Annotated in this window: 59 protein-coding genes and 4 tRNA genes (1 of these 63 only partly in view); 51 read left to right on the plus strand and 12 right to left on the minus strand. The window is 57.4% G+C overall.

Annotation, left to right across the window (positions count from 1 at the left end; genetic code table 11):
* Positions 1-109: 109 nt before the first annotated feature.
* From birA to bfr, 49 genes are all read left to right on the plus strand, one after another.
* Positions 110-1,072 (plus strand): bifunctional biotin--[acetyl-CoA-carboxylase] ligase/biotin operon repressor BirA, encoded by a 963-nt coding sequence (birA, locus tag FW796_RS26775; protein WP_346635583.1) that lies wholly within the window; start codon positions 110-112, stop codon positions 1,070-1,072.
* Positions 1,073-1,230: 158 nt separating this feature from the next.
* On the plus strand, positions 1,231-1,677 hold the full coding sequence (locus tag FW796_RS26780) for a hypothetical protein (RefSeq protein WP_404937777.1): 447 nt from the start codon (positions 1,231-1,233) through the stop codon (positions 1,675-1,677).
* 142 nt (positions 1,678-1,819) lie between these two features.
* Positions 1,820-1,904, plus strand: a tRNA-Tyr gene (locus FW796_RS26785).
* 24 nt (positions 1,905-1,928) lie between these two features.
* Positions 1,929-2,002: transfer RNA gene (locus FW796_RS26790), tRNA-Gly, on the plus strand.
* 26 nt (positions 2,003-2,028) lie between these two features.
* Positions 2,029-2,104 (plus strand) — tRNA-Thr (locus tag FW796_RS26795).
* 84 nt (positions 2,105-2,188) lie between these two features.
* Positions 2,189-3,382, plus strand: a complete 1,194-nt coding sequence (gene tuf / locus FW796_RS26800) for an elongation factor Tu (RefSeq protein WP_060841339.1) — start codon at positions 2,189-2,191, stop codon at positions 3,380-3,382.
* Between the two features lie 54 nt (positions 3,383-3,436).
* Positions 3,437-3,512: transfer RNA gene (locus tag FW796_RS26805), tRNA-Trp, on the plus strand.
* 45 nt (positions 3,513-3,557) lie between these two features.
* Positions 3,558-3,926 carry a preprotein translocase subunit SecE gene (gene secE, locus FW796_RS26810; RefSeq protein ID WP_011063783.1) on the plus strand — a complete coding sequence of 123 codons (369 nt, stop codon included), beginning with the start codon at positions 3,558-3,560 and terminating at the stop codon, positions 3,924-3,926.
* Between the two features lie 9 nt (positions 3,927-3,935).
* On the plus strand, positions 3,936-4,469 hold the full coding sequence (gene nusG, locus FW796_RS26815; protein ID WP_002555501.1) for a transcription termination/antitermination protein NusG: 534 nt from the start codon (positions 3,936-3,938) through the stop codon (positions 4,467-4,469).
* Between the two features lie 118 nt (positions 4,470-4,587).
* Positions 4,588-5,019 carry a 50S ribosomal protein L11 gene (rplK, locus tag FW796_RS26820; RefSeq protein ID WP_003176435.1) on the plus strand — a complete coding sequence of 144 codons (432 nt, stop codon included), beginning with the start codon at positions 4,588-4,590 and terminating at the stop codon, positions 5,017-5,019.
* Positions 5,019-5,714: a 50S ribosomal protein L1 gene (gene rplA, locus FW796_RS26825; protein ID WP_123723271.1), complete on the plus strand. Its 696-nt coding sequence runs from the start codon at positions 5,019-5,021 to the stop codon at positions 5,712-5,714. The genes rplK and rplA overlap by 1 nt, the downstream gene beginning before the upstream one ends.
* Before the next feature lie 198 nt (positions 5,715-5,912).
* Positions 5,913-6,413 (plus strand): 50S ribosomal protein L10, encoded by a 501-nt coding sequence (gene rplJ, locus FW796_RS26830; RefSeq protein WP_025132369.1) that lies wholly within the window; start codon positions 5,913-5,915, stop codon positions 6,411-6,413.
* Between the two features lie 80 nt (positions 6,414-6,493).
* Positions 6,494-6,859, plus strand: coding sequence for a 50S ribosomal protein L7/L12 (gene rplL, locus FW796_RS26835; protein WP_060841342.1), 366 nt, complete (start codon positions 6,494-6,496; stop codon positions 6,857-6,859).
* Between the two features lie 221 nt (positions 6,860-7,080).
* A complete protein-coding gene (gene rpoB / locus FW796_RS26840; RefSeq protein WP_346635585.1) occupies positions 7,081-11,154 on the plus strand; it encodes a DNA-directed RNA polymerase subunit beta in 4,074 nt (1,357 codons plus the stop codon).
* Between the two features lie 64 nt (positions 11,155-11,218).
* Positions 11,219-15,418, plus strand: coding sequence for a DNA-directed RNA polymerase subunit beta' (gene rpoC, locus FW796_RS26845; RefSeq protein WP_346635586.1), 4,200 nt, complete (start codon positions 11,219-11,221; stop codon positions 15,416-15,418).
* Positions 15,419-15,619: 201 nt separating this feature from the next.
* Complete coding sequence (gene rpsL / locus FW796_RS26850) at positions 15,620-15,991, plus strand: 30S ribosomal protein S12 (RefSeq protein ID WP_003186084.1); 372 nt, start codon at positions 15,620-15,622, stop codon at positions 15,989-15,991.
* Positions 15,992-16,102: 111 nt separating this feature from the next.
* Positions 16,103-16,573 (plus strand): 30S ribosomal protein S7, encoded by a 471-nt coding sequence (rpsG, locus tag FW796_RS26855; protein WP_007925959.1) that lies wholly within the window; start codon positions 16,103-16,105, stop codon positions 16,571-16,573.
* A 30-nt stretch (positions 16,574-16,603) separates the two neighbouring features.
* A complete protein-coding gene (gene fusA, locus FW796_RS26860; protein ID WP_025132366.1) occupies positions 16,604-18,751 on the plus strand; it encodes an elongation factor G in 2,148 nt (715 codons plus the stop codon).
* 34 nt (positions 18,752-18,785) lie between these two features.
* Positions 18,786-19,979 (plus strand): elongation factor Tu, encoded by a 1,194-nt coding sequence (tuf, locus tag FW796_RS26865; protein WP_060841339.1) that lies wholly within the window; start codon positions 18,786-18,788, stop codon positions 19,977-19,979.
* A 140-nt stretch (positions 19,980-20,119) separates the two neighbouring features.
* A complete protein-coding gene (gene rpsJ, locus FW796_RS26870) occupies positions 20,120-20,431 on the plus strand; it encodes a 30S ribosomal protein S10 (protein ID WP_003186070.1) in 312 nt (103 codons plus the stop codon).
* Between the two features lie 80 nt (positions 20,432-20,511).
* Positions 20,512-21,147: a 50S ribosomal protein L3 gene (gene rplC, locus FW796_RS26875; RefSeq protein ID WP_007924205.1), complete on the plus strand. Its 636-nt coding sequence runs from the start codon at positions 20,512-20,514 to the stop codon at positions 21,145-21,147.
* Positions 21,148-21,159: 12 nt separating this feature from the next.
* Entirely contained in the window at positions 21,160-21,762 is a 603-nt protein-coding gene (gene rplD, locus FW796_RS26880) for a 50S ribosomal protein L4 (protein ID WP_007924200.1), read from the plus strand.
* The gene (gene rplW / locus FW796_RS26885; RefSeq protein ID WP_002555488.1) at positions 21,759-22,058 is read left to right on the plus strand and encodes a 50S ribosomal protein L23; all 300 of its coding nucleotides are present in this window, start codon (positions 21,759-21,761) and stop codon (positions 22,056-22,058) included. Before rplD ends, rplW begins: the two co-directional genes overlap by 4 nt.
* Positions 22,059-22,072: 14 nt before the next feature.
* The gene (rplB, locus tag FW796_RS26890; protein WP_011063775.1) at positions 22,073-22,897 is read left to right on the plus strand and encodes a 50S ribosomal protein L2; all 825 of its coding nucleotides are present in this window, start codon (positions 22,073-22,075) and stop codon (positions 22,895-22,897) included.
* Positions 22,898-22,913: 16 nt separating this feature from the next.
* A complete protein-coding gene (gene rpsS / locus FW796_RS26895) occupies positions 22,914-23,189 on the plus strand; it encodes a 30S ribosomal protein S19 (protein ID WP_002555486.1) in 276 nt (91 codons plus the stop codon).
* Between the two features lie 13 nt (positions 23,190-23,202).
* A complete protein-coding gene (rplV, locus tag FW796_RS26900; RefSeq protein WP_003103908.1) occupies positions 23,203-23,535 on the plus strand; it encodes a 50S ribosomal protein L22 in 333 nt (110 codons plus the stop codon).
* Positions 23,536-23,548: 13 nt separating this feature from the next.
* Complete coding sequence (rpsC, locus tag FW796_RS26905; RefSeq protein WP_007924192.1) at positions 23,549-24,235, plus strand: 30S ribosomal protein S3; 687 nt, start codon at positions 23,549-23,551, stop codon at positions 24,233-24,235.
* 12 nt (positions 24,236-24,247) lie between these two features.
* Positions 24,248-24,661 (plus strand): 50S ribosomal protein L16, encoded by a 414-nt coding sequence (rplP, locus tag FW796_RS26910; protein WP_003228729.1) that lies wholly within the window; start codon positions 24,248-24,250, stop codon positions 24,659-24,661.
* Entirely contained in the window at positions 24,661-24,852 is a 192-nt protein-coding gene (gene rpmC, locus FW796_RS26915) for a 50S ribosomal protein L29 (protein WP_002555481.1), read from the plus strand. Before rplP ends, rpmC begins: the two co-directional genes overlap by 1 nt.
* 2 nt (positions 24,853-24,854) lie before the next feature.
* Positions 24,855-25,121 carry a 30S ribosomal protein S17 gene (gene rpsQ, locus FW796_RS26920; protein ID WP_003194644.1) on the plus strand — a complete coding sequence of 89 codons (267 nt, stop codon included), beginning with the start codon at positions 24,855-24,857 and terminating at the stop codon, positions 25,119-25,121.
* A gap of 23 nt (positions 25,122-25,144) precedes the next feature.
* Positions 25,145-25,513 (plus strand): 50S ribosomal protein L14, encoded by a 369-nt coding sequence (gene rplN, locus FW796_RS26925; RefSeq protein WP_002555479.1) that lies wholly within the window; start codon positions 25,145-25,147, stop codon positions 25,511-25,513.
* Between the two features lie 11 nt (positions 25,514-25,524).
* A complete protein-coding gene (gene rplX / locus FW796_RS26930) occupies positions 25,525-25,839 on the plus strand; it encodes a 50S ribosomal protein L24 (protein ID WP_007896770.1) in 315 nt (104 codons plus the stop codon).
* Positions 25,840-25,859: 20 nt separating this feature from the next.
* A complete protein-coding gene (gene rplE / locus FW796_RS26935; protein ID WP_003210069.1) occupies positions 25,860-26,399 on the plus strand; it encodes a 50S ribosomal protein L5 in 540 nt (179 codons plus the stop codon).
* A gap of 13 nt (positions 26,400-26,412) precedes the next feature.
* Positions 26,413-26,718 (plus strand): 30S ribosomal protein S14, encoded by a 306-nt coding sequence (rpsN, locus tag FW796_RS26940; RefSeq protein WP_003228726.1) that lies wholly within the window; start codon positions 26,413-26,415, stop codon positions 26,716-26,718.
* A 207-nt stretch (positions 26,719-26,925) separates the two neighbouring features.
* Entirely contained in the window at positions 26,926-27,318 is a 393-nt protein-coding gene (rpsH, locus tag FW796_RS26945; protein ID WP_011063773.1) for a 30S ribosomal protein S8, read from the plus strand.
* Between the two features lie 12 nt (positions 27,319-27,330).
* Positions 27,331-27,864 carry a 50S ribosomal protein L6 gene (rplF, locus tag FW796_RS26950; protein ID WP_025129400.1) on the plus strand — a complete coding sequence of 178 codons (534 nt, stop codon included), beginning with the start codon at positions 27,331-27,333 and terminating at the stop codon, positions 27,862-27,864.
* A 10-nt stretch (positions 27,865-27,874) separates the two neighbouring features.
* A complete protein-coding gene (gene rplR, locus FW796_RS26955) occupies positions 27,875-28,225 on the plus strand; it encodes a 50S ribosomal protein L18 (RefSeq protein ID WP_003186037.1) in 351 nt (116 codons plus the stop codon).
* Positions 28,226-28,228: 3 nt separating this feature from the next.
* Positions 28,229-28,729: a 30S ribosomal protein S5 gene (gene rpsE, locus FW796_RS26960; protein ID WP_007924184.1), complete on the plus strand. Its 501-nt coding sequence runs from the start codon at positions 28,229-28,231 to the stop codon at positions 28,727-28,729.
* Positions 28,730-28,731: 2 nt separating this feature from the next.
* Positions 28,732-28,908: a 50S ribosomal protein L30 gene (gene rpmD, locus FW796_RS26965; protein WP_003176408.1), complete on the plus strand. Its 177-nt coding sequence runs from the start codon at positions 28,732-28,734 to the stop codon at positions 28,906-28,908.
* A 3-nt stretch (positions 28,909-28,911) separates the two neighbouring features.
* The gene (gene rplO / locus FW796_RS26970) at positions 28,912-29,346 is read left to right on the plus strand and encodes a 50S ribosomal protein L15 (RefSeq protein WP_043192539.1); all 435 of its coding nucleotides are present in this window, start codon (positions 28,912-28,914) and stop codon (positions 29,344-29,346) included.
* Positions 29,347-30,675, plus strand: coding sequence for a preprotein translocase subunit SecY (secY, locus tag FW796_RS26975; RefSeq protein ID WP_007924182.1), 1,329 nt, complete (start codon positions 29,347-29,349; stop codon positions 30,673-30,675).
* A 24-nt stretch (positions 30,676-30,699) separates the two neighbouring features.
* Complete coding sequence (gene rpmJ, locus FW796_RS26980; RefSeq protein WP_002555468.1) at positions 30,700-30,816, plus strand: 50S ribosomal protein L36; 117 nt, start codon at positions 30,700-30,702, stop codon at positions 30,814-30,816.
* A gap of 130 nt (positions 30,817-30,946) precedes the next feature.
* On the plus strand, positions 30,947-31,303 hold the full coding sequence (gene rpsM, locus FW796_RS26985) for a 30S ribosomal protein S13 (RefSeq protein WP_003186020.1): 357 nt from the start codon (positions 30,947-30,949) through the stop codon (positions 31,301-31,303).
* Positions 31,304-31,333: 30 nt separating this feature from the next.
* Positions 31,334-31,723: a 30S ribosomal protein S11 gene (gene rpsK, locus FW796_RS26990; protein WP_007924177.1), complete on the plus strand. Its 390-nt coding sequence runs from the start codon at positions 31,334-31,336 to the stop codon at positions 31,721-31,723.
* An 18-nt stretch (positions 31,724-31,741) separates the two neighbouring features.
* Positions 31,742-32,362, plus strand: coding sequence for a 30S ribosomal protein S4 (gene rpsD / locus FW796_RS26995; protein WP_011063772.1), 621 nt, complete (start codon positions 31,742-31,744; stop codon positions 32,360-32,362).
* Positions 32,363-32,384: 22 nt separating this feature from the next.
* Positions 32,385-33,386 (plus strand): DNA-directed RNA polymerase subunit alpha, encoded by a 1,002-nt coding sequence (locus tag FW796_RS27000; RefSeq protein ID WP_007970428.1) that lies wholly within the window; start codon positions 32,385-32,387, stop codon positions 33,384-33,386.
* 42 nt (positions 33,387-33,428) lie between these two features.
* A complete protein-coding gene (gene rplQ, locus FW796_RS27005) occupies positions 33,429-33,815 on the plus strand; it encodes a 50S ribosomal protein L17 (protein WP_007924175.1) in 387 nt (128 codons plus the stop codon).
* A 176-nt stretch (positions 33,816-33,991) separates the two neighbouring features.
* Entirely contained in the window at positions 33,992-35,440 is a 1,449-nt protein-coding gene (locus tag FW796_RS27010; protein WP_346635588.1) for a catalase, read from the plus strand.
* 155 nt (positions 35,441-35,595) lie between these two features.
* A complete protein-coding gene (gene bfr, locus FW796_RS27015; RefSeq protein ID WP_025129396.1) occupies positions 35,596-36,060 on the plus strand; it encodes a bacterioferritin in 465 nt (154 codons plus the stop codon).
* 117 nt (positions 36,061-36,177) lie between these two features.
* Here bfr and uvrA read toward each other — a convergent pair whose 3' ends face one another.
* Complete coding sequence (gene uvrA, locus FW796_RS27020) at positions 36,178-39,012, minus strand: excinuclease ABC subunit UvrA (RefSeq protein ID WP_346635589.1); 2,835 nt, start codon at positions 39,010-39,012, stop codon at positions 36,178-36,180.
* A 178-nt stretch (positions 39,013-39,190) separates the two neighbouring features.
* On the opposite strand from uvrA, the gene FW796_RS27025 reads away from it, so the two are divergent.
* Entirely contained in the window at positions 39,191-40,585 is a 1,395-nt protein-coding gene (locus tag FW796_RS27025; RefSeq protein WP_346635590.1) for an MFS transporter, read from the plus strand.
* Positions 40,586-40,594: 9 nt separating this feature from the next.
* Entirely contained in the window at positions 40,595-41,104 is a 510-nt protein-coding gene (locus FW796_RS27030; RefSeq protein WP_011063767.1) for a single-stranded DNA-binding protein, read from the plus strand.
* A 96-nt stretch (positions 41,105-41,200) separates the two neighbouring features.
* Here FW796_RS27030 and FW796_RS27035 read toward each other — a convergent pair whose 3' ends face one another.
* The 11 genes from FW796_RS27035 to FW796_RS27085 form a co-directional block, all read right to left on the minus strand.
* Entirely contained in the window at positions 41,201-42,253 is a 1,053-nt protein-coding gene (locus FW796_RS27035) for a hypothetical protein (RefSeq protein WP_446440375.1), read from the minus strand.
* Positions 42,254-42,267: 14 nt separating this feature from the next.
* Positions 42,268-44,094, minus strand: coding sequence for a hypothetical protein (locus FW796_RS27040; RefSeq protein ID WP_446440376.1), 1,827 nt, complete (start codon positions 44,092-44,094; stop codon positions 42,268-42,270).
* A 3-nt stretch (positions 44,095-44,097) separates the two neighbouring features.
* On the minus strand, positions 44,098-45,384 hold the full coding sequence (locus FW796_RS27045; protein WP_446440377.1) for a hypothetical protein: 1,287 nt from the start codon (positions 45,382-45,384) through the stop codon (positions 44,098-44,100).
* Between the two features lie 13 nt (positions 45,385-45,397).
* The gene (locus tag FW796_RS27050; RefSeq protein WP_346635594.1) at positions 45,398-46,345 is read right to left on the minus strand and encodes a hypothetical protein; all 948 of its coding nucleotides are present in this window, start codon (positions 46,343-46,345) and stop codon (positions 45,398-45,400) included.
* Between the two features lie 66 nt (positions 46,346-46,411).
* A complete protein-coding gene (locus FW796_RS27055) occupies positions 46,412-48,832 on the minus strand; it encodes a hypothetical protein (protein ID WP_346635595.1) in 2,421 nt (806 codons plus the stop codon).
* 12 nt (positions 48,833-48,844) lie between these two features.
* The gene (locus FW796_RS27060) at positions 48,845-50,032 is read right to left on the minus strand and encodes a hypothetical protein (RefSeq protein WP_346635596.1); all 1,188 of its coding nucleotides are present in this window, start codon (positions 50,030-50,032) and stop codon (positions 48,845-48,847) included.
* A complete protein-coding gene (locus tag FW796_RS27065) occupies positions 50,011-51,456 on the minus strand; it encodes an alkaline phosphatase family protein (RefSeq protein WP_404937772.1) in 1,446 nt (481 codons plus the stop codon). Before FW796_RS27065 ends, FW796_RS27060 begins: the two co-directional genes overlap by 22 nt.
* Entirely contained in the window at positions 51,446-52,684 is a 1,239-nt protein-coding gene (eboE, locus tag FW796_RS27070) for a metabolite traffic protein EboE (RefSeq protein ID WP_346635598.1), read from the minus strand. The genes FW796_RS27065 and eboE overlap by 11 nt, the downstream gene beginning before the upstream one ends.
* Positions 52,681-53,565, minus strand: coding sequence for a TatD family hydrolase (locus FW796_RS27075; protein WP_346635599.1), 885 nt, complete (start codon positions 53,563-53,565; stop codon positions 52,681-52,683). Before FW796_RS27075 ends, eboE begins: the two co-directional genes overlap by 4 nt.
* Before the next feature lie 54 nt (positions 53,566-53,619).
* On the minus strand, positions 53,620-54,387 hold the full coding sequence (locus tag FW796_RS27080; protein ID WP_346635600.1) for an EboA domain-containing protein: 768 nt from the start codon (positions 54,385-54,387) through the stop codon (positions 53,620-53,622).
* Positions 54,384-55,221 carry the 3' portion of a UbiA family prenyltransferase gene (locus FW796_RS27085; RefSeq protein ID WP_346635601.1) on the minus strand. The gene runs 47 nt beyond the window's last position, so the window shows 838 of its 885 coding nt (coding positions 48-885); its start codon lies off the right edge, out of view — the gene reads right to left on this strand; it ends in the stop codon at positions 54,384-54,386. Before FW796_RS27085 ends, FW796_RS27080 begins: the two co-directional genes overlap by 4 nt.

The raw sequence follows: 55,221 nt of genomic DNA on the forward strand, positions 1-55,221 counted from the left end.
GGTTTATATTTTTTAGCTGTCCCGATCGACTTGCTCGTCGGGTGGTGCTTCCTATGCAATGGCTTTGGGCGTGGCTATCATGCTTGGTTCATTGTAAGGCGGAAACTGCATGTCGACGTTGTTAGAGCTTCTGAAGGATGGGCACTTTCACTCGGGGCAGGCGCTCGGGGAGGCGCTGGGTGTTAGCCGTAGTGCTATATGGAAGCAGTTACAGCTTCTTGAAGCGGAATTGGGGCTGGTCATCCATAAAGTACGAGGTCGTGGGTACCAGTTGGCCACGCCAATCACTTTGCTGGACAGTGCTGAGATAAGTCGGCGCTCTTCTTCCAGTGATGCATGGGATGTCCGAATTTTTGACTCTATTGACTCCACGAATGCGGAGGCGCTGCGATCCATTGAGGGGGGGGTGGTGGCTCCTTTTCTTGTGCTGGCTGAGCGTCAGACCGCCGGTCGGGGGCGGCGTGGTCGCAAGTGGGTAAGCCCTTTTGCCGAGAATATCTATTACAGCCTGGTCTTGCGCATAGACGGAGGTCTCCGGCAATTGGAGGGGCTCAGTCTGGTCGTAGGGCTGGCGGTTATGCACACCCTTCGTGAGTATGGAATTCCTGGTGCAGGTTTGAAGTGGCCAAATGATGTTTTGGTTGGTCAGAAGAAGGTCGCGGGAATACTTTTGGAGTTGGTGGGCGATCCTGCGGATGTGTGTCATGTGGTCCTGGGGATTGGGATCAATGTGAATATGCGGAGCGCTGAGGAGGTCGATCAGGAGTGGACTTCGGTAAGGTTGGAGTCCGGCAAGGTTATTGATCGCAATCAGCTGGTCGCTCGATTGAGTGAGATCCTTGTGGCCTATCTTGAGCGTCATCGACTGAATGGTTTCTCCGCGATCCAGGGCGAGTGGGAGCAAGGCCATCTCTGGCAGGGGCGTGCAGTGTCTCTGATAGCGGGCGTAAATAAGGTTGATGGTGTCGTGCTGGGTATTGATCGCCAAGGGGCTTTGCGGTTGAGCGTTGAAGGTGAGGAGAAAACGTATAGTGGTGGGGAGCTCAGTCTAAGGTTGCGTGATGAGCCTTGAGTTTGACCGCGAAATAGCTCCATGAAATGCGCCCGCGCGACCTTGGGCGAGGAGGTGGGGGTGGAAGTTCTGGGTGTTGTGTTGGTTCCGCAAGATCAGTTTGTTCGTGATCTGTTTTTTCGAGTTGACTAAGGCTTGTCCTCCGTCTCGAGGTTTTTATGCGCTGGCTGTTTCTGTTGTTATTGGTCCTCAATGGTTTCTATTACATCTGGCATCAGCAGGAAGCACCTCTTCGTGCGAAAGAGGTTATGCCTCTATCGCTCTATCGAGGATCTCAGCAAGATATCCGCTTGTTGAGTGAGTCTGCAGATTCGGTCGAGCGGCGGGATAAGGGCAAGATGGGGGAGGTTGATGCAAGCTGTCTCTATCTGGGGGGCTTTGCTCGTCGAGATATGGCTCAGATGCTTGAGCAGCGCCTGGTGGGCCTGGGGGTAGATGTCAGGCTACTGTCCTTGAGTGTTGCTGGTTCTTCTGGTTTCTGGTTGCGTGTGACTCCTGAGAGCAAGCATTTGTTGGATGATCTGCAGCTGCAGAACCTTGCTAAGGAATTCAATGAGTTAAAACATAAAATAATGCCTTGTGAGGGGGTTGCAACTGTCGAATAGGTTGCATAGAATGGCGCCCGCTCCGCAGTGAAGACCTCTTGAGGTTAGAGCAGCAGGGCTAGGTCAACGCAGCTAACCTCAAGATTTTATTGAGAAAATGCTTGACAGAAGGGTGGCATGGTATAAAATGCTGCCTCGCTTAGGAGGGGTTCCCGAGCGGCCAAAGGGATCAGACTGTAAATCTGACGTCTACGACTTCGAAGGTTCGAATCCTTCCCCCTCCACCAGATTTAGCGAGAGCTGCAGGCTCCGCGGGTATAGTTTAGTGGTAGAACCTCAGCCTTCCAAGCTGATGATGCGGGTTCGATTCCCGCTACCCGCTCCAAGTTTGCAGGTTTTGCAAAGTGTTACGCTCTTGTAGCTCAGTTGGTAGAGCACACCCTTGGTAAGGGTGAGGTCAGCGGTTCAAATCCGCTCAAGAGCTCCATATAACAAGGCAGATATGAAAATATCTGCCTTTGTTTTAATGGCTTGTGTGACTTGCTCAATTCTTCTCCTAGGGGTGATTTCGATGGCTAAGGAAAAGTTCGAACGTAATAAGCCGCACGTTAACGTGGGTACTATCGGTCACGTTGACCACGGTAAAACCACTCTGACTGCTGCTCTGACTCGCGTTTGCTCCGAAGTTTTCGGTTCGGCTCGTGTTGACTTCGACAAGATCGACAGCGCCCCAGAAGAAAAAGCTCGTGGTATCACCATCAACACTGCACACGTAGAGTACGATTCGCACATTCGTCACTACGCGCACGTTGACTGTCCGGGTCACGCCGACTACGTCAAGAACATGATCACTGGTGCTGCCCAGATGGACGGCGCGATCCTGGTTTGCTCGGCTGCCGATGGTCCGATGCCACAAACTCGTGAGCACATCCTGCTGTCCCGTCAGGTAGGCGTTCCGTACATCGTTGTCTTCCTGAACAAGGCTGACATGGTTGACGATGCTGAGCTGCTGGAGCTGGTTGAAATGGAAGTGCGCGATCTGCTGAGCACTTACGATTTCCCAGGTGACGACACTCCGATCATCATCGGTTCGGCTCTGATGGCTCTGAACGGCCAAGATGACAACGAAATGGGTACCACCGCTGTTAAGCGTCTGGTAGAAACTCTGGACACCTACATCCCAGAGCCAGAGCGTGCAATCGACAAGCCGTTCCTGATGCCAATCGAAGACGTATTCTCGATCTCCGGTCGTGGCACCGTGGTAACTGGCCGTGTTGAGCGTGGTATCGTTCGCATCCAGGAAGAAGTTGAGATCGTTGGTCTGCGCGACACTCAGAAGACCACCTGCACCGGCGTTGAAATGTTCCGCAAACTGCTCGACGAAGGTCGTGCTGGCGAGAACTGCGGCGTTCTGCTGCGTGGTACCAAGCGTGACGACGTTGAGCGTGGTCAGGTTCTGGTTAAGCCAGGCACTGTTAAGCCGCACACCAAGTTCACTGCTGAAGTTTACGTTCTGAGCAAAGAAGAAGGCGGCCGTCATACTCCGTTCTTCAAAGGCTATCGTCCACAGTTCTACTTCCGTACTACTGACGTGACTGGTAACTGCGAGCTGCCAGAAGGCGTTGAAATGGTAATGCCAGGTGACAACATCCAGATGACTGTCACTCTGATCAAAACCATCGCGATGGAAGATGGTCTGCGTTTCGCTATCCGTGAAGGCGGTCGTACCGTCGGCGCTGGTGTCGTAGCCAAAGTCATCGAATAAGTTCTTGAAATATCTCCATCGGGCCGACATAATGGTCGGCCTGATTTTGTTTTTAGGTCAGTAGCTCAATTGGCAGAGCGACGGTCTCCAAAACCGTAGGTTGGGGGTTCGATTCCCTCCTGACCTGCCAGATTCACTCAATGTGTCTGGCTTTCTTTTCACAGGATCTTCATAGATGACTCCTAAGGCTGAAGCTCAAGGCTCTCGCTTCGATCTGCTAAAGTGGCTCGTTGTGGTTGCTTTGGTGATTGTTGGTGTTGTTGGCAATCAGTACTATTCTGCTTCGCCGATCCTGTACCGCGTCCTTGCGCTGCTTGTCATTGCCGCTGTTGCTGCCTTTGTTGGTCTGCAAACTGCGAAGGGCAAGTCGTTCTTTGTACTGGTTAAGGAAGCGCGCACTGAGATTCGTAAAGTCGTGTGGCCAACTCGCCAAGAGACCACGCAGACCACTCTGATTGTAGTGGCTGTGGTTCTGGTTATGGCGTTGCTGTTGTGGGGGCTAGATTCCCTGCTCGGCTGGCTTGTTTCCTTGATTGTTGGCTAAGGGTGTCCCGTGGCTAAGCGTTGGTACGTTGTGCATGCTTACTCGGGTTACGAGAAGCATGTAATGCGTTCGTTGATCGAGCGTGTAAAGCTGGCTGGCATGGAAGATGGCTTCGGCGAAATTCTGGTCCCCACTGAAGAAGTGGTTGAGATGCGTAATGGCCAGAAGCGCAAGAGCGAGCGTAAGTTTTTTCCAGGCTATGTGCTGGTTCAGATGGACATGAATGAGGGGACTTGGCACTTGGTCAAGGATACTCCTCGTGTCATGGGTTTCATTGGTGGTACCGCTGATAAGCCTGCGCCTATCACTGATAAAGAGGCAGAAGCTATTCTGCGTCGTGTCGCCGATGGTAGCGACAAACCCAAACCGAAGACCCTATTCGAGCCGGGTGAGGTGGTCCGTGTTACTGACGGTCCATTCGCTGACTTTAATGGTACGGTCGAAGAAGTTAACTACGAAAAGAGCCGGATCCAAGTGGCGGTGCTCATTTTCGGTCGCTCTACTCCGGTAGAGCTAGAGTTCAGTCAGGTCGAGAAGGCATAACTGAACGAGAATCCCATACCCCGCAGCCTTAGGCTGTGGGGTTTTTTCGTCACTGGGATAAACGCGCAAGTAACCGGGGAGCCTTTCTAGGCGTCTGAACCCGTAATTGGAGTGCCTCATGGCTAAGAAGATTACTGCTTACATCAAGCTGCAAGTTAAGGCCGCTCAGGCCAACCCAAGCCCGCCCGTTGGTCCAGCTCTGGGTCAGCACGGCGTGAACATCATGGAATTCTGCAAGGCTTTCAACGCCCGTACTCAGGGTCTTGAACCAGGTCTGCCGACTCCTGTGATCATCACTGTTTACAGTGACCGCAGCTTCACTTTCGAAACTAAGAGCACCCCTGCTTCGGTTCTGCTGAAGAAAGCTGCTGGTTTGACCAGCGGTTCTGCTCGTCCAAACACCGTTAAGGTTGGCACTGTTACCCGTGCTCAGCTGGAAGAGATCGCGAAAACCAAAAACGCCGATCTGACTGCAGCTGATATGGATGCAGCCGTGCGTACTATCGCCGGTTCTGCTCGTAGCATGGGCCTTAACGTGGAGGGTGTGTAATGGCTAAGCTGACCAAGCGCCAAAAGGCTATCGCCGGCAAGATTGAAGCAGGCAAGGCCTACAACTTCGTAGAAGCCGCCGCTCTCCTGACCGAGCTGTCGACCGTTAAGTTCAGCGAGTCTGTAGACGTAGCTGTGAACCTGGGCGTAGACCCACGTAAATCTGACCAGGTTGTTCGTAGCGCTACCGTGCTGCCACACGGCACTGGCAAGACTGTACGTGTTGCTGTTTTCACCCAAGGTCCAGCTGCTGAAGCAGCCCTGGCTGCCGGTGCAGACCGCGTAGGTATGGATGATCTGGCTGCCGAAATGAAAGCTGGCGACCTGAACTATGACGTAGTTATTGCTTCCCCGGATGCAATGCGCGTTGTAGGTCAGTTGGGTCAGGTTCTGGGTCCTCGTGGCCTGATGCCTAACCCGAAAGTTGGTACCGTAACTCCAGACGTAGCTTCGGCAGTTAAGAACGCCAAGGCTGGTCAGGTTCGCTACCGTACCGACAAAAACGGCATTATCCACACCTCCGTTGGCAAGGTCGGCTTCGACGCCGTCAAGCTGAAGGAAAACGTTGAAGCCCTGATCGCCGACCTGAAGCGTATCAAGCCAGCTTCTTCGAAAGGTATCTACGTCAAGCGCGTTACCCTGAGCACCACTATGGGCCCAGGTCTGGTTATCGACCAGGGTTCGCTGGACGTATAAGACATAAACTAGCGCAAGCGATTGCGTCAGTTGAAAAATTGGGGTCCCTGCCTGGCGGGGGCTATCCAAGACCGTAGGCGGCGCAAGTCTTAAACCACAAGCCTACGCAGATGGTGCTCCCGGTTCCTTACCGAATCAGACACCAAAACGACATCCAGCTCCGGTTGGATGAAACGGTAACAAGCAGGAGTTAAACCCGTGGCAATTAAACTCGAAGACAAGAAGGCCATCGTCGCTGAAGTCAACGAGGCTGCCAAAGCCGCTCTGTCCGCTGTCGTGGCTGATGCCCGTGGTGTGACAGTAGGCGCTATGACCGGACTCCGTAAAGAGGCCCGCGAAGCTGGTGTTTATGTACGTGTCGTACGTAACACCCTGCTCAAGCGCGCTGTTGAAGGCACTCAATATGACGTGCTCAACGACGCGTTCGTCGGCCCTACCCTGATTGCATTCTCCAAGGAACATCCGGGCGCTGCTGCCCGTATTTTCAAAGAGTTCGCAAAGGGTCAGGACAAGTTCGAGATCAAGGCAGCTGCGTTCGAGGGCAAGTACCTCGCAGCAAACGAGATCGACGTGTTGGCTTCGCTGCCAACTCGCGACGAAGCTATTGCGAAGCTGATGAGCGTGATCCAAGGCGCTACCAGCAAGCTGGCTCGTACTCTGGCGGCTATTCGCGACCAGAAAGAAGCTGCTGCTGCCTAAGGCACTGCAAGCCCTTTCAAAATCATATGTTTAATTTGATGGCTGCGTAGGCTGTCACCCCAATACAGGAATTTATAGTCATGTCTCTGACTAACGAGCAAATCATCGAAGCAATCGGCCAGAAAACCGTTCTGGAAGTTGTTGAGCTGATCAAAGCAATGGAAGAAACCTTCGGCGTTACCGCTGCTGTTGCCGCTGCTGGCCCAGCTGCTGCTGCCGCTGTTGTTGAAGAGCAAACTGAATTCAACGTCATGCTGACCGAAGCTGGCGAGAAGAAAGTTAACGTGATCAAGGCTGTACGTGAACTGACCGGTCTGGGCCTGAAAGAAGCCAAGGCTGTAGTTGACGGCGCTCCTGCCATGGTTCTGGAAGCTGTTGCTAAAGAAGCAGCTGAAAAAGCCAAAGCAGCTCTGGAAGAAGCAGGCGCTAAAGTCGAGCTCAAGTAAGCATCGACTTTGTGTCTCCAGCCCAAGCGTTAAGCGAGCGGCTGATGGCTGGTGGCTTTTGCCACCGGCCTTTTTCCGTTATTGGCGGCCGACTGGGTCGGTGCCTTTAACGTGCTGTAACCCACCCTGTGCGGTGGCGCAAACCAAAGGGTTTGCACGATTTTCTGGCTGCTCCCGTCGGGAGGAGCCGAATAAGCAGGTGACCAAGCTGGGGAACGCTGATGGCTTACTCATATACTGAGAAAAAACGTATCCGCAAGGACTTTAGCAAGTTGCCGGACGTCATGGATGTGCCTTACCTCCTGGCCATCCAGCTGGATTCGTATCGTGAATTCTTGCAAGCGGGAGCGACTAAAGATCAGTTCCGCGACGTGGGCCTGCATGCGGCCTTCAAATCCGTTTTCCCGATCATCAGCTACTCCGGCAATGCTGCGTTGGAGTATGTCGGTTATCGCCTGGGCGAACCGGCGTTTGATGTTAAAGAATGCGTGTTGCGTGGTGTGACTTACGCCGTACCTTTGCGGGTAAAAGTTCGTCTGATCATTTTCGACAAAGAATCGTCGAACAAAGCGATCAAGGACATCAAAGAGCAAGAAGTCTATATGGGGGAAATTCCCCTGATGACTGAGAACGGTACCTTCGTAATCAACGGTACCGAGCGTGTAATCGTTTCCCAGCTGCACCGTTCCCCTGGCGTATTCTTCGACCACGACCGTGGCAAGACGCACAGCTCCGGTAAGCTGCTGTACTCGGCGCGGATCATTCCTTACCGCGGCTCGTGGCTGGACTTCGAGTTCGATCCGAAAGACTGCGTGTTCGTCCGTATCGACCGTCGTCGCAAGCTGCCAGCGTCGGTTCTGCTGCGCGCGCTGGGTTACACCACTGAAGAAGTGCTGGACGCGTTCTACACCACCAACGTATTCCATGTGAAAGGCGAGAGCCTGAGCCTGGAGTTGGTGCCTCAGCGTCTGCGTGGTGAAATCGCTGTTCTGGATATCCAGGACGACAAGGGCAAGGTTATTGTCGAGCAAGGTCGTCGTATTACCGCTCGCCATATCAACCAGCTGGAAAAAGCCGGCATCAAGGAACTGGATGTGCCTCTGGACTACGTCCTGGGCCGTACCACTGCCAAGGCCATTGTGCACCCGGCTACCGGCGAGATCCTGGCAGAGTGCAACACCGAGCTGAACACCGAGATCCTGGCAAAAATCGCCAAGTCGCAGGTTGTTCGCATCGAAACTCTGTACACCAACGACATCGATTGCGGTCCGTTCGTTTCCGACACTCTGAAGATCGACTCCACCAGCAACCAATTGGAAGCGCTGGTCGAGATCTATCGCATGATGCGTCCAGGCGAGCCGCCGACCAAAGATGCTGCCGAGACTCTGTTCAATAACCTGTTCTTCAGTCCAGAGCGCTATGACTTGTCCGCCGTTGGCCGGATGAAGTTCAACCGTCGTATCGGTCGTACCGAGATCGAAGGTTCGGGCGTGCTGTGCAAGGAAGACATCGTTGCTGTACTGAAGACTCTGGTCGACATCCGTAACGGTAAAGGCATCGTCGACGACATCGACCACCTGGGTAACCGTCGTGTTCGCTGCGTAGGCGAAATGGCCGAGAACCAGTTCCGCGTTGGCCTGGTGCGTGTAGAACGCGCGGTCAAAGAGCGTCTGTCGATGGCTGAAAGCGAAGGCCTGATGCCGCAAGACCTGATCAATGCCAAGCCAGTAGCTGCGGCAGTGAAAGAGTTCTTCGGTTCCAGCCAGCTGTCGCAGTTCATGGACCAGAACAACCCGCTGTCCGAGATTACCCACAAGCGTCGTGTGTCTGCACTCGGCCCGGGTGGTCTGACTCGTGAGCGTGCAGGCTTTGAAGTTCGTGACGTGCACCCGACTCACTACGGTCGTGTATGTCCGATTGAAACGCCGGAAGGTCCGAACATTGGTCTGATCAACTCCTTGGCTGCCTATGCCCGCACCAACCAGTACGGCTTCCTCGAAAGCCCGTACCGTGTGGTGAAAGATGCGCTGGTAACCGATGAGATCGTGTTCCTGTCCGCTATCGAAGAGGCCGATCACGTGATCGCCCAGGCTTCGGCGACCATGAACGACAAAGGTCATCTGATCGATGAGCTGGTAGCTGTTCGTCACTTGAACGAATTCACCGTCAAGGCGCCAGAAGATGTCACCTTGATGGACGTTTCGCCGAAGCAGGTAGTTTCGGTTGCTGCGTCGTTGATTCCGTTCCTCGAGCACGACGACGCCAACCGTGCGTTGATGGGTTCCAACATGCAGCGTCAGGCTGTACCGACCCTGCGTGCTGATAAGCCGCTGGTAGGTACCGGCATGGAGCGCAACGTTGCCCGTGACTCCGGCGTTTGCGTCGTGGCTCGTCGTGGCGGCGTGATCGACTCTGTTGATGCCAGCCGTATTGTGGTTCGTGTTGCCGATGACGAAGTTGAAACTGGCGAAGCCGGTGTCGACATCTACAACCTGACCAAATACACCCGCTCCAACCAGAACACTTGCATCAACCAGCGTCCGCTGGTGAGCAAGGGTGATCGGGTTCAGCGCAGCGATATTATGGCCGACGGCCCGTCCACCGACATGGGTGAACTAGCTCTGGGTCAGAACATGCGTATCGCGTTCATGGCATGGAACGGCTTCAACTTCGAAGACTCCATCTGCCTGTCCGAGCGTGTGGTTCAGGAAGACCGCTTCACTACGATCCACATCCAGGAACTGACCTGTGTGGCCCGTGACACCAAGCTTGGTCCAGAGGAAATCACTGCGGACATCCCGAACGTGGGTGAGGCTGCACTGAACAAGCTGGACGAAGCCGGTATTGTTTATGTGGGTGCTGAAGTTGGCGCAGGCGACATTCTGGTGGGCAAGGTCACTCCGAAAGGCGAGACCCAGCTGACTCCGGAAGAAAAACTGCTGCGTGCAATCTTCGGTGAAAAAGCCAGCGACGTTAAAGACACTTCCCTGCGCGTACCTACCGGTACCAAGGGTACTGTCATCGACGTGCAGGTCTTCACTCGTGATGGCGTAGAGCGCGATGCTCGTGCTCTGTCCATCGAGAAGAGCCAGCTCGACGAGATTCGTAAGGATCTGAACGAAGAGTTCCGTATCGTTGAAGGCGCGACTTTCGAACGTCTGCGTTCCGCTCTGGTCGGCCACAAAGCCGAAGGCGGCGCCGGTCTGAAGAAGGGGCAGGAGATCACCGACGAAGTTCTCGACGGTCTTGAGCATGGTCAGTGGTTCAAGCTGCGCATGGCTGAAGATGCTCTGAACGAGCAGCTCGAGAAGGCTCAGGCCTACATCGTTGATCGCCGCCGTCTGCTGGACGACAAGTTCGAAGACAAGAAGCGCAAACTGCAGCAGGGCGATGACCTGGCTCCAGGCGTGCTGAAAATCGTCAAGGTCTACCTGGCAATCCGTCGTCGCATCCAACCGGGCGACAAGATGGCCGGTCGTCACGGTAACAAGGGTGTGGTCTCCGTGATCATGCCGGTTGAAGACATGCCGCACGATGCCAATGGCACCCCGGTTGACGTAGTCCTCAACCCGTTGGGCGTACCTTCGCGTATGAACGTTGGTCAGATTCTCGAAACTCACCTGGGCCTCGCGGCCAAAGGTCTGGGCGAGAAGATCAACCGGATGGTCGAAGAGCAGCGTAAGGTTGCAGAGCTGCGTACCTTCCTGGACGAGATCTATAACCAGATCGGTGGTCGCAACGAAGACCTGGACAGCTTCTCCGATCAGGAGATCCTGGATCTGGCGAACAACCTGCGTGGCGGTGTGCCTATGGCCACTCCGGTGTTCGACGGCGCCAAGGAAAGTGAAATCAAGGCCATGCTGAAACTGGCTGACCTGCCAGAAAGCGGCCAGATGCAACTGACCGACGGCCGTACCGGCAACAAGTTCGAGCGTCCAGTTACCGTTGGCTACATGTACATGCTGAAACTGAACCACTTGGTAGACGACAAGATGCACGCTCGTTCTACCGGTTCGTACAGCCTGGTTACCCAGCAGCCGCTGGGTGGTAAGGCGCAGTTCGGTGGTCAGCGTTTCGGGGAGATGGAGGTCTGGGCACTGGAAGCATACGGTGCTGCATACACTCTGCAAGAAATGCTCACAGTGAAGTCGGACGATGTGAACGGTCGTACCAAGATGTACAAAAACATCGTGGACGGCGATCACCGTATGGAGCCGGGCATGCCCGAGTCCTTCAACGTGTTGATCAAAGAAATTCGTTCCCTCGGCATCGATATCGATCTGGAAACCGAATAACACGTGACGCGAATCGAGAGCGGGGCAGGATTGCCCGCTCTCTGCTCCGCCAGGAGGAAAGGCCTTGAAAGACCTACTGAATTTGCTGAAAAACCAGGGTCAAGTCGAAGAGTTCGACGCCATCCGTATCGGATTGGCATCGCCTGAGATGATCCGTTCGTGGTCGTTCGGTGAAGTTAAAAAGCCGGAAACCATCAACTACCGTACGTTCAAACCTGAGCGTGACGGCCTGTTCTGCGCCAAGATCTTTGGCCCGGTAAAGGATTACGAGTGCCTGTGCGGTAAGTACAAGCGCTTGAAGCATCGCGGCGTGATCTGCGAGAAGTGCGGCGTTGAAGTTGCACTGGCCAAGGTTCGTCGTGAGCGCATGGCGCACATCGAACTGGCTTCGCCGGTTGCCCACATCTGGTTCCTGAAATCGCTGCCGTCCCGTATCGGCCTGCTGATGGACATGACCCTGCGTGATATCGAGCGCGTTCTCTACTTTGAGAGCTATGTCGTTATCGATCCAGGCATGACCACCCTTGAAAAAGGTCAACTGCTGAACGATGAGCAGTACTTCGAAGCGCTGGAAGAGTTTGGTGATGACTTCGACGCCCGTATGGGTGCCGAGGCTGTCCGCGAACTGCTGCACGCTATCGACCTGGAGCACGAGATTGGCCGTCTGCGCGAAGAGATTCCGCAAACCAACTCGGAAACCAAGATCAAGAAGCTGTCCAAGCGTCTGAAGTTGATGGAGGCCTTCCAGGGTTCCGGCAACCTTCCAGAGTGGATGGTGCTGACCGTTCTGCCGGTTCTGCCGCCAGATCTGCGTCCACTGGTCCCGCTGGATGGCGGTCGCTTCGCGACTTCTGACCTCAACGACCTGTATCGTCGAGTGATCAACCGTAACAACCGTTTGAAGCGCCTGCTGGATCTGTCCGCTCCGGACATCATCGTGCGCAACGAAAAGCGTATGTTGCAGGAAGCTGTCGACGCACTGCTCGACAACGGCCGTCGTGGCCGCGCTATCACCGGTTCCAACAAACGTCCTCTGAAATCCCTGGCCGACATGATCAAGGGTAAGCAAGGTCGTTTCCGTCAGAACTTGCTCGGTAAGCGTGTTGACTACTCCGGTCGTTCGGTAATTACCGTAGGTCCGACCCTGCGTCTGCACCAGTGCGGCCTGCCGAAGAAGATGGCTCTCGAGCTGTTCAAACCGTTCATTTTCGGCAAGTTGGAAATGCGTGGCCTGGCTACCACCATCAAAGCCGCCAAGAAGATGGTTGAGCGCGAGCTGCCGGAAGTTTGGGACGTTCTCGCTGAAGTGATTCGCGAACACCCCGTACTGCTCAACCGTGCACCGACCCTTCACCGTCTGGGCATCCAGGCGTTTGAGCCAGTATTGATCGAAGGTAAGGCTATCCAGCTGCACCCTCTGGTCTGTGCCGCGTACAACGCCGACTTCGACGGCGACCAAATGGCCGTGCACGTACCGCTCACGCTGGAAGCCCAGCTGGAAGCGCGTGCGTTGATGATGTCGACCAACAACATTCTGTCGCCAGCCAACGGTGAGCCAATCATCGTTCCGTCGCAGGACGTTGTATTGGGTCTGTACTACATGACTCGTGAAGCGATCAACGCCAAGGGCGAAGGTCGTGTGTTCGCGGACCTGCAGGAAGTCGATCGCGTATTCCGCGCCGGCGAAGCGGCTCTGCATGCCAAGATCAAGGTTCGTATCAACGAAACCGTTAACGATCGTGATGGCGGCAGCGTGAGCGCTACCCGTATCGTCGACACCACTGTTGGTCGTGCGCTGCTGTTCCAGGTCGTGCCAAAAGGTCTGTCGTTCGACGTCGTCAACTTACCGATGAAGAAGAAGGCGATCTCCAAGCTGATCAACCAGTGCTACCGCGTGGTTGGTCTGAAAGAGACCGTGATCTTCGCTGACCAGTTGATGTACACCGGTTTCGCTTATTCGACCATTTCCGGCGTTTCCATCGGTGTTAACGACTTCGTTATCCCGGATGAAAAAGCCCGCATCATCGGTGCTGCCACCGATGAAGTTAAGGAAATCGAGAGCCAGTACGCCTCCGGCCTGGTAACCCAGGGCGAGAAGTACAACAAGGTGATCGACCTTTGGTCGAAAGCCAACGACGAAGTGTCCAAGGCGATGATGGCTAACCTCTCGAAAGAGAAGGTAATCGACCGTCATGGCGACGAAGTTGAGCAAGAGTCGTTCAACTCGATGTACATGATGGCTGACTCGGGTGCGCGGGGTTCCGCTGCACAGATCCGTCAGCTGGCCGGTATGCGTGGTCTGATGGCCAAGCCGGACGGCTCCATCATCGAAACGCCGATTACTGCGAACTTCCGTGAAGGTCTGAGCGTACTCCAGTACTTCATCTCGACTCACGGTGCTCGTAAAGGTCTGGCGGATACCGCGTTGAAAACAGCGAACTCCGGTTACCTGACTCGTCGTCTGGTAGACGTGGCGCAGGATCTGGTTGTGACCGAGATCGATTGCGGCACCGAGCATGGTCTGCTGATGACTCCGCACATTGAAGGCGGTGACGTTGTAGAGCCGCTGGGTGAGCGCGTATTGGGTCGTGTTATCGCCCGTGACGTATTCAAGCCGGGTACCGAGGACGTCATCGTTCCTGCTGGCACTCTGGTAGACGAGAAGTGGGTCGAGTTCATCGAGCTGAACAGCATCGACGAAGTGATCGTGCGTTCGCCGATCAGCTGCGAAACTCGTTATGGCATCTGCGCCAAGTGCTACGGCCGTGACCTGGCTCGTGGTCATCTGGTGAACATCGGTGAAGCGGTCGGCGTAATTGCTGCCCAGTCCATCGGTGAGCCGGGTACCCAGCTGACCATGCGTACGTTCCACATCGGTGGTGCGGCAAGCCGGACCTCGGCAGCAGACAGCGTACAGGTGAAGAATGGCGGTACTGTCCGTCTGCATAACCTGAAGCACGTTGAGCGTGTTGATGGTCACCTGGTAGCCGTATCCCGTTCTGGCGAACTGGCAATTGCCGATGACTTCGGTCGCGAGCGCGAGCGCTACAAGCTGCCGTACGGTGCTGTGATTTCGGTGAAGGAAGGCGATAAGGTCGACGCTGGTGCCATCGTGGCCAAGTGGGATCCGCACACTCACCCAATCGTTACCGAAATGAAAGGTACCGTGACCTACGTGGGCATGGAAGAAGGCATCACGATCAAGCGTCAGACTGACGAATTGACCGGTATGACCAATATTGAAGTGCTTGACGTCAAAGACCGTCCAGCTGCCGGTAAGGACATCCGTCCTGCGGTGAAGATGGTTGGTATGGATGGCAAGGATCTGCTGCTGCCAGGTACCGACGTACCGGCACAGTACTTCCTGCCGGCTAACGCCCTTGTAGGTGTTGCCGACGGTGCGCAGATTGCGATCGGTGATGTTATCGCTCGTATTCCGCAAGAAACTTCGAAGACCCGTGACATCACCGGTGGTCTGCCGCGTGTTGCCGACTTGTTCGAAGCTCGTCGTCCGAAAGAAGCGTCGATTCTGGCTGAAGTCAGCGGCACCATCGCGTTCGGTAAAGAGACCAAGGGCAAGCGCCGTCTGGTCATTACCCCGAACGACGGTAGTGATCCGTATGAGGAGCTGATTCCTAAGTGGCGTCACCTGAACGTCTTCGAAGGCGAACAAGTGAACCGCGGCGAAGTTATCTCCGACGGTCCGAGCGATCCGCACGACATCCTGCGTTTGCTGGGTGTGAGTGCGTTGGCTAAGTACATCGTTAACGAGATTCAGGACGTTTACCGTCTGCAGGGCGTGAAGATCAACGATAAGCACATCGAGACCATTCTGCGTCAGATGCTGCGTAAGGTTGAGATTGCCGAGTCTGGCGACTCCAGCTTCATCAAGGGCGACCAGATGGAACTGACTCACGTACTGGTAGAAAACGAGCGTCTGAGCGCTGAAGACAAGTTCATCTCCAAGTTCACCCGCGTATTGCTGGGTATTACTAAGGCGTCCTTGTCCACTGAGTCGTTCATCTCGGCGGCCTCTTTCCAAGAGACCACTCGTGTACTGACCGAGGCAGCAGTGACCGGCAAGCGCGACTACTTGCGTGGCCTGAAGGAAAACGTGGTTGTGGGTCGTCTGATCCCGGCCGGTACCGGCCTGGCTTACCACAGCGAGCGCAAGCGTCGTCGTGATGCAGACAAGCCACTGCGCGTGAGCGCGAGCGAAGTCGAAGCAGCACTGACAGAAGCGCTGAACTCCAGCGGTAACTGAGGTCTGTAGTAGATTGAGATGGGGCCCCGGTTTTTCCGACTGAGAATCGAGACACTTTTTGTCGAGGTTCGCTGATCGGAGAGGCCGGGGCCTTGCCTTGACTGGGGACAAGATCCTCTTTAGACTCTTGTACCCCTAAATTTGGTGGAGCTTCTGCTCTGCCATTTTGTTTATGTCGAAAGACAACAGTGGAGCTAGTAGATGGCAACTATCAACCAGCTGGTACGTCAGCCGCGTAAGCGTATCGTCGAGAAATCCGACGTGCCTGCGCTGCAGAACTGCCCGCAACGTCGTGGCGTGTGCACTCGCGTGTATACCACTACGCCGAAAAAACCTAACTCGGCACTGCGTAAAGTATGCCGTGTGCGTCTGACCAACGGTTTCGAGGTTTCCTCGTACATCGGCGGTGAAGGCCACAACCTGCAAGAGCACAGCGTCGTACTGATTCGCGGCGGCCGTGTAAAAGACTTGCCAGGTGTTCGTTACCACACCGTTCGCGGCTCCCTGGATACCTCCGGCGTTAAAGGTCGTAACCAAGGTCGTTCGAAGTACGGTACCAAGCGTCCGAAGTAATCGGTCGTTTTGCAGTTTTTAATTATATTGAGTCGATAAGAGTAAGGTCGGGCACGCGTCCATTGGATCAACTGTCCCGAGCTAACCTGAAGACCGTTTGAGGGCTTATCAATGCCAAGACGTCGCGTAGCAGCCAAACGTGAGATTCTGGACGATCCGAAATACGGAAGCCAGATCCTCGCCAAGTTCATGAACCACGTAATGGAGAGCGGCAAGAAAGCCGTTGCCGAACGTATCGTTTATGGTGCGCTGGAAAAAGTTAAAGAGCGCAAGAACAGCGATCCCCTGGAAATCTTCGAGAAAGCTCTCGACGCCATCGCTCCGCTGGTCGAAGTGAAGTCGCGCCGTGTAGGCGGTGCTACTTACCAGGTTCCGGTCGAAGTTCGTCCGTCCCGTCGTAACGCTCTGGCAATGCGCTGGTTGGTAGACTTCGCTCGCAAGCGCGGCGAGAAGTCTATGGCTCTGCGTTTGGCTGGCGAACTGCTGGACGCTGCCGAAGGCAAAGGTGCTGCAGTTAAGAAGCGTGAAGACGTTCACCGTATGGCTGAAGCCAACAAGGCTTTCTCGCACTACCGCTTCTAATCTCAGCATCATTCATTTTGCGAGGGCTTTATGGCTCGTACTACAGCAATCAACCGCTACCGTAACATTGGTATCTGTGCCCACGTTGACGCGGGCAAGACTACCACTACCGAGCGGATCCTGTTTTACACAGGTCTCAGCCACAAGATGGGTGAGGTGCATGACGGCGCTGCTACCACCGACTGGATGGTGCAGGAGCAGGAGCGTGGTATCACCATTACCTCCGCTGCTGTAACTACCTTCTGGAAAGGTTCGCGCGGCCAATACGATAACTATCGTGTAAACGTTATCGATACCCCAGGCCACGTTGACTTCACCATTGAAGTAGAGCGTTCTCTGCGTGTACTCGACGGCGCGGTCGTTGTGTTCTGCGGTACTTCCGGTGTTGAGCCTCAGTCTGAAACCGTATGGCGTCAAGCCAACAAGTACGGCGTTCCACGTGTTGTTTACGTGAACAAGATGGACCGTGCAGGCGCTAACTTCCTGCGCGTTGTTGGCCAGATCAAAAACCGCCTGGGTCACACCCCGGTTCCGGTTCAGCTGGCTATCGGCGCTGAAGATAACTTCGAAGGTCAGGTTGATCTGATCAAGATGAAGGCTATCTACTGGAACGACGACGACAAGGGTACTACCTATCGCGAGGAAGAAATTCCTGCCGATATGCTGGACCTGGCTAACGAGTGGCGCTCCAACATGGTTGAAGCTGCTGCTGAAGCCAACGAAGAGCTGATGAACAAGTACCTTGAAGAAGGTGACCTGACCGTCGAAGAAATCAAGGCTGGCCTGCGTGCGCGCACCCTGGCTAGTGAGATCGTTCCGGCTGTCTGCGGTTCTTCGTTTAAGAACAAGGGTGTTCCCCTGGTTCTCGACGCCGTTATCGACTTCCTGCCTGCTCCTACCGAGATCCCTGCGATCAAAGGTATCCACCCGGATCTCATCGAGAAGCCGAAGGAAGAGTTGGTAGAAGCGGATTACGACGAGCGTCATGCTGACGATTCGGAACCGTTCTCGGCTCTGGCATTCAAGATCGCTACTGACCCGTTCGTTGGTACTCTGACTTTCGTGCGCGTTTACTCGGGCTTCCTGAGCTCGGGCGACTCCGTGATCAACTCGGTCAAGGGCAAGAAAGAGCGCGTTGGTCGTATGGTGCAGATGCATGCCAACCAGCGTGAAGAGATCAAAGAAGTACGTGCAGGCGACATCGCTGCCCTGATCGGCATGAAGGACGTCACCACTGGTGACACTCTGTGCGATCTCGACAAGCAGATCATCCTTGAGCGTATGGACTTCCCTGAGCCTGTGATTTCGGTAGCGGTAGAGCCGAAAACCAAGCAGGACCAGGAAAAGATGGGTATTGCACTGGGCAAGCTGGCTCAGGAAGACCCGTCGTTCCGCGTCAAGACCGACGAAGAGACTGGTCAGACCATTATCTCCGGTATGGGTGAGCTGCACCTGGACATCCTCGTTGACCGCATGAAGCGCGAGTTCAACGTCGAAGCCAACATCGGCAAGCCGCAGGTTTCGTACCGCGAGAAGATCAGCAAGAGCAACGTCGAGATCGAAGGCAAATTCGTTCGTCAATCCGGCGGTCGCGGTCAGTTCGGTCACTGCTGGATCCGTTTCTCGGAGCCGGACGTTGATGCGAACGGCAACATCACCGAAGGTCTGGTCTTCACCAACGAAGTTGTTGGTGGTGTGGTTCCTAAGGAATACATCCCGGCTATCCAGAAGGGTATCGAAGAGCAGATGAAGAACGGCGTCGTTGCCGGTTATCCGCTGATCGGCCTGAAGGCTACCGTGTTCGATGGTTCCTACCACGACGTCGACTCCAACGAGATGGCGTTCAAGGTGGCGGCCTCCATGGCGACCAAGCAGCTGGCCCAGAAGGGCGGCGGTGTTGTGCTCGAGCCGATCATGAAGGTTGAAGTTGTAACCCCAGAGGACTACATGGGTGACGTGATGGGTGACCTGAACCGTCGTCGTGGTCTGATTCAGGGTATGGATGACTCGGTGTCCGGCAAGGTTATCCGTGCCGAAGTGCCACTGGGTGAAATGTTCGGTTATGCAACTGACGTTCGTTCCATGTCTCAGGGTCGCGCGAGCTACTCCATGGAATTCTCCAAATACGCCGAAGCTCCGTCGAACATCGTCGAAGCTCTCGTTAAAAAACAAGGCTGATTCAGTCTCCCCTTTAGGCTAGGAGTTAATTGTCGTGGCTAAAGAAAAATTTGAACGTAACAAACCGCACGTCAACGTTGGCACCATCGGTCACGTTGACCACGGTAAAACCACTCTGACCGCTGCTCTGACTCGCGTTTGCTCCGAAGTTTTCGGTTCGGCTCGTGTTGACTTCGACAAGATCGACAGCGCCCCAGAAGAAAAAGCTCGTGGTATCACCATCAACACTGCGCACGTAGAGTACGATTCGCACATTCGTCACTACGCGCACGTTGACTGCCCGGGTCACGCCGACTACGTCAAGAACATGATCACTGGTGCTGCCCAGATGGACGGCGCGATCCTGGTTTGCTCGGCTGCCGATGGTCCGATGCCACAAACTCGTGAGCACATCCTGCTGTCCCGTCAGGTAGGCGTTCCGTACATCGTTGTCTTCCTGAACAAGGCTGACATGGTTGACGATGCTGAGCTGCTGGAACTGGTTGAAATGGAAGTGCGCGATCTGCTGAGCACTTACGATTTCCCAGGTGACGACACTCCGATCATCATCGGTTCGGCTCTGATGGCTCTGAACGGCCAAGACGACAACGAAATGGGTACCACCGCTGTTAAGCGTCTGGTAGAAACTCTGGACACCTACATCCCAGAGCCAGAGCGTGCAATCGACAAGCCGTTCCTGATGCCAATCGAAGACGTATTCTCGATCTCCGGTCGTGGCACCGTGGTAACTGGCCGTGTTGAGCGTGGTATCGTTCGCATCCAGGAAGAAGTTGAGATCGTTGGTCTGCGCGACACTCAGAAGACCACCTGCACCGGCGTTGAAATGTTCCGCAAACTGCTCGACGAAGGTCGTGCTGGCGAGAACTGCGGCGTTCTGCTGCGTGGTACCAAGCGTGACGACGTTGAGCGTGGTCAGGTTCTGGTTAAGCCAGGCACTGTTAAGCCGCACACCAAGTTCACTGCTGAAGTTTACGTTCTGAGCAAAGAAGAAGGCGGCCGTCATACTCCGTTCTTCAAAGGCTACCGTCCACAGTTCTACTTCCGTACTACTGACGTGACTGGTAACTGCGAGCTGCCAGAAGGCGTTGAAATGGTAATGCCAGGTGACAACATCCAGATGACTGTCACTCTGATCAAAACCATCGCGATGGAAGATGGTCTGCGTTTCGCTATCCGTGAAGGCGGTCGTACCGTCGGCGCTGGCGTCGTAGCCAAAGTTATCGAGTAATCGACGACTCATGAAGAAGCCCCCGCTTGCGGGGGCTTTTTTATTGGGTTGACACTCTGTGGGGCCGTCTATAGAATTGCGCCTCCTTTTAACGGGCGTATTGCGCCCGGTGGGAATAGCAGCCTGGAGTCTGAAATCCAATGCAAAATCAGCAAATCCGTATCAGGTTGAAGGCTTTCGACCATCGCCTGATCGACCAATCCACCCAGGAAATCGTGGAAACCGCGAAACGTACTGGTGCTCAAGTGCGTGGTCCAATTCCACTGCCTACCCGTAAAGAGCGGTTCACCGTTCTGGTCTCCCCGCACGTCAACAAAGACGCGCGTGACCAGTACGAGATCCGTACTCATAAGCGCGTACTGGACATCGTCCAGCCAACGGATAAAACCGTTGATGCTCTTATGAAGCTTGATCTTGCGGCAGGTGTGGAAGTGCAGATCAGCCTCGGCTAAGACTCGGTCTTAGTCGTGTAACGCTCTGAAATGGGCGGCCATAGCGGGTGAAAGCCCCGTACACTCATGAGGTTTACAACATGACTATTGGTGTAGTCGGTCGTAAATGCGGTATGACCCGTATTTTCACCGAAGAAGGTGTCTCCATTCCGGTCACGGTCATTGAGATCGAACCGAATCGCGTCACCCAGTTCAAAACTGAAGAAACCGATGGCTATCGTGCAGTGCAAGTCACTGTAGGTGAGCGTCGTGCTTCGCGCGTGACTGCTGCTCAGGCAGGTCACTTCGCTAAAGCGAACGTTGCTGCCGGTCGTGGCGTTTGGGAATTCCGTCTTGAAGAAGGCGAGTACCAAGCTGGCGATCTGATCAATGCAGAAATCTTCGCAGCTGGCCAACTGGTAGATGTTACCGGTCAGTCGAAAGGTAAAGGCTTCGCCGGTACCATCAAGCGTTGGAATTTCCGCGGTCAAGATAACACCCACGGTAACTCCGTTTCCCACCGCGTCCCGGGCTCTATTGGCCAGTGCCAGACTCCTGGTCGTGTATTCAAGGGCAAAAAAATGTCCGGTCATATGGGCGCTGAGCGCGTGACCGTGCAGTCCCTGGAAGTAGTGCGCGTCGACGCTGAACGCAATCTGTTGTTGGTCAAGGGTGCTGTTCCTGGCGCTACTGGCGGCAACCTGGTTGTACGTCCGGCGGCCAAGGCTCGCGGTTAAGGGGAAGCTGACATGCAATTAAATGTAAATGACGCTCAAGCGATCGAAGTTTCCGAACTGACATTTGGCGGCGAATTCAACGAGACGCTGGTTCACCAAGCAGTCGTGGCCTACATGGCTGGCGGCCGTCAAGGTAGCAAGCAGCAAAAGACCCGTTCCGACGTTTCTGGTGGCGGCAAGCGCCCATGGCGTCAGAAAGGTACTGGCCGCGCTCGTGCTGGTACCATCCGTAGCCCAATCTGGCGTGGCGGCGGTACCACTTTTGCAGCTCGTCCTCAGGATCACTCCCAGAAGCTGAACAAGAAGATGTATCGCGCAGCAATGCGTTCCATCCTTGCTGAGCTGGTGCGTACTGATCGTCTGGTCGTGGTTCAGGATTTCGCTGTTGAAACTCCGAAGACCAAAGATCTGCTGGGCAAACTGAACAACATGAGCCTGACCGACGTTCTGATCGTGTCGGACGCTGTTGATCAGAACCTGTACCTGGCTGCTCGTAACCTGCCACACGTTGATGTTCGTGACGTGCAAGGTTCCGATCCAGTTAGTCTGATCGCATACGACAAAGTGTTGATCACTGTGTCGGCCGTGAAGAAATTCGAGGAGCTGCTGGGATGAACCAGGAACGCGTATTTAAAGTTCTGCTTGGCCCGCACGTTTCCGAGAAGGCTACGGTTCTGGCAGACAAGAAAGGCCAGTTCGTTTTCAAGGTTGCTACTGATGCAACCAAGCTGGAAATCAAGAAGGCCGTCGAAAGCCTGTTCAGCGTGAAAGTGGAACGTGTTACTACCCTGAATGTTCTGGGTAAGAGCAAACGTACCGCTCGCGGTCTGGGCAAGCGTAATGACTGGAAGAAGGCAGTTATCTCCCTTCAGCCAGGCCAAGATCTCGATTTCAGCAGCAGTGCTGAGTAAGGAAGGGGTGCATCATGGCAATCGTTAAATGCAAACCGACTTCCCCTGGCCGCCGTTTTGTGGTCAAGGTGGTCAACCAGGAGCTGCATAAAGGCGCTCCTCACGCACCGCTGCTCGAGAAGAAGTCGAAGTCTGGTGGTCGTAACAACAATGGCCGCATCACTACTCGTCACGTTGGTGGTGGTCATAAGCAGCATTACCGTCTGGTCGACTTCCGTCGCAACGATAAAGATGGCATCGCTGCCACTGTCGAGCGTATCGAATACGATCCAAACCGTACTGCTCACATCGCTCTGCTGCTGTACGCAGATGGCGAGCGTCGCTACATCATCGCCCCTAAAGGCGTGAGCGCTGGCGACCAGCTGATCGCAGGTGCTCTGGCACCGATCAAGCCGGGCAACGCTCTGCAACTGCGCAACATTCCAGTTGGTAGCACCGTACACGGCATCGAACTGAAGCCAGGTAAAGGCGCGCAAATCGCTCGTTCGGCTGGTGCTTCGGCTCAGCTGGTCGCTCGTGAAGGTGTCTACGTGACCCTGCGTCTGCGTTCTGGTGAGATGCGTAAAGTGCTGGCTGAGTGCCGTGCGACCCTGGGCGAAGTCTCGAACTCCGAGCACAGCCTGCGTTCGCTGGGTAAAGCTGGTGCCAAACGCTGGCGTGGCGTTCGCCCAACCGTTCGTGGTGTTGCCATGAACCCGGTTGACCACCCACATGGTGGTGGTGAAGGTCGTACCTCTGGTGGTCGTCATCCGGTATCGCCATGGGGCTTCCCGACTAAGGGCGCGAAGACTCGTGGTAATAAGCGTACCGACAAAATGATCGTCCGTCGTCGCAAGTAAATAGAGGGATACGACAGTGCCACGTTCTCTGAAAAAAGGTCCTTTTATTGATCTTCACCTACTGAAGAAGATCGAAGTGGCGGCGGAAAAGAACGATCGCAAACCAGTTAAGACCTGGTCGCGCCGTTCCATGATCCTGCCACAAATGGTCGGTCTGACCATTGCTGTGCATAACGGTCGTCAACATGTTCCAGTTCTCGTGAACGAAGACATGGTCGGCCACAAACTGGGCGAGTTCGCCGGTACCCGTACATATCGCGGGCACGTGGCTGACAAGAAAGCCAAGCGTTAAGGGGTAAGGAACGATGGAAGTAGCCGCTAAGTTGTCGGGCGCTCGAATCTCCGCCCAGAAAGCCCGCTTGGTCGCCGACCAGATCCGCGGGAAGAAGGTGGGCGAAGCGCTCAACCTGTTGGCTTTCAGCAGTAAGAAAGCCGCCGAGATCATGAAGAAAGTGCTGGAGTCGGCCGTAGCCAACGCCGAGCATAACGAAGGCGCAGACGTTGATGACCTGAAGGTCTCCACCGTTTTCGTCAACGAAGGGCGTTCGCTGAAGCGCATCATGCCACGTGCCAAAGGCCGTGCTGATCGCATCGTCAAGCGGTCTTGCCATATCACTGTCAAGGTTGCTGACAAGTAACGGAGTCGAAGAGATGGGTCAGAAAGTACATCCCATTGGCATTCGCCTGGGAATCGTCAAGGAGCACACCTCCGTCTGGTACGCAGACGGTCGGACTTATGCGGACTATTTGCTCGCAGATCTGAATGTGCGTGAGTATCTCCAAGACAAACTAAAAAGCGCGTCCGTGAGCCGTATCGATATCCATCGTCCGGCCCAAACTGCACGCATCACCATCCACACCGCTCGTCCCGGCATCGTGATCGGCAAGAAAGGTGAAGATGTTGAGAAACTGCGTCAGGACCTGACCAAGCAAATGGGTGTGCCTGTGCACATCAATATCGAAGAGATCCGCAAGCCGGAGCTCGACGGTATGCTGGTTGCGCAGAGCGTAGCTCAGCAGCTGGAGCGTCGCGTAATGTTCCGTCGTGCTATGAAGCGCGCTGTACAGAACGCCATGCGCATTGGTGCCAAAGGCATCAAAATCCAAGTGAGCGGTCGTCTCGGCGGTGCTGAAATCGCACGTACTGAATGGTATCGCGAAGGTCGTGTGCCACTGCACACCCTGCGTGCCGATATCGACTATGCCACCTACGAAGCTCACACCACTTACGGTGTGATCGGTGTGAAGGTTTGGATCTTCAAAGGCGAAGTAATTGGTGGTCGCCAAGAAGAGCTGAAGCCGCAAGCACCTGCGCCTCGTAAAAAAGCTGCTAAGTAAGGGGTACGCCAAATGTTGCAACCAAAGCGTACGAAGTTCCGCAAGCAAATGACCGGCCACAACCGTGGTCTGGCATTGCGCGGTAGCAAAGTCAGCTTCGGCGAGTTCGCGCTGAAGTCTGTTGCTCGTGGTCGTCTCACCGCTCGTCAGATCGAGTCAGCGCGTCGTGCTCTGACCCGTCACGTAAAACGTGGTGGCAAGATCTGGATCCGTGTATTCCCGGACAAGCCTATTTCCAAGAAGCCACTCGAAGTTCGGATGGGTAAAGGTAAGGGTAACGTCGAATACTGGGTTGCCCAGATTCAGCCAGGCAAAGTCCTGTATGAAATCGAGGGTGTTTCTGAAGAGCTGGCGCGTGAGGCTTTCGCCCTGGCTGCTGCAAAGCTGCCGCTCGCCACCTCCTTTGTTAAACGGACGGTGATGTGATGAAAGCGAATGAACTTCGTGAAAAATCCGCACAGCAGCTGAACGAGCAACTGCTCGGCCTGCTGCGCGACCAGTTCAATCTGCGTATGCAGAAAGCAACTGGCCAGTTGGGGCAGTCTCATCTGCTCTCGCAAGTTAAGCGTGACATCGCTCGCGTGAAGACTGTGCTCAACCAGCAGGCAGGTAAGTAATCATGGCTGAAGCCGAAAAAACTGTCCGTACGCTGACTGGCCGTGTTGTCAGCGACAAGATGGACAAGACCATCACCGTTCTGATTGAGCGTCGCGTTAAGCACCCTATCTACGGTAAATACGTTAAGCGTTCGACTAAGCTGCACGCGCACGACGAAACCAATCAGTGCCACATCGGCGACAAAGTCACTATTCGTGAAACTCGTCCGATGGCCAAGACCAAGTCTTGGGCTCTGGTTGATGTTCTCGAACGCGCTGTGGAAGTCTAAGGGCTAGGGGTCGGAGAAATTATATGATTCAGACTCAATCCATGCTCGATGTGGCCGATAACAGCGGCGCTCGCCGCGTTATGTGCATCAAGGTGCTGGGTGGCTCCCATCGTCGTTACGCTGGTATCGGTGACATCATCAAAGTTACCGTCAAGGAAGCAATTCCTCGCGGTAAGGTGAAAAAAGGCCAAGTGATGACTGCTGTTGTAGTCCGCACTCGCCATGGTGTTCGTCGTGCAGACGGCTCCATCATCCGCTTTGATGGCAACGCTGCTGTTCTGTTGAACAACAAGCAAGAGCCGATCGGCACCCGTATCTTTGGGCCAGTGACCCGTGAACTTCGTACTGAGAAGTTCATGAAGATCGTCTCGCTCGCCCCAGAAGTGCTGTAAGGAGATCCGACATGCAAAAGATTCGTCGTGACGACGAGATCATCGTGATCGCCGGCAAAGACAAAGGTAAGCGCGGTAAGGTGCTTAAGGTTCTGGCTGATGACCGTCTGGTTGTCGGTGGCCTGAACCTGGTCAAGCGTCATACCAAGCCTAACCCGATGTCGGGCGTACAGGGCGGTATCGTCGAGAAAGAAGCGCCACTGCACGCTTCCAACGTCGCCATTTTCAACGGCGAAACCAACAAGGCTGACCGCGTTGGTTTCAAAGTAGAAGACGGCAAAAAAATTCGTGTCTTCAAGTCGACCCAAAAAGCGGTTGATGCTTGAACACTGCTAGGTAGAAGACCATGGCACGACTAAAAGAGATTTACCGGAAGGAAATCGCTCCGAAACTTAAGGAAGAACTTAAGCTTTCGAACGTGATGGAAGTTCCGCGCGTTACCAAAATCACCCTGAACATGGGTCTGGGCGAAGCTATCGGCGACAAGAAAGTCATCGAGCATGCTGTTGCTGACCTGGAAAAGATCACCGGCCAGAAAGTCGTTGTGACCTACGCTCGTAAATCCATTGCTGGCTTCAAAGTCCGCGAAGGATGGCCGATCGGCGTCAAAGTGACCCTGCGCCGTGAGCGTATGTACGAGTTCCTGGATCGTCTGCTGTCGATCTCCCTGCCTCGGGTTCGCGACTTCCGCGGCCTGAATGCCAAGTCCTTCGATGGTCGTGGTAACTACAGCATGGGCGTGAAAGAGCAGATCATTTTCCCGGAAATCGATTACGACAAGATCGATGCTCTCCGCGGTCTGGACATTACCCTGACCACCACTGCCAAGAACGATGATGAAGGCCGCGCTCTGCTGCGTGCTTTCAAATTCCCGTTCCGCAACTGATTGGAGTAGGAAAATGGCCAAGAAGAGCATGAAGAACCGTGAGCTGAAGCGTCAGCTCACCGTTGCCAAGTACGCCACCAAGCGTGCAGCGCTGAAAGCTATCATCGTGGATCTGAACGCAAGTCCAGAAGCTCGTTGGGAAGCTACCGTAGCTCTGCAGAAGCAGCCACGTGACGCAAGCGCCTCGCGCATGCGTAACCGCTGCCGCCTGACTGGTCGTCCGCACGGCGTTTACCGCAAGTTCGGCCTTGGCCGTAACAAGCTGCGTGAAGCTGCAATGCGTGGTGACGTACCAGGTCTGGTTAAGGCCAGCTGGTAATAGCTATCAAAGTCGCGGTGTTCGGGCTCACAAGATCCCGATCACCGGTGGCCTTGAACGTGAATCAAGCCCCTTTTGGGGCTTGATTCATTTCTGGGGTGTGTCTAGAATGACCGGCTCGCCTGAGCCCGTGTTTTTTGCCCGGAATTTCTCGGCGACAGTTGTAGCCGCAAGGCTAATTCTTTTTGTATCAGGAGCATCTAGCCCATGAGTATGCAGGACCCGTTAGCGGACATGCTAACTCGAATCCGTAATGCCCAGATGGCTGAAAAGTCCGTCGTAAGCATGCCGTCTTCCACGCTGAAGGTGGCTGTAGCAAAAGTCCTGAAGGACGAAGGTTACATCGCGGGTTATCAGATCAGCAGCGAAATCAAACCTCTGCTGTCCATCGAGCTGAAGTACTTCGAAGGCCGTCCGGTCATCGAAGAAGTGAAGCGCGTTAGCCGTCCAGGCCTGCGTCAGTACAAGTCCGTTGAAGAACTGCCGAAAGTACGTGGCGGTCTTGGCGTGTCTATCGTCTCCACCAACAAAGGTGTGATGACTGATCGTGCTGCGCGCGCTGCCGGTGTCGGCGGCGAAGTTCTTTGCACTGTGTTCTAAGGGGGGATAAGCATGTCTCGCGTCGCTAAGAACCCCGTTAAGCTGCCAGCTGGTGTCGAAGTTAAATTCGCCGGCCAACAGCTTTCGGTGAAGGGTGCCAAGGGCACTCTCGAACTGAACGTACACTCGTCCGTTGAAATTGTTGAGGAAGCTGGTGAGCTGCGTTTTGCTGCTCGCAATGGCGACCAACAAACTCGCGCAATGGCCGGTACCACTCGTGCTCTGGTAAACAACATGGTCCAAGGCGTAAGCCAAGGCTTCGAGCGCAAGCTCCAGCTGGTCGGTGTTGGTTACAAGGCACAAGCAAAAGGCACAGTGCTGAACCTGGCCCTCGGCTTCTCGCATCCAGTGGATTACGAACTGCCGGAAGGCATCACCGCTGAGACTCCTAGCCAGACCGATATCCTGATCAAGGGCATCGATAAGCAGCTGGTAGGTCAAGTGGCCGCTGAGATCCGCGACTTCCGTCCACCAGAGCCTTACAAAGGTAAAGGTGTGCGCTACGCGGACGAAGTCGTCCGTCGTAAAGAAGCCAAGAAGAAGTAGGGCATAGCAAATGACCGACAAAAAAGTTACTCGACTGCGTCGCGCTCGCAAAGCACGCCTGAAAATGCACGAACTCGAAGTCGTGCGTCTCTGCGTGTTCCGCTCTTCGCAGCACATCTACGCCCAGGTCATTTCGGCCGACGGCAACAAAGTCCTGGCAAGTGCTTCGACTTTGGATAAAGAACTGCGTGATGGCGCCACTGGCAACATCGACGCGGCCACTAAGGTTGGCCAGCTGGTCGCTACGCGTGCAAAAGCCGCTGGCGTCTCGCAGGTGGCTTTCGACCGCTCTGGCTTCAAGTACCACGGCCGCGTCAAGGCGCTGGCTGATGCTGCTCGTGAAGCTGGGCTGGAGTTCTAAGTTATGTCAAATAACGACCAAAAGCGCGACGAAGGCTACATTGAGAAGCTGGTTCAAGTTAACCGCGTAGCCAAAACCGTAAAAGGCGGCCGTATCTTCACCTTCACCGCGTTGACCGTGGTTGGTGATGGTAAAGGCCGTGTTGGCTTCGGCCGTGGCAAGTCGCGTGAAGTGCCTGCTGCGATCCAGAAGGCAATGGAAGCTGCTCGCCGCAACATGATCCAAGTTGATCTGAACGGTACCACTCTGCAGTACGCTATGAAGTCCGCTCACGGCGCTTCCAAGGTGTACATGCAGCCTGCTTCTGAAGGTACCGGTATCATCGCTGGCGGCGCTATGCGTGCCGTTCTCGAAGTTGCTGGCGTTCAGAACGTTCTGGCCAAGTGCTACGGCTCGACTAACCCGGTAAACGTGGTTCACGCCACTTTCAAAGGTTTGAAAGCTATGCAGTCCCCTGAATCCATTGCCGCCAAGCGTGGCAAAAGCGTCCAGGAGATCATCTGATCATGGCTACCGTTAAAGTAACGCTGATCAAAAGCATGACCGGCCGTATCCCTAACCACAAACTGTGCGTTAAGGGTCTGGGTCTGCGTCGCATCGGTCACACTGTAGAAGTCCAAGATACTCCCGAGAACCGCGGGATGATCAACAAGGCTTACTACATGCTGCGTGTCGAGGGTTAATCGATGAAACTCAATGATCTGAGTCCAGCGCCGGGTTCCCGTCGCGAAAAGCATCGTCCGGGCCGTGGTATCGGTAGTGGTTTGGGTAAGACTGGTGGCCGTGGTCACAAAGGTCAGACTTCCCGCTCCGGTGGCACCATTGCTCCAGGCTTTGAAGGCGGTCAACAGCCGCTGCATCGTCGCCTGCCGAAGTTCGGTTTCGTTTCCCTGAAGGCTATGGATCGCGCAGAAGTGCGTCTGTCCGAACTGGCCAAAGTGGAAGGCGACATCGTCTCCGTGCAGTCCCTGAAAGATGCCAACGTGATTAACCAAAACGTTCAGCGTGTGAAAATCATGCTGTCCGGCGAAGTTACTCGCGCTGTGACTATCAAGGGCATCGCAGCCACCAAAGGTGCGCGTGCGGCTATCGAAGCAGCTGGCGGCAAGTTCGAGGAATAAATGGCTAAGCAAGGTGCTCTCTCTGCGCTCGGCAAAGGCGGTATGTCTGAACTCTGGGCTCGTCTGCGTTTTCTGTTCCTGGCGATTATCGTCTACCGAATAGGCGCACACATCCCGGTTCCAGGTATCAACCCGGACCGACTCGCAGACCTGTTTCGACAGAATGAGGGGACCATTCTTAGCTTGTTCAACATGTTTTCCGGCGGCGCGCTGGAGCGGATGAGCATCTTTGCACTGGGGATCATGCCGTACATCTCGGCTTCGATCATCATGCAGTTGATGACAGCCGTCAGTCCGCAGCTGGAGCAGTTGAAGAAGGAAGGTGAAGCTGGCCGTCGCAAGATCAGCCAGTACACCCGCTACGGCACTGTCGTCCTAGCTCTGGTTCAGGCCATCGGTATGTCCGTTGGTCTGGCGGGGCAGGGCGTTGCGTTCACTGGTGACTTTGGCTTCCATTTCGTCGCAGTATCCACGTTTGTGGCTGGTGCGATGTTCATGATGTGGCTGGGTGAGCAGATTACTGAGCGTGGTGTTGGCAACGGTATCTCGATGTTGATTTTCGCAGGTATCGTCGCCGGTCTTCCGAGAGCGATCGGGCAGTCTTTCGAGTCTGCGCGTCAGGGTGATATCAATATTTTCGCCTTGGTTGCGATCGGTTTGCTGGCAGTAGCGATTATCGGTTTTGTGGTGTTCATTGAGCGTGGTCAGCGTCGTATTGCTGTTCACTACGCCAAGCGTCAGCAGGGCCGTAAGGTGTTTGCTGCGCAGACCAGCCACTTGCCGCTGAAAGTGAATATGGCCGGTGTAATTCCTGCTATCTTCGCGAGCAGCATTTTGCTGTTTCCGGCTTCGTTGGGTGCCTGGTTCGGTCAGTCTGAAGGTATGGGCTGGTTGCAGGACATCTCGCAGTCGATCGCTCCTGGTCAGCCGTTGAATATTCTGCTGTTTAGTGCAGGGATTATTTTCTTCTGCTTCTTCTATACGGCGTTGATGTTCAATCCGAAAGACGTAGCGGAAAACCTGAAGAAGTCCGGTGCCTTTATTCCGGGCATCCGTCCAGGTGAGCAGTCGGCGCGCTACATTGATGGCGTTCTGACCCGCTTGACCATGTTCGGTGCTCTATATATGACGGCCGTGTGTCTGTTGCCCCAGTTCCTGGTGGTTGCTGCAAACGTTCCGTTCTACCTTGGCGGGACCTCGTTGCTGATCGTGGTCGTGGTTGTTATGGACTTTATGTCGCAAGTACAATCGCACCTCGTTTCCCACCAGTACGAATCCCTGATGAAGAAAGCCAACCTGAAGGGTTACGGCAGCGGCATGCTGCGTTAATCCATAAGGTTCGAGGAGTTGGTGATGAAAGTTCGTGCATCGGTGAAAAAGCTGTGCCGTAACTGCAAGATTATTCGCCGCGAAGGTGTTGTTCGAGTAATTTGCAGCGCGGAACCGCGTCACAAACAGCGCCAAGGCTGAGTGTGATTGTGCTTCAAGCCCGGCAGCTAGTGCGCTGCCGGGTTGATTATTTGTTATTACAGCGATATTATCTCGCGCCCTATTTCTTGGCTTCCGGGGCGTAGGTAGCTGTCAATTGGAGTCCCACTGAATGGCCCGTATTGCAGGCGTTAACATTCCAGATAACAAGCATACTGTTATCTCGCTGACCTACATCTATGGTGTTGGTCGCACTACTGCGCAGAAAATCTGTGCAGTGACTGGGGTCAACCCAGCTGCGAAGATCAAGGATCTGAGCGACGAGCAAATTGAACAGCTGCGTGGCGAAGTGGCGAAGTTCACCACTGAAGGTGACCTGCGTCGCGAAATCAACATGAAAATCAAACGCTTGATGGATCTGGGCTGCTACCGCGGTCTGCGCCATCGTCGTGGTCTTCCAGTGCGCGGTCAGCGTACCAAGACCAACGCGCGTACTCGCAAAGGTCCGCGTAAGCCGATCCGCAAGTAATCGCACCAGCGAATCGACAGGAATTTAGTCATGGCAAAACCTGCTGCTCGTCCTCGTAAAAAGATTAAAAAGACAGTGGTTGATGGCATCGCCCACATCCACGCGTCTTTCAACAACACCATCGTGACCATTACCGACCGTCAAGGTAACGCTCTTTCCTGGGCAACCTCCGGTGGTTCGGGTTTCCGCGGTTCTCGCAAGTCCACCCCGTTCGCTGCTCAAGTAGCTGCTGAGCGTGCTGGTCAAGCTGCGCTGGAATATGGCCTGAAGAACCTAGACGTTAACGTCAAGGGCCCAGGTCCAGGTCGTGAATCCGCAGTCCGCGCTTTGAACGGCTGTGGCTACAAGATCGCCAGCATCACCGACGTGACGCCAATCCCGCACAACGGGTGCCGTCCGCCGAAGAAGCGCCGCGTGTAATCCAGGAGATTGTAAAGAATGGCTCGTTACATTGGTCCAAAATGCAAACTGGCTCGTCGCGAAGGCACCGATCTCTTCCTGAAGAGCGGCGTGCGCGCTATCGAATCCAAGTGCAACATCGAAGCAGCTCCTGGCATCCACGGCCAGCGTCGTGGTCGTCAATCCGACTACGGTACTCAGCTGCGTGAAAAGCAAAAAGTTCGTCGTATCTACGGCGTACTCGAGCGTCAATTCAGCGGCTACTACAAACAAGCAGCTGGCAAGAAGGGCGCAACCGGCGAAAACCTGTTGCAACTGCTCGAATGCCGTCTGGACAACGTTGTATACCGCATGGGCTTCGGTTCTACTCGTGCCGAATCCCGTCAGCTGGTATCGCACAAGTCGATCAGCGTAAACGGTCAGACCGTTAACGTTCCGTCCTACCAGGTTCGTGCTGGTGACGTGGTTGCTGTTCGCGAGAAAGCAAAAAATCAACTTCGCATTGTCCAAGCTCTCGATCTGTGTGCTCAACGTGGCCGCGTAGAATGGGTAGAAGTAGACACTGAGAAGAAGTCGGGCGTTTTCAAGAACGTTCCAGCTCGCAGTGATCTGTCCGCCGACATCAACGAAAGCCTGATTGTCGAGCTCTACTCCAAGTAAGGGCTAGAAAATAGGTGCATCCATGCAGATTTCGGTAAATGAGTTCCTGACACCCCGCCACATTGATGTGCAGGTTGTCAGTCCAACCCGCGCCAAGATCACCCTCGAGCCTCTCGAGCGTGGTTTTGGCCACACCCTGGGCAACGCGCTGCGCCGCATCCTGTTGTCCTCAATGCCCGGCTGTGCAGTAGTCGAGGCCGAGATTGACGGTGTGCTCCACGAGTACAGCGCCATCGAAGGTGTACAGGAAGACGTAATTGAAATCCTGTTGAACCTTAAAGGTCTGGCTATCAAGCTGCACGGCCGTGACGAAGTTACGCTGACCTTGTCGAAGAAGGGTTCGGGGGTGGTTACCGCTGCCGATATTCAGCTGGATCATGATGTCGAGATCGTTAACCCCGATCACGTAATCGCTAACCTGGCGTCTAACGGCGCCCTGAACATGAAGCTCGTAGTAGCTCGTGGTCGTGGTTATGAACCGGCCGACTCGCGTCAGAGCGATGAAGACGAAAGCCGCAGCATTGGTCGCTTGCAGCTTGACTCTTCGTTCAGCCCGGTTCGCCGTATCGCATACGTGGTGGAAAACGCCCGTGTCGAGCAGCGTACTAACCTGGACAAGCTGGTTATTGATCTGGAAACCAACGGTACTCTGGATCCTGAAGAGGCTATCCGTCGTGCTGCAACCATTCTGCAACAGCAGTTGGCTGCGTTCGTCGACCTCAAAGGTGACAGTGAGCCAGTGGTAGTCGAGCAGGAAGACGAGATCGATCCGATCCTGCTTCGCCCGGTTGACGATCTGGAACTGACTGTACGTTCGGCTAACTGCCTTAAGGCGGAAAACATTTACTACATCGGCGACCTGATTCAGCGTACCGAAGTAGAACTGTTGAAGACTCCGAACCTGGGCAAGAAATCCTTGACTGAAATCAAGGACGTTCTGGCCTCCCGCGGTCTGTCCCTCGGCATGCGCCTCGACAACTGGCCGCCTGCAAGTCTTAAGAAGGACGACAAGGCGACTGCCTGATCGTCGTAATCACCGAACGTTGTGTTTGGTAAGGAATGAACCATGCGTCATCGTAAAAGTGGGCGTCACCTGAGCCGCACCAGCTCGCACCGCAAGGCCATGTTCCAGAACATGGCGGTGTCGCTGTTCGAGCACGAGCTGATCAAAACTACACTGCCGAAAGCTAAAGAACTGCGCCGCGTTGCCGAGCCGCTGATCACTTTGGCCAAGACAGACAGCCTGGCTAACCGCCGTCTGGCTTTCGACCGTACTCGTTCGAAAGCTATCGTTGGTAAGCTCTTCAACGACCTGGGCAAGCGTTACGCTACCCGTGAGGGTGGCTACCTGCGCATCCTCAAGTGCGGTTTCCGCGCTGGCGACAACGCTCCTATGGCGTACGTTGAACTGGTTGATCGTGCTGTCGGCGGTGAAGCTGTATCCGCTGAGTAAGACGTCAGTCTGAAACAAAGAACCGGGCCTAGTGCCCGGTTTTTTGTGTCTGCATGTATTAGATATTTCTATCGTTAGCTAATGTGTAATGCATTGGATGTTGTAACACTGGTGGTCAATACTCTTTGTCAGCCGATTAGCCGGCAGTTTCACAGACTGACAGAGGAAGATTGAGCATGAGCCAAACTAAAACTCTTACTACCGCAAGTGGCGCTCCTGTCGCTGATAACCAGAACTCTCGTTCTGCCGGCCCTCGTGGCCCGTTGCTTCTCGATGACTTTCACCTGATCGAAAAGCTCGCTCATTTCAACCGCGAGAATATTCCTGAGCGCCGCGTGCACGCCAAGGGATCGGGCGCCTATGGCACCTTCACCGTCTCTCGCGACATTACGCAATACACCAGTGCCAAGCTGTTTGAGTCGGTAGGCAAGCAAACACCAACCTTCCTGCGTTTCTCTACGGTAGGTGGCGAGCGTGGTTCGGCAGACACCGAGCGCGATCCGCGTGGTTTTGCCCTCAAGTTCTACACCGAAGAAGGCAACTGGGACATCGTGGGTAATAACACCCCGGTTTTCTTCATCCGCGATCCACTGAAGTTCCCTGACTTTATCCACACTCAGAAGCGTCTGCCGCAAAGCAATCTGAAGAGTGCACAGATGATGTGGGATTTCTGGTCGCACTCGCCTGAGGCGCTGCACCAGGTCACTATTCTGTTCTCTGACCGAGGCATTCCTGATGGCTACCGTCACATGCACGGCTTCGGCAGCCACACCTACAGCCTGATCAACGCCAAAGGCGAGCGTCACTGGGTCAAGTGGCACTACAAGACCAAGCAGGGGATCAAGAACCTGGCGCCAGCAGAGGCTGCTCGTCTGGCGGGCACCGACCCGGATTACGCTCAGCGCGATCTGTTCACTGCGATTGAGCGAGGGGATTTCCCGAAATGGAGTGTGTGCATCCAGATCATGAGCGAGGCTCAAGCCGCAGCGCACTACGAGAATCCATTTGATGTGACCAAGACCTGGTCGCAGAAAGAGTTCCCGCTGATTGAAGTTGGCGAGTTGGAATTGAACCGTAATCCGCTGAATTACTTCGCCGAGGTCGAACAGGCCGCTTTCGGACCCAGCAACATGGTGCCAGGGGTCGGGCTTTCTCCAGACCGTATGCTGCAGGGCCGGGTGTTTGCTTACGCTGATGCTCACCGCTATCGCGTCGGTACCAATCACCAGCAACTGCCAGTGAATGCGCCTTTGAGCCCGGTGAACAGCTATCAGCGCGACGGCTCCATGGCTTTTGGTCCTAACGGCGGTGCTGCACCGAACTACGAGCCCAATAGCTACAGCGACGCGCCAAAGCAGGCACCACGCTACGCGGAACCACCATTGGCGCTCAAGGGAGCGGCAGATCGCTACGATCACCGCGAGGACACGGACTATTACAGCCACGCCGGTGCCCTGTTCCGCCTGATGAGCAATGAGCAGAAGGCGTTGCTGATCAACAACATCGCCGGTGCCATGGCTGGAGTGTCAGAGGATGTGGTCGATCGTCAGTTGCAGCACTTCTTCAAAGCCGATCCGGCTTATGGCGAAGGCATTGCCAAGGCTTTGGGCGTATCGCTCAAGTAAGTCTAAATAAGAAGCAGAACCGCCCTCATTTGGGCGGTTTTTGCGTTATTTATACTATTTTTCTCAGATAATCTTCACTTTTTCAGTTATTTCTAAGTGACCTGCAAGTCAGCTTGGTTCACACTATCGACTTTCAAGTAGGGAGATGTAGGGCGATGCAAGGTCACCCGGACGTAATCGATTACCTCAACACGTTGCTGACGGGCGAACTGGCAGCACGCGACCAATATTTCATCCACTCGCGGATGTACGAAGACTGGGGCTTTACCAAGCTCTACGAGCGTATCAACCACGAGATGGAAGAAGAGGCGCAACACGCCGATGCCCTGATGCGCCGCATTCTGATGCTGGAAGGCACGCCGCGCATGCGTCCTGACGATCTCGACACCGGGACCACGGTTCCGGACATGCTGGCCAGCGACTTGCGGCTTGAATACAAGGTCCGCGCTGCGCTGTGCAAAGGCATCGAGCTGTGCGAACTGCACAAGGACTACGTCAGCCGCGATATTCTGCGTATCCAGTTGGCAGACACCGAGGAAGATCACACCTACTGGCTGGAGAAGCAGTTGGGCCTGATCAAATCCATCGGGTTGGAGAACTACCTGCAGTCGCAGTTCTGACTGCGCAAGGCGTGGATGCCGGTTCGCGAGCAAACTCGCTCCTACGGTAGATGCGTCAAGCCCGAGATGTAAAAAAGCCCCTGTCACCGCGAGGTGACAGGGGCTTTTTCATGGGCCTCAGGCGCGATCGCGGGTTAGTAGCGGCTTGAGGTAGTGCCCGGTGTGGGACTGCGGCATTTCTGCTACCTGTTCCGGGGTGCCGACGGCGATGATCTGGCCGCCTTTGGAGCCGCCTTCCGGCCCCAGGTCCACCAGCCAGTCGGCAGTTTTGATCACATCCAGGTTGTGCTCGATTACTACCACGGTATTGCCGTGATCGCGCAGGCGATGCAGAACGTCCAGCAATTGCTGGATATCCGCGAAATGCAGCCCAGTAGTCGGCTCATCGAGGATATACAAGGTCTTGCCAGTGTCGCGCTTGGACAGCTCGCGTGACAGCTTGACCCGTTGTGCCTCGCCGCCAGACAGCGTAGTGGCCGACTGGCCGAGCTTGATGTAGGACAGGCCGACATCCATCAGGGTCTGCAGCTTACGCGCCAGGGCCGGTACGGGAGCGAAGAACTCGCGCGCCTCCTCAATGGTCATTTCCAGCACCTCGTGGATGCTCTTGCCCTTGTACTTGATCTCCAGAGTTTCGCGGTTGTAGCGCTTGCTCTTGCACACATCGCAGGGCACGTAGATGTCCGGCAGGAAGTGCATCTCGACCTTGATCAAGCCATCGCCCTGGCAGGCTTCACAGCGTCCACCCTTGACGTTGAAAGAGAAGCGTCCAGGCCCGTAGCCCCGGGAGCGGGACTCTGGAACCCCGGCGAACAGCTCACGGATCGGTGTGAACAGCCCGGTGTAAGTGGCCGGGTTGGAGCGCGGAGTACGACCGATCGGGCTCTGATCGATATCCACGACTTTATCCAGGTGCTGCAGACCATTGATGCTGTCGTGAGGCGCCGCCTCCAGGGTCGTGGCGCCGTTCAACGCCGTGGCACTCAAGGGGAACAGGGTGTTGTTGATCAGCGTCGACTTGCCCGAGCCGGAAACCCCGGTCACGCAGGTCAGCAGGCCGATGGGAATTTCCAGGTCGACATTGCGTAGGTTGTTGCCGCGAGCGCCCTTGAGTGTCAGGGACAGTTTCTTGTTGCGCGGCGTACGTTTGGCCGGCACCACGATCTTCACCCGCCCCGACAAGTACTTGCCGGTCAACGAGTCCGGATGTGCCATGACTTCCGCAGCCGTGCCTTCGGCGACGATACGGCCACCATGCACACCGGCGCCCGGGCCGATATCCACTACATAGTCGGCCAGGCGGATGGCGTCTTCGTCGTGTTCAACCACGATTACGGTGTTGCCGATATCCCGCAGGTGTTTCAGGGTCCCCAGCAGCCGATCGTTGTCCCGTTGGTGCAGGCCAATGGACGGCTCGTCGAGGATGTACATGACCCCCACCAGACCAGCACCGATCTGGCTGGCCAGGCGAATACGCTGGGCCTCGCCGCCGGACAGGGTATCGGCGCTGCGATCCAGGGTGAGGTAGTCGAGCCCGACGTTCACCAGGAACTGCAGGCGTTCGCGGATCTCCTTGAGGATCTTGTCGGCAATTTCACCGCGGCGTCCGGTGAGTTTCAGCGTACCGAAGTAGTTCGTGGCATCGCCGATGGGCAGGCTGGTGACTGCCGGCAGGGTCTTTTCGCCGACCCAGACGTGGCGAGCCTCGCGACGCAGGCGCGTGCCACGGCAATCCGGGCAGGGCTGGGTGCTGAGGAACTTGGCCAGCTCTTCACGGACAGTGGCCGATTCGGTCTCCCGGTAGCGCCGCTCGAGGTTTGGCACTATGCCTTCGAAGGGGTGGGAGCGCTTGACGATGTCGCCCCGGTCGTTGAGGTACTTGAAGTCGACGTTCTGGTTGCCGCTGCCATGCAGAATGACCTTCTGCTGATCTGCGGGCAGTTGATTGAACGGGACCTCCAGGCTGAATCCGTAGTGTGCCGCCAGTGAGCCGAGCATCTGGAAGTAGTAGACGTTGCGCCGGTCCCAGCCGCGAATCGCCCCCTCGGCCAGGGTCAGCTCGCCATTGACCAGGCGCTTGATGTCGAAGAACTGCTTGACCCCCAGACCGTCGCAGGTAGGGCAGGCACCCGCCGGGTTGTTGAAGGAGAACAGCTTGGGTTCCAGCTCGCTGATGGCATGACCGCAAATCGGGCAGGCGAAGCGCGCGGAGAAGATCATCTCTTCCCCCGGCTCGTCGTCCATCGGCGCCACCAGGGCAATCCCGTCCGCCAGTTTCAGCGCGGTTTCAAAGGACTCCGCCAGACGCTGTTGCAGATCGCCACGTACCTTGAAGCGGTCGACCACCACATCGATGGAATGCTTCTTCTGTTTATCCAGCTTCGGCAGTTCGTCCAGTTCGAACAGCTTGCCGTTGACCCGAGCCCGCACGAAGCCCTGGGCCCGCAGCTCTTCAAAGACCGATAGGTGTTCGCCCTTGCGCTCACGAATGACCGGAGCCAGCAGCATCAGCTTGCTGCCTTCGGGCTGAGCCAGCACCAGGTCGACCATCTGGCTGACGGTCTGGGCTTCCAGCGGAATGTCGTGATCCGGACAGCGCGGGGTGCCGACGCGGGCGTAGAGCAGGCGCAGGTAATCGTAGATTTCGGTGATGGTGCCGACGGTGGAGCGCGGGTTGTGAGAGGTGGATTTCTGTTCGATGGATATCGCCGGCGACAGCCCTTCGATGGTGTCGACATCGGGCTTTTCCATCATCGACAGAAACTGTCGGGCGTAAGCCGACAACGATTCGACATAGCGGCGCTGGCCTTCGGCATAAAGCGTGTCGAAAGCCAGGGACGACTTGCCGGACCCAGACAGCCCGGTGATGACGATCAACTTGTCCCGTGGCAGGGTCAGGTCGATGTTCTTCAGGTTGTGGGTGCGGGCCCCACGAATCAGAATCTTGTCCAAAAGTGGCCTCGATCGGCGGGCGTAAAGGCAGGAGTATAAAACCAAACACTGGATGGATGCACACTATCATGCGGTGCTTTTTTGCTCGCTGGTGGGGGCTGCGCGGCAAAGCGTCGCCATATACCCCCTCAATCGATCGGACTGGTAGAATCGCCGCCGGTTCACATGAGGTTTATCCATGCACGATCCCCACAGCGAACGCATGAGTGGCAGCGAGACCCGAGCAGCGAGCGGTCTGGCCCTGGTGTTCGCCTTCCGTATGCTTGGCATGTTTATGGTACTGCCGGTCCTGGCGACCTATGGAATGGATCTCGCAGGAGCGACCCCGACTCTGATCGGCCTGGCGATTGGTGCCTATGGTCTGACCCAGGCGGTTTTCCAGATTCCCTTCGGCATCATTTCCGACCGTATCGGTCGTCGCCCAGTGATTTACCTGGGGTTGATCGTGTTCGCCGTGGGCAGTGTGCTGGCGGCCAATGCCGATTCGATCTGGGGCGTGATCGCCGGACGTATCCTGCAAGGTGCCGGGGCGATTTCCGCCGCCGTGATGGCGCTGCTTTCAGACCTGACCCGCGAGCAGCACCGGACCAAGGCCATGGCCATGATCGGCATGACCATCGGCCTGTCCTTCGCCGTGGCCATGGTGGTGGGCCCGCTGCTGACCCGCAGCTTTGGGCTGTCCGGGCTGTTCCTGGCCACGGGTGCCATGGCGCTGGTGGGCATCCTGATCATCGCCTTCATGGTGCCGCGCTCCACCGGGCCGTTGCAGCACCGCGAGTCCGGCGTGGCGCGCCAGGCACTGATCCCGACCCTCAAGCATCCTGATTTGCTGCGCCTGGATCTTGGTATCTTCGTGTTGCACGCGATGCTGATGTCGAGCTTCGTTGCCTTGCCCCTGGCGCTGGTGGAAAAGGCCGGCCTGCCCAAGGAACAGCACTGGTGGGTCTACCTCACCGCGTTGCTGATTTCCTTCTTTGCCATGATCCCGTTCATCATCTATGGCGAGAAAAAACGCAAGATGAAACGAGTTCTGCTCGGCGCGGTCAGTACGTTGCTGCTCACCGAGCTATTCTTCTGGGAGTTCGGCGACAGTTTGCGGGCGCTGGTGATCGGCACCGTGGTGTTCTTTACCGCATTCAACCTGCTGGAGGCGTCGTTGCCGTCGCTGATCAGCAAGGTCTCGCCGGCAGGCGGCAAGGGCACGGCGATGGGGGTGTATTCCACCAGCCAGTTCCTCGGCTCGGCACTGGGCGGCATCCTCGGCGGCTGGTTGTTCCAGCATGGCGGTTTGTCGGTTGTGTTCCTTGGATGCGCAGGTCTGGCTGCACTCTGGCTGGGCTTTGCTGTTACCATGCGCGAGCCTCCATATGTGACGAGCCTGCGCTTGCCGTTATCGCCTGAAGCGATCCGCGAAGCCGGTCTGGTCGAGCGCCTGAAAGCCGTCGCTGGAGTAACAGATGCCGTGGTGGTGGCCGAAGAGGCTGCCATTTACATCAAATTGGACACCGAATTATTGGATCGCGCGACGCTCGAGCAGCTGGTCAACTCAGCGCCGTCGCCGCGCGAAGCCTAGGAGAACGTTATGGCCCGTGGGGTTAACAAAGTCATATTGGTCGGTACTTGCGGCCAGGATCCCGAAGTTCGCTATCTGCCTAACGGTAACGCCGTGACCAACCTGAGTCTGGCCACCAGCGAACAGTGGACCGACAAGCAGACCGGTCAGAAGGTCGAGCGCACCGAGTGGCACCGTGTTTCGATGTTCGGCAAGGTCGCGGAGATTGCGGGTGAATACCTGCGCAAGGGTTCCCAGGTCTACATCGAGGGCAAATTGCAGACCCGCGAGTGGGAAAAAGACGGCATCAAGCGCTATACCACCGAGATCATTGTCGACATGCAAGGCACCATGCAGCTGCTGGGCGGCCGTCCTCAGGGTGACCAGCAAGGCCAGGGCGGCATGTCCAACTCGGCACCGCGTCCTCAGCAGTCCCGTCCTGCTCCGCAGCCACAGCGTGAGTCGCGCCCAGCGCCACAGCAGGCCGCTCCGCAGCCGGCACCGGATTTCGACAGCTTCGATGACGATATTCCGTTCTGATCGCTCCCTCGAGCGTTCAGCATCAATGAGAAAGGGGCCCCGTACAGGGCCCCTTTTTTATGCCGGGTTGTTTCCTTGCAGGCGTTGGGATTGGGCTCAAAGTTGCAGCCTGCGCAATCGACCGCTCAGTGCCACCACCTGGCGATCCGGCGTGGGAATTGGCCGTCCGCTGAGGCCCATGCCTTCGCTCACCAGCACCGCTCCCTCGACGCAGCACAGGTTGGACGGCGTATCCAGGTTGTTGGCGAGCACCTGCACACTGCGTTGCTGCAGGTCGCAGCGCAGCAGCCGTCCACTGAAGCGGGCAAAGCCGCCGTGCAAGGCCTCGCCGGACCAATCGGGCTGCAGGGGCTGCAACAACCGGTCGCACAGTTCCAGCACCAGAATCCGCTCTTGCGGGTCCAGCGCCAGCCCGGTGGGCAGTTGCAACCCGCGAATCAGCACCTCGATCCTGCCGCTCTCGGGCCAGACCCGGATCACCTGGCCGGCCTTGTCGGCGAAGTCGATGCCCTTTCGCGACGGATCACGGTGCAGTTCGCCAGAGAACAGGCTGATCAGCACCGCGTCGGTCTGTGGCTCATGAACCAGGGTCACGGGCACGGCTTCCTGGCCTTGGTCCAGATCGGGCAGTTGGGCCAGGATCTGCTCCCCATCCTGGGTGAACTCCACCAACTGGTTGGTATCGGGCTTGACCGCCAGCCAGCTCTGGCGCGAGGGGTGATAGCACAGCGAGTTGAGGTTGCCGCGGCTGTGGAACAGTGGCTCGGGTGGACTGTATTGCAGGTCCAGAAGCTTGGAACCGGCGACGTAATCGGTCTGGCTGGCGAGGTAGAGCCCGGCACCGAAGGCAATGTCCGACAGCCCCATGATTTCGTCGCGCAGCATCCGCGACTGCATGTTCATCGAGCGAAAACCCTTGGCCAGAACCTCTGGCGGCAGGTAGGTGCCGGGGGCGAGGGGGTCTGGTCGCAGGCGACTGATGCGACCGCTGAACGCTTGGTCCGGCAGGCCTGAGCCGGCCTCCACCAGCAACAGGCTGCCATCGTTTTCCACGCAGACGCCACGCGGGTTGAGCAGCCCCTGGGCGATGATGCTGCCTGAGCGCAGCAACTGTTCCGGCTGGGCGGGAATGTGTAAAGCAACGGGCATGGTCTTCTCCTTGTTCAAGGCTGCCAGGGCGTGCCGTTGAGATAGGCGGTCAGCAGGGAGCGTTGGCTCGGCGACATCGAGCGCACCACGGACATGTACAAGGTGGTGTTCTGGTACTCGGGGGATATCCGGGCCAGGATTGCCTGTTTGTAACCCATCACCGCGTCGGGCTGATTGAGCTGGATGTAGCGCGACATGGCGGGAAAGGCCAGGTAATGAAAGCGCAGCACGTTTTGAAATGCCTGTTCCCAGGTGACGATGCTGCCTGTTGGAACGCCGAAGTCGCTCCAGGCGTACTTGCGGAAGTTGCTGAAGCTCTGGGTCAGCAGGTTGCCGTCGATGGTGTAGGTCAGTGTGGTGAAGCCTGCCTGGGTATTGGAACCGGCGACGGGGACGACGTTGAAACTCACCGAAGGTTGACCGGCCGCTACCGTTAGCGAATTTGGAAGCTCCAGGAAGTTCCAGTAGCGGTTGGCTTGATAGACGGCGGTCGCCGAGGCATCGATGCTGATTGGTGTAGCCTTCTGCACCGGCGCTCCCAGGTAACGGACTTGCAAGGTGACCTGCACGCCTGTGCTGTCGGGGTCGAGATAGTTGTTGCGCTGATCGCTGTAGACCCGATACGGGCATTCGGGGGCCGACAGCGCCGGGTTGCGGGCATTCCCTGGGGCGCTGATGCACAAGGGCGTGTTCTGCACCAACTGTATCTGGGTCGAGTTGAGCGGCACGTCGATGATGCCACCGTACCGGTAGTAGTCCTGCAGCAGCGGATCGCTGGGCTCAAAGCTCGCCAGGGGCGTCGTTCCGGCCGCAATGGTCACGGTCCCGAAGTCGGCGTTGGGGCCGATGGGGCTGGTGATGTCGTCGCGTACAGCCCTGAACGTCTGCTTGGGGATCAGGTTGACCATGTCGATGCTCAGTTGCCCGTTGGCAACTTCGGCATAGGCCACGCTGTTGATGTTCAGGTCTTTGTCGGCATTGATGATTTGGCGGCCCGGCGGGCAGATCTGCGGCTCATCGGTAAACGCCGTGGCCAGGGTACCGATGACCCGGCCGATGCTCGGGTTCGGGCTGAACTGGTTGGCAGCGTAGTCGGCATTCAGTTGCTCGGTGGTCAGGGTCGGACACATTTCGAACATCACGAAACGCAGCACGATCCCGGTAGCGTTGGGCGCTTCGATCAGGGCCCTGAGGCCGGCACTTTCCTTGTTGTAGCTGACGATGCTGCTCAGCGGAAAGGTCAGTTGAAAGGTGCCGCTGGCGTGGAAGGAGCCCGGCGAGTCCATGGTTGCCGGCTCCAGCACCCGGGTGTTGAGGTCGAAACTGCTGCACACGGTATCCCAGCGAATCAGTAGTTCAGGCGTGTTGCCGTTGCCGATCTGCAGGCCTCCGACAAAGATCTGGGTCGTGGTGCTGGCTGTGGGGTCCAGGTCGACCATCATCGGGCCGGAGTAGGGACCTTGTCCGGTGCCTGGGGTCACGGAGCCGAGCAGGTAAACCGGCTGGCCGACCATATCCCCTTCCAGCGCAATGTTGCCCGGGGTGCCTTGGGAACTGATCAACGCGTTGTGCAGCGTCACCACGTGTTCGCCATAGTGGTTCCAGCCGCCGGCCGTGTACCGGCTGTTGGGGCCAATTCTCGGGTCCGGGGCGTTGATCAGCTGGTACAGGTGCTCATCGCTATAGGTCTTGGCCTGGTCCGCCACGGTCGAGGTGGTCAGGTCGAACAGCTCAAGGGACGTGGTGATGCCATTGGGCAAGGTCGGTGAGTTGTTCGGCACGCTGACGTCGGTAGAGATGCCGCCCCAGAAGTTCAGTCGGGGTCCATTCAATATGCTCATGATCTATTCCTTATCCTTGGTGACGCTGCTGACCGGGGCTTGGGCGAATCTGAACAGGAAGGAGAAGTCGCTCTTGTACTGACTGTTGAGCGGTGCCGCCATGGAGTGGCAGTTCATGCAGCTACTGTTGGTCTGGATGTAACTTTCCATGGTGACGTTGGCCGACAGTGATGGCGTTGGTTGCCCCAACGGGTTGCCGGGGTTGTCCGGCGACTGTGGGCGTTGGGTGGTGATCAACTGGTAGTACTTGAACACGCTTTGCTGTACCTGCGGATCGCCCTGGTATTGGGTATTGATCTGCTGGGTGGCGTCCGTGATCGGGGTGACCCGGTTGAGTGGGTCCGGGGTGCTGAAGCTGTTACCGGGTTTTGGGGTACAGACCATTTGTCCAGCTTGTTGCTGCCACAGGCAGGGGGATTGGTTGAGGCTTTCGGCGGGCGCCTTGGCGTTGAAGTAGGAGTAGAAAATCCCCGAGACCGGTTGGTCCACCCAACGGCCCCCCAGCTGGGTCTTGGGAGGCACGTTGTCGACCTGCTCGAAGGTCGACCAGATCCACTGCGGGAACCCCTCCACCTTGCTGATGATATGCAACCCCACCAATCCCAAAGTGGCCTCGGTGGTGCCGTTGGGCTGTCCCTGACTGTCGAACTGGGTGACCAGGGCCTTCATGGTCAGATAGCGGCTGCTGTCGTCGGCGCTGCTGAGGATGCGCCAGCTGCTCTTGATCTCGCCGGCGTTGTTGGGAAAGCTGATGTTCTTCGCGGCGTCGACGACCACCGCGTTGTAGAAGTTGTTATCGACGATGTAGTTGTAGGAGACCTCGTTGGCGGCGATGTCGTAGTAGGTCGGGTTGCCGCGCTGGTCAATCAGCCAGCCGCCCACCGCCTGGTTGTCGGCTTGCACCACCTGAGTGTTCTTGACCGCGGCGATGTTGATCAGGCTGAGATTTCTGCGGGGCAGTTGCGAGTTCCAGAGGCCCGGGTTCTTGGCCCCGGGGAGGAAGGTCTCGCTGACGCTCTTGTAGGTCTGCCACACGGTATCGCCAGGGCTGCCCAGGGGCTTGCTGCAGTCGGCCACTCCGCGCTGTCCCGCCTGGGCCGGCCAGTTCAGGTTGATGAACATCTGCCAGCTGTATTGATCGAAAGCCTGCTGCGACGCGCCCGCAGCCGGCACCGCGGCAGTGGGCGGGCAGCTGGTCTGCGGCGCCGCTGCGCTGGGTTGCAGGGCGCTGGCTTGCTGGCTGCCCAGGCCAAGCAACAACAGGGCGGTGAAACGGCTCCAATGGTTCATGAGGCTGCTCCTGTCACTGCGGGGTGGGTGAAAGTTGGTTCCACTGCGGCCGCGCACCGTTCTTCAGCGATGGCGGTGGCGTGAAAAGCTGGCAGTCAGGCGGGTTGGCCGGGCACATTTTCGCCACCTGGTCCCAGGTCTTGGCCGGGTCCGGCTTTGCATTGCTCCAGTTGCGATAGTTCTGGCTGACGATGGGCGCGTTGGCGACGCTGGCATCACCGGAGAAATAGAACGACTGCGGATGTTGGTAGGCCGGTTGGCCCGGCCCGTCGCTGGTGGCCTGCTTGTAGAAGGCATAGCCGAACAGGATGGGTGGGCTGCCTTTGCCGGGTTTGAGTTCCAAGGCGTAGGCCTGCACGCTGGCGTCCAGGTGCTGGCTGCGGGCGGCGCTGTAGGGCAGGTGCTTGATGAAGTCCCGGCGAGGCGGATGGTTCATGGGCGAGAACATGCAGCAGGCCGGCATGTCCTTGGGCCGGTCCTCGGGGTAGGTAAGGAAGTAGGCCTTGTTGCCCAGGGAGACGAAAGAGCAGGTGTAGTTGTTGTCCTTGATCGGGAAGATCGGCAGGCAGTATTTCTCGTAGTGCTCCATCATCGCCCCGGAGCCGTCGCCGTCGGCCGGGACATAGTCGTTGTCGTAATAGCTGCTGCCCTGGGACACGGTGTAGTCGGCAGGTTGCAGGGTGCTGGGCGGGCTGCTGTAGGGCGGCGGGTTCTTCTCGTAGTTGGCGGTGACCCGGTACATGGTCCAGTCACTGACCCAGGTTGCCGGATAGAGCGGATCGGCCGGCTCGCCGGCCTTGCGCTTGATCACGCAGTTGTTGTTCAGGGCGTCGCAGCCCTTGGTGTTGTGCACGCCCATGTTGAAGTAGACGTTGTCGGGGTACTTCTGGGCCCACAGTGTCTGGCTGGCGCACAGCAGGGTGGCGGCCAACAGCAGGCGCTTGAAGAAACTGGCGTTCATCTGACTCTCCTTTGCAAAGCCGGGCGACCCAGGTCGCCCGGTGTTCCAGTGCGTGGCCGTTGCGGCTCAGCCTTGCTGATAGTCGTCGAGGTTCAGCGGGGTCGGCGGGTAGCCGGTGCTTACCAGGTCATTGGCCCAGATTTCCAGCACCTGGCGTCGGCTCTGGGGCAGGTCTCGGGTGATGGGCATGGCCAGGGTGCTGGCCTCCTGATAGTCCTTGCTGATCAGTTTGATGAACTGATCGATCGCGCCCTCGATGCGTTGCAGGGAGTTGAGCGGCATGTACTTGTTCATGATCGGGTAGAGGTAATAGAAGGGCTGGAGGATTTGCGGAAAGATGAAGCCGTTCCAGATCCGCACGTTGGCGTCGTCGAACTTGTACACGCCGTTCCAGTAGTTGATGAAGTCCTTGAGCATCTGCGGTTCTTGCGGCAGCACCCGCAGCGGCGAAAGGAAGTCGGTGAAGGCGGCGGTGTAGGAGAAGCTGAACGGGATGCCCGTCGGATCGTCCTGGATGAAAAACCGTACAGTGGGGAAGCCCGGCGCCACGGCATGCACCGTCAACTGGGCAATGCCGTCGGCATTGGTCTGGATGCGGGTCAGGCTGTAGGTCACGGTGGAGCCCATGCCAGCGGTATTGTCCAGTTTCCCGCTCATCGCTTGCGGGTTTTCGAACCTCAGGCATGGCCTCAGATCGATAGCGGACGGGGTCTTCAGGAACTGCTGATAGGTGATGGCAGTGCCTGGCGGCGGATCGGTATCCTCAACGGTCATTGCTTTCAGGCGTCTGCCGCTGCCCTCCCTGAACAGGCTGGGATGCTCCGAGCCGTCGACGAACTGGGGCATTCCCGGCTTGTTCAACTCTCGCGCATCCGGATGGTCAGTGATCAACACGAAATCCGCGGGGTTGCTGAAAGCCAGGTAGTAGTTGCTGGTGGTCAGCATGTAGGCGTTGTTGTATTCGGCAACCCACAAGGTGACGCCGGCCTTAGCGGGCTTGCCGTTGTATTGCACCATGATGTTCAGCGTCCGGCTGTCACCGACGTCGATGAAGCTGCCGCTCTCGATGACTTCCGCGGTCCACATCTGCTGTTGGGCGGCGATGGTTTGCGTGCCCTGCAGCCGCAGTGCCAGGTTGCCGTTTTTCAACAGGGCCTGGGCACTGGCGTCGAGGGGCAGGTCCAGCAGGCCGGAGCGCTTGTCAAAGGCGGTCTGCTGATATTGCTCGTAGCTCACGCTGGTCAGGGGCTCGAAGTTGCTGCCCTGCTGGACCCCTAGCTCATAGTTGCCGACGTGGAACTTGGCCGCGACCGGAATACCGTTATTGCGCCCGTCGAGATCGGGAGCGGCCGGGCCGTCATGGACGTCCGGGTAGATCGGAAAGGTATTGCCCAGGTCCAGAGACAGCGTGTTGCCATTGAGCTCGGCGCTGATCACGCCCAGATTGACCAACTGTTCATCCGCATGGATCAGCGCATCTCCCGGAACCTTTTTGTAGAAAGGCACCGAACTATTGGGCACGAGGCGCTGGCCGGCCGGTGCGGTGGGGAACTCGTTGGCGAACCACAGGCCCAGGGTGCCGGAGGTGCGGCTGTAGGCCGGGTTGAAGAAGGTCTCGGTCGGGTTGTCCAGGCCGATCTGATACAGCATCTGCAGCCGGGACATGTCCCAGGGGGCCTGGGAATGGCTGTCGACGATCTTGAAGTCGTTGAAGATGCCATTCATGTCGTAGACGGTCAGGTAGGTGGTGAACCTGAGCATCAGCCCGAGGGCGTTCTGGTTGGTCATTTCCTGCTGCAGGTTCTTCAGCAACTGCGAGTCGCCGATGAACCATTCCAGATGGTCCTTGGGAAAACAGGTCTGCCAGGTGGTGGTGACGTAGACCAGGCCGCCAAAGGCTCCCCAGTTGAAGTCGAGAAAGCGGTTGAGCATGCGGTACTTGTGATTCAGGGTCAGGCCACAGGTGGTATCCCCCAGCACCAGCTTCTCGAAGTACAAGGCGGTGAAGGTGTTCTGCCAGGGGCTGACGTCGACAAATCGTGCGGCGGTCGGGGTTGGGTTACCGAACGGGTTGCCCTGCAGTTGGTAGGATTTGTTGATCAGTGGATCGTTGTCGATGTAGCTGTCGACCTTGGATTCCCCGCCGATGATCACCGAGCGCAGTTGCTGGTAATCCACGGTGCCGCAGGCGTTGTCGCCGAACAGGTCCCACTCCGCCGGGATCATCGGGTAAGCGCCTGCGTTGCCGTTGGTGGGCACCTGCAGCACATAGTCCGGGACGTTACTGTAGGCCAGGGGCGTGATGGCCCAGGGCATCAGCCGCTCGGGAGCATTGCGGTCGTTGATCCCGTAGTAGTTCAGAAAGGGCCAGTTGATCTGCATCTTCACCGCGTCATACAGCGGCAGTACATCGTTGTTGTTGAAGGTCGGCGGGTTCCAGAACATGAAACCGTTGAGGTAGATCCGTGGAAAGTTCAAGACGCTCATGAGCTGCTCTCCTTAGCGTTTCCACTGGGCGCGTTTGAGCGACCAGACGTAATCCAGTTTTTGATAACCGATGAAGTCTTTGTCCGGCAGTACGCTGGTGGGGTAGAGGATTCCGCCTGTGTGGTCGATGTTGAACGAGAAGAAGGTGTTCTTCTTCGTCGAATAGGCCGCCGTGCTGTGGCAGGCCAGGCACGATGAGGTGCCTTGGAACGCCGACTCCAGCTGGGAGTTGGCCAGCAACTTGGGCTCGGCCTGGTTGCGGTCGAACTGCACGCCGATCAGTTCGTACTGCGCCAGGTTCGGGTACTGCTGCTGGTAGCTGCTGTTCACCGGCTTGGCCGCCTCGGTGGGGCCGGTGGTATTGGTCATGGGCTGGGGCTTGGGGTCGTTGGTGACGGTGTACTTGGGATTGTTGCGGTTCTCGAAGGTGGTCCAGACCCAGTCCGGGGTCAGCTTGTTGATCACGTGCATGCCGCTCAGGGCGGCATAGCCCACCTGATACTGGCCCGTGCTGTCCACGTAATAGGCCTGGGAGATGTAGTACCCGTCCTGGGTCAACAGGGCCTTGAAGTCCTGGTCGGTGCCGATCCAGAACCAGGAGGTTTTCAGCTCCCAGGCCGTGTCTGGGAAGTCCAGGTTGCTGGTGAGCTTGGCCAGGCCATCGCGGTTGTAGATCTTGTTGGTGACGATGTAGTTGAAGGTGTCCTCGCCCATCAACAGGTGAAAGCGCACCAACTGTTCGTTTTTCGACGGCGGGACCGGCGGGCCACTGCGCATTTTCAAGGCCAGGCCATCCACCTGCTGGATGCCGTTCTGCGGGCTGCCAGCCATGTCGTTGCCGAGAAACTGAAACAGACCTTTGGGGTCCATGCCCTGCTTTTGTGCCAGATCTGGCACTTCGCTCGGCAGGTTCTCGTGGTCGGAATAGGGCAGGGGGGTGGCACCCTTCAACAGGTAGACCTGATCGGAAGGCTTGAACGTCTCCCAGACCAGATTGTTGTTGTGGCTGGCATCTGGCTGGTTGAGGCAGACAAACCAGTTCCACGCCATGGTTTCCGGGCTCTGCTTGAACGTGGCCAGGGTGGTCGTGGGGTCGTCTGCGAATGTGAGGAACTTGCCGCAATCGAAGGTGCTCGGGCCCTGTGCTTGAGCGAGGCCGCTCAACACACTGAGCACCGCTATAGGGATGGTTCGCCGCATGGAATCTCCTTGGCCTGAGCCGTGTCGTCATAGGGGCGCCCTAGGAAATGCTCTAGGAGCAGTTGCTTTACCGCAGTGGCCGGCAGGTGCTCCGGCAGTGGTAAATCGCAATCGGTGATCAGTAGCGGCCCCACCTCATCGTTGCTCGGCAAGCGTCCGTGGCTGCCGCGAATCAGTCGGGTATCCAGGGGAATCAGGTCCATGTAGTAGCGAAAGCCGAGCTTCTTCTGCAGCAGGCGGCGGGCGACCCGCAGCTTGGGAAAGCGAATCGCCGGATCGATGAACAGCTCCAGCGGGTCATAGCCCGGCTTGCGGTGGATATCCACGGTGCGGGCGAAGTCCGGGGCCAGGCGGTCGTCGAACCAGTAGTAGTAATCGAACCAGAAGCCCGGGGCGGCCACCGCCACCAACTCGCCGCTGCGCGGGTGATCCAGCTGCCAGGCCCGCTGTTCGGTTTTATCCAGCACCTGTTCGATGCCCGGCTGGCGCTGCAGCAGGGCCTTGACCCGAGCAATGTCCCTGGGCTGGCGCACGTAGACGTGGGCGATCTGATGGTCGGCCACGGCAAAGGCGGCACTGGCACCGGGGTCGAGCAACTCCCAGCTCAGGGACCGGCGTACTTGCAGCAGGCCCTGTTCCCGTAGCACGCGGTTGATGGAGATCGATTGCTGCACCGCTTCGATGCCGTATTCGGAAACCAGCATCACCGCCGCGCCTTGTTGCTGGGCAAAGTCCAGCAGGCGCCCGACTTCATGGTCGATGGCCTGCACTTCATCGCTGATGGACGGATGCTCGGGCCCCAGGCGTTGCAGGCTGTAGTCCAGGTGCGGCAGGTAAATCAGTTGCAGGTCGGGGCGGCTGATCTGGAACTCGGCGATGGCGCAATCGACGATCCAGCGACTGGAGGCGATGCCCGCCGCCGGGCCCCAGAAGCCCGGAAAGGGAAACTCGCCGATCTGCCGTTCGATGCGCTCGTGTAGCCCGGGCGGTGACGAATAGAGGCCGAACATCTTGCGCCCGTCGGCCGGGTAGTGGGGGCGTGGCGTAATCGCGGCATCCACCTCGGCGTACATGTTGAACCACCAGAACAGCTGGCTGCAGCGCAGGCCGGGGATCTCACGTTGCAAGGTCTGCCAGACCTTTTCACCCTGGATCAGCGCATTGGGCTGCAGCCAGAAGCGCACTTCGGCCTGATCGCGGAAATACCAGCCGTTGCCGACAATGCCGTGTTGCGAGGGCGGCAATCCGGTAAGGATCGAGGCCTGTACCGTCGAGGTCACGGCCGGGAACACCGGGCGCAGCCGAGCCATTTTGGCCCGTTGCAGCAGGGCGTTGATCCGCGGCGTGGCCGGGCCCAGCAAGCTGGGGGTCAGGCCGACCACGTTGACCAGCAGCAGGGGCTGGCGCAGCGCTTCAGAGGGCATGGGCCGGCGCCTCCATGGGAGACGATTGCCCACGTAGCAAGTGCCGCTGGCGCAACTGTTCTTCGACCCATTGCAGTTCTGCGGCAATGCCGTGGAGCAGGGCTTGTTCGGTGTCCGGGCGCAGGGTGCCGGGCAGTACGTTCCAGCTGTAGGTCTCGACTTCCAGCACCGGCTGGCACTGCGGATGGGCGGCGAGAAAGTCGAAGGTGCGCATCAGGGCCTGCTGGCTGCCATTGAGCTCCGGCAGCAGGAACTGCTCACTGAACAAGGGCACGTGAAAGTGAATGCGCAACTCGGGGCAGTGGCCTTGCACCGCTTCCACCGCCTGCAATGCCTTGGGCAGGTCGGCCCAGGCCAGCAGTTGGCCTTTGAGGTCACGGGCCTTTACCTGATGCAGGTAGGTGGCTTCGGCGAAGGTGCCCAGGGCCTGCAGCACCTGCTCGCGGCGTTGCGGGTCAGTCGCGGGCAAGTGACAGATCAGTGCGTTGGACAGTTGGATCTTGCCCACCGGTATGCGCGCCTGCAGCAGCCGTTGCAGCGATTGGTAGCAGTCCTCGAAGACCACCGCCTGGTGGCAGACGTCGAAGCACAGCGCCAGGTATTGATGGTGGGGATCGGTGGCTTTCCAACGCTGAAAGAAGGCGATGGCCTGATCGGTGTTTTCCAGTACGCAGTCCGGCTCCATCTCCAGGCACAGCAGGATCTTCTTGCCGCTGCGCCGATGCAGGCTGGCCAGCCCGGCGGTCAACTGCAACAGCTGGGCCTCGGCCTGTTGTTGCTGGGCGTCGTCCCAAAGGGCCGCATAACCTAGAGGCACGCTGGAAATCACGCCCTGCTGGCAGTCCAGGGGCAGGGCGGCGGCGAGCAACTCCGCCAGTTGCAGGCTGTATTCCAGGCGTTGCGGTTCGGCCCAGGTCGGTCGGTAGACTTCGGCCTTCACCGCACCCAGATGAAACTGGCCATAGGGAAAACCGTTGAGGGACGTCAGGCGCAGCCCGCTGTCGTGCAACAGCCCGAGGAAGGCTTCGCGCACCGCGGGCTGCTGCAGTTCGGCGGCCGCCTGGGCACTGATCCACAGGCCGCTGTCCTGCACCGCCAGGCCACGCTGGCGGCGCACCCCCTGGAAGTGCTGGCGGATCGAACTCTCCAGGCCGGCCACGTCCCGTGCCGGATGCACGTTGCTGCAGTAACCGATCTGCGCGGCGCTCCAGCCGGCCCGGGCACTCATTTGACCACCGGTTCCTGGCCCCTCAGGGCCGAGTTGTCCTGCCACTGGCGACGCTGGTCGATGGGCAGCGGGGTACTCACCAGTTGCTTGTCGAGCTGCCCGCTCTGGGCGAAGAAATCCACCGGGTTATGGAACAGCACCTGTTCCACCTGGGCTTCGCTGAATCCGGCCGCGAGCATGGCCTGGCCGGTCTTGGGCACCTTGAGCGGATCGCTGATGCCCCAGTCGGCGGCGCTGTTGACCACCATCTTCTCGGTGCCGTACTCCTTGAGCAGGGCCACCATGCGCTGCTCCGACATCTTGGTGTTGGGGTAGATGGAGTGCCCACGCCAGCAGTCGCTGTCCAGCACCAGGGGCAGGGTCAGTTCGTTGAGGTGGTCGATGATCACCAGATGCTCGGCGATAGCCACTTCCCGGATGACGGCCAGGGTGCGCTTGGTGCCGCCGATCTTGTCCCGATGCGGGGTGTGCACCAGCACCGGCAGGTTGAACTGCTTGGCCAGCTCCAGTTGCGCGGCGAGAAAACGGTCCTCCTCGGGGGTGATGTCGTCATAGCCAATCTCGCCGACTGCCACCACGCCGTCCTTGACCAGATAGCGCGGCAGGATCTCCAGTACCTCGTTGGCTACCGACAGGTCATTGGCTTCCTTGGGATTGAGGCCGATGGTGCAGAAGTGGTGAATGCCGAACATGCTGGCGCGAAAGCGCTCCCAGCCCAGAAGGGTGTCGAAGTAGTCAATGAAACTGCCGACGCTGGTGCGCGCCTGGCCTTGCCAGAAGGCCGGCTCGATCACCCCGGTGATACCGGCGGCGGCCATGTTCTGATAGTCGTCGGTGGTGCGGCTGACCATATGAATGTGTGGGTCGAAGTACTTCGGCATGGTGAGTCCCTGATGTAGTGGTAGAGAAACCTGGGTGGGTGCGCCGGTGTCGATTCAGGCGTCGGGTGGCAAGTGCTGGAGCCAGTGCGGTGGCAGTCGTCGCTGCTGGCACAGGTTGCGCAAGCGTTGGCGCTGGGCCTGGCTCAACAACTCGAAGGCGATCGCATGGGGCAGTCCGTCGCTGACACTGCGGAACGCCGCCAACTGCTCTTCCATATGCTCCAGGGCCAGTTGGTTGAGGTCGACGCTGTGGCGCTGGGCCAGGCCTTCGATGCGCCCACTGTCCAGGCCCATGCCCAGGGTCTTGAGCACCAACTGGTGGAAGGCCCGGTCGTGGTAGTGGCGAGCGGGAAAGGGGTTGTCCAGGGCGATGGCGGCGAACACTTCACGGTTGTTGGTACGTCCGGCCTGGAGCGCCAGTTCGACGCTGCGACCCTCTGTGTCGAGGTCATCGAGGACCCTGAGCAGCACGCTTTTTTCCTGGTCGTCGCCCCAGAGAAACAGCTGGCGCAGCAGTGCCAGTTGATCGCCGTCGGCCTGCTGTTTCAGCAGTTGCTCCAGGAGCAAGGCCCGGGCCAGTTGGGTCCGGTTCCAGCCCGGGCTGGCGCTCACCCCTGTGTTGCCAAGGCGCCGCTTGCACTGGCTGCTGAGCAGCACCAGGGTGTTGGCCGACGGTTGGCTGGCCAGTTGCTCCAGGGCTGCGTGCCACCAGCGGCGGTTCTCGTCGTCGAGCTGGTTGTCGAGTTGGCGGCGGCGCTCGGCAAAGGCCTCATGGCGCATGGCGAGCGGGAGCGAGGTGGGGAAAATGACGTCCATGGTCATGTCGGCTTGATCCAGCGTTGAAGGTGGGGCAGCAGGAAGAACACCAGCACGCACAGCAGGCTGCCCAGGGGTTGATTGGCCAGAGCCAGCACCAGGGCATCGAACAGCGGCAGGGCGGCGAGGCCGGCACCGATAAAGGCACGAATCTGCCGCTGGCGCGGGTTGGCCAGGTGCCGCCGGTAATGCCAGCCCAACCAGCCCAGCCACAGCAGCAGGACCAGCCAGAACACCCCGTTGTCTGCGTAAGCGGCGAGGGCCAGGGGGCTGAGCATCAGCAGCAGCGGCAGGCGGCTGAGCAGCTGGTTGCGATGCTCCAACCGGGCCAGGTAGGTCAGGCCGGCGATGTAGGTGCCCAGCAGCGCGGCGCACAGCCACAGCGGTTGCGGTGGCATGGCCAGGCTGGCGGCGGCGGTCAGGTACAGGGCTGAGCGGCAGCCGCCCATGAGCCAGACGCTGTGGGGGTATTTCTTGTGCAGCAGGTTGTAGGCCAGGATGAACAGCAGCAGCAAGCCGGCACTGGCCAGCAGCCAATGGGGCTGCGCGATCAGGTGGCTCAGGCCCAGGACCGATAGGGTCGCCAGCAACAACAGGGCGGCGGTGGCCAGACTGACCTGGGTGCGGCTGACCAGACCGAGGACAATCGGCCGCGGGTTTTGATGCTGCTGGTCCCAATCGGCATCCAGCAGGTCGTTGAGCAGCATCCCGGCCAGGTACAGCGCCGAGAGCGCCACCAGTAGCAGGGTCCAGACCAGCGGCGAGGGCGGTGCCAGGGTGGTGGCGCTGCTGGCCAGCAGCGCGGCGGCCAGGGCGTTGGTCCACACCGTCGGCAGGTTG

This window comes from Pseudomonas sp. 910_21 (genome assembly GCF_052850735.1).

What these genes read in the sequence shown, in the direction of transcription:
- FW796_RS27000 (WP_007970428.1), top strand. Translation starts at nt 32,385, where the DNA reads ATGCAGATTTCGGTAAATGAGTTCCTGACACCCCGCCACATTGATGTG.
- rplQ (WP_007924175.1), top strand. Translation starts at nt 33,429, where the DNA reads ATGCGTCATCGTAAAAGTGGGCGTCACCTGAGCCGCACCAGCTCGCAC.
- FW796_RS27050 (WP_346635594.1), bottom strand. Translation starts at nt 46,345, where the DNA reads ATGAACGCCAGTTTCTTCAAGCGCCTGCTGTTGGCCGCCACCCTGCTG.
- FW796_RS27025 (WP_346635590.1), top strand. Translation starts at nt 39,191, where the DNA reads ATGCACGATCCCCACAGCGAACGCATGAGTGGCAGCGAGACCCGAGCA.
- rplR (WP_003186037.1), top strand. Translation starts at nt 27,875, where the DNA reads ATGACCGACAAAAAAGTTACTCGACTGCGTCGCGCTCGCAAAGCACGC.
- rplO (WP_043192539.1), top strand. Translation starts at nt 28,912, where the DNA reads ATGAAACTCAATGATCTGAGTCCAGCGCCGGGTTCCCGTCGCGAAAAG.
- FW796_RS27065 (WP_404937772.1), bottom strand. Translation starts at nt 51,456, where the DNA reads ATGCCCTCTGAAGCGCTGCGCCAGCCCCTGCTGCTGGTCAACGTGGTC.
- rpsD (WP_011063772.1), top strand. Translation starts at nt 31,742, where the DNA reads ATGGCTCGTTACATTGGTCCAAAATGCAAACTGGCTCGTCGCGAAGGC.
- rpsN (WP_003228726.1), top strand. Translation starts at nt 26,413, where the DNA reads ATGGCCAAGAAGAGCATGAAGAACCGTGAGCTGAAGCGTCAGCTCACC.
- FW796_RS27080 (WP_346635600.1), bottom strand. Translation starts at nt 54,387, where the DNA reads ATGACCATGGACGTCATTTTCCCCACCTCGCTCCCGCTCGCCATGCGC.
- rplW (WP_002555488.1), top strand. Translation starts at nt 21,759, where the DNA reads ATGAACCAGGAACGCGTATTTAAAGTTCTGCTTGGCCCGCACGTTTCC.
- rplC (WP_007924205.1), top strand. Translation starts at nt 20,512, where the DNA reads ATGACTATTGGTGTAGTCGGTCGTAAATGCGGTATGACCCGTATTTTC.
- rpmD (WP_003176408.1), top strand. Translation starts at nt 28,732, where the DNA reads ATGGCTACCGTTAAAGTAACGCTGATCAAAAGCATGACCGGCCGTATC.
- rpsM (WP_003186020.1), top strand. Translation starts at nt 30,947, where the DNA reads ATGGCCCGTATTGCAGGCGTTAACATTCCAGATAACAAGCATACTGTT.
- rplB (WP_011063775.1), top strand. Translation starts at nt 22,073, where the DNA reads ATGGCAATCGTTAAATGCAAACCGACTTCCCCTGGCCGCCGTTTTGTG.
- FW796_RS27060 (WP_346635596.1), bottom strand. Translation starts at nt 50,032, where the DNA reads ATGCGGCGAACCATCCCTATAGCGGTGCTCAGTGTGTTGAGCGGCCTC.
- rplF (WP_025129400.1), top strand. Translation starts at nt 27,331, where the DNA reads ATGTCTCGCGTCGCTAAGAACCCCGTTAAGCTGCCAGCTGGTGTCGAA.
- rpsE (WP_007924184.1), top strand. Translation starts at nt 28,229, where the DNA reads ATGTCAAATAACGACCAAAAGCGCGACGAAGGCTACATTGAGAAGCTG.
- birA (WP_346635583.1), top strand. Translation starts at nt 110, where the DNA reads ATGTCGACGTTGTTAGAGCTTCTGAAGGATGGGCACTTTCACTCGGGG.
- bfr (WP_025129396.1), top strand. Translation starts at nt 35,596, where the DNA reads ATGCAAGGTCACCCGGACGTAATCGATTACCTCAACACGTTGCTGACG.
- FW796_RS27075 (WP_346635599.1), bottom strand. Translation starts at nt 53,565, where the DNA reads ATGCCGAAGTACTTCGACCCACACATTCATATGGTCAGCCGCACCACC.
- fusA (WP_025132366.1), top strand. Translation starts at nt 16,604, where the DNA reads ATGGCTCGTACTACAGCAATCAACCGCTACCGTAACATTGGTATCTGT.
- rplX (WP_007896770.1), top strand. Translation starts at nt 25,525, where the DNA reads ATGCAAAAGATTCGTCGTGACGACGAGATCATCGTGATCGCCGGCAAA.
- rplE (WP_003210069.1), top strand. Translation starts at nt 25,860, where the DNA reads ATGGCACGACTAAAAGAGATTTACCGGAAGGAAATCGCTCCGAAACTT.
- rplA (WP_123723271.1), top strand. Translation starts at nt 5,019, where the DNA reads ATGGCTAAGCTGACCAAGCGCCAAAAGGCTATCGCCGGCAAGATTGAA.
- rplN (WP_002555479.1), top strand. Translation starts at nt 25,145, where the DNA reads ATGATTCAGACTCAATCCATGCTCGATGTGGCCGATAACAGCGGCGCT.
- FW796_RS27055 (WP_346635595.1), bottom strand. Translation starts at nt 48,832, where the DNA reads ATGAGCGTCTTGAACTTTCCACGGATCTACCTCAACGGTTTCATGTTC.
- FW796_RS27035 (WP_446440375.1), bottom strand. Translation starts at nt 42,253, where the DNA reads ATGCCCGTTGCTTTACACATTCCCGCCCAGCCGGAACAGTTGCTGCGC.
- secE (WP_011063783.1), top strand. Translation starts at nt 3,558, where the DNA reads ATGACTCCTAAGGCTGAAGCTCAAGGCTCTCGCTTCGATCTGCTAAAG.
- FW796_RS27010 (WP_346635588.1), top strand. Translation starts at nt 33,992, where the DNA reads ATGAGCCAAACTAAAACTCTTACTACCGCAAGTGGCGCTCCTGTCGCT.
- rpmJ (WP_002555468.1), top strand. Translation starts at nt 30,700, where the DNA reads ATGAAAGTTCGTGCATCGGTGAAAAAGCTGTGCCGTAACTGCAAGATT.
- rpsJ (WP_003186070.1), top strand. Translation starts at nt 20,120, where the DNA reads ATGCAAAATCAGCAAATCCGTATCAGGTTGAAGGCTTTCGACCATCGC.
- rplP (WP_003228729.1), top strand. Translation starts at nt 24,248, where the DNA reads ATGTTGCAACCAAAGCGTACGAAGTTCCGCAAGCAAATGACCGGCCAC.
- FW796_RS26780 (WP_404937777.1), top strand. Translation starts at nt 1,231, where the DNA reads ATGCGCTGGCTGTTTCTGTTGTTATTGGTCCTCAATGGTTTCTATTAC.
- rpsC (WP_007924192.1), top strand. Translation starts at nt 23,549, where the DNA reads ATGGGTCAGAAAGTACATCCCATTGGCATTCGCCTGGGAATCGTCAAG.
- secY (WP_007924182.1), top strand. Translation starts at nt 29,347, where the DNA reads ATGGCTAAGCAAGGTGCTCTCTCTGCGCTCGGCAAAGGCGGTATGTCT.
- rplD (WP_007924200.1), top strand. Translation starts at nt 21,160, where the DNA reads ATGCAATTAAATGTAAATGACGCTCAAGCGATCGAAGTTTCCGAACTG.
- rpsK (WP_007924177.1), top strand. Translation starts at nt 31,334, where the DNA reads ATGGCAAAACCTGCTGCTCGTCCTCGTAAAAAGATTAAAAAGACAGTG.
- rpsH (WP_011063773.1), top strand. Translation starts at nt 26,926, where the DNA reads ATGAGTATGCAGGACCCGTTAGCGGACATGCTAACTCGAATCCGTAAT.
- FW796_RS27045 (WP_446440377.1), bottom strand. Translation starts at nt 45,384, where the DNA reads ATGAACCATTGGAGCCGTTTCACCGCCCTGTTGTTGCTTGGCCTGGGC.
- rplK (WP_003176435.1), top strand. Translation starts at nt 4,588, where the DNA reads ATGGCTAAGAAGATTACTGCTTACATCAAGCTGCAAGTTAAGGCCGCT.
- eboE (WP_346635598.1), bottom strand. Translation starts at nt 52,684, where the DNA reads ATGAGTGCCCGGGCCGGCTGGAGCGCCGCGCAGATCGGTTACTGCAGC.
- rpsQ (WP_003194644.1), top strand. Translation starts at nt 24,855, where the DNA reads ATGGCTGAAGCCGAAAAAACTGTCCGTACGCTGACTGGCCGTGTTGTC.
- rplL (WP_060841342.1), top strand. Translation starts at nt 6,494, where the DNA reads ATGTCTCTGACTAACGAGCAAATCATCGAAGCAATCGGCCAGAAAACC.
- tuf (WP_060841339.1), top strand. Translation starts at nt 2,189, where the DNA reads ATGGCTAAGGAAAAGTTCGAACGTAATAAGCCGCACGTTAACGTGGGT.
- FW796_RS27040 (WP_446440376.1), bottom strand. Translation starts at nt 44,094, where the DNA reads ATGAGCATATTGAATGGACCCCGACTGAACTTCTGGGGCGGCATCTCT.
- rpoB (WP_346635585.1), top strand. Translation starts at nt 7,081, where the DNA reads ATGGCTTACTCATATACTGAGAAAAAACGTATCCGCAAGGACTTTAGC.
- rpmC (WP_002555481.1), top strand. Translation starts at nt 24,661, where the DNA reads ATGAAAGCGAATGAACTTCGTGAAAAATCCGCACAGCAGCTGAACGAG.
- rpsL (WP_003186084.1), top strand. Translation starts at nt 15,620, where the DNA reads ATGGCAACTATCAACCAGCTGGTACGTCAGCCGCGTAAGCGTATCGTC.
- FW796_RS27030 (WP_011063767.1), top strand. Translation starts at nt 40,595, where the DNA reads ATGGCCCGTGGGGTTAACAAAGTCATATTGGTCGGTACTTGCGGCCAG.
- rplV (WP_003103908.1), top strand. Translation starts at nt 23,203, where the DNA reads ATGGAAGTAGCCGCTAAGTTGTCGGGCGCTCGAATCTCCGCCCAGAAA.
- rpsG (WP_007925959.1), top strand. Translation starts at nt 16,103, where the DNA reads ATGCCAAGACGTCGCGTAGCAGCCAAACGTGAGATTCTGGACGATCCG.